Annotated in this window: 41 protein-coding genes and 3 pseudogenes; 30 read left to right on the top strand and 14 right to left on the bottom strand. The window is 67.1% G+C overall.

Annotated features, from left to right (window positions below):
- Positions 1–236: 236 nt before the first annotated feature.
- Positions 237–1,022: a hypothetical protein gene (locus IG84_RS0129910; RefSeq protein ID WP_031063809.1), complete on the bottom strand. Its 786-nt coding sequence runs from the start codon at positions 1,020–1,022 to the stop codon at positions 237–239.
- Between the two features lie 575 nt (positions 1,023–1,597).
- On the opposite strand from IG84_RS0129910, the gene IG84_RS0129905 reads away from it, so the two are divergent.
- The 7 genes from IG84_RS0129905 (at position 1,598) to IG84_RS42685 (ending at position 8,170) form a co-directional block, all read left to right on the top strand.
- Complete coding sequence (locus IG84_RS0129905) at positions 1,598–2,167, top strand: DUF3558 domain-containing protein (RefSeq protein ID WP_157848968.1); 570 nt, start codon at positions 1,598–1,600, stop codon at positions 2,165–2,167.
- Positions 2,168–2,752: 585 nt separating this feature from the next.
- Positions 2,753–2,968: a hypothetical protein gene (locus IG84_RS0129900; protein ID WP_031063803.1), complete on the top strand. Its 216-nt coding sequence runs from the start codon at positions 2,753–2,755 to the stop codon at positions 2,966–2,968.
- Positions 2,968–3,873 (top strand): sigma-70 RNA polymerase sigma factor region 4 domain-containing protein, encoded by a 906-nt coding sequence (locus IG84_RS0129895; protein ID WP_031063800.1) that lies wholly within the window; start codon positions 2,968–2,970, stop codon positions 3,871–3,873. Before IG84_RS0129900 ends, IG84_RS0129895 begins: the two co-directional genes overlap by 1 nt.
- Positions 3,870–4,691 (top strand): hypothetical protein, encoded by an 822-nt coding sequence (locus IG84_RS41300; RefSeq protein ID WP_031063797.1) that lies wholly within the window; start codon positions 3,870–3,872, stop codon positions 4,689–4,691. The genes IG84_RS0129895 and IG84_RS41300 overlap by 4 nt, the downstream gene beginning before the upstream one ends.
- Before the next feature lie 210 nt (positions 4,692–4,901).
- Positions 4,902–5,564, top strand: coding sequence for a hypothetical protein (locus IG84_RS41295; RefSeq protein ID WP_157848967.1), 663 nt, complete (start codon positions 4,902–4,904; stop codon positions 5,562–5,564).
- 367 nt (positions 5,565–5,931) lie between these two features.
- A complete protein-coding gene (locus tag IG84_RS0129880; RefSeq protein WP_031063791.1) occupies positions 5,932–6,801 on the top strand; it encodes a hypothetical protein in 870 nt (289 codons plus the stop codon).
- Positions 6,802–6,844: 43 nt separating this feature from the next.
- On the top strand, positions 6,845–8,170 hold the full coding sequence (locus IG84_RS42685; RefSeq protein ID WP_031063789.1) for a hypothetical protein: 1,326 nt from the start codon (positions 6,845–6,847) through the stop codon (positions 8,168–8,170).
- Positions 8,171–8,448: 278 nt separating this feature from the next.
- On the opposite strand, the pseudogene IG84_RS42680 reads toward IG84_RS42685, so the two are convergent.
- Positions 8,449–8,673: pseudogene (locus tag IG84_RS42680) on the bottom strand (restriction endonuclease); the annotation flags it as partial.
- 75 nt (positions 8,674–8,748) lie between these two features.
- Between IG84_RS42680 and IG84_RS41700 the strand changes: the two are divergent.
- The 7 genes from IG84_RS41700 (at position 8,749) to IG84_RS0129825 (ending at position 15,775) form a co-directional block, all read left to right on the top strand.
- Positions 8,749–9,090, top strand: coding sequence for a hypothetical protein (locus tag IG84_RS41700; RefSeq protein WP_031063783.1), 342 nt, complete (start codon positions 8,749–8,751; stop codon positions 9,088–9,090).
- 818 nt (positions 9,091–9,908) lie between these two features.
- A complete protein-coding gene (locus IG84_RS39085) occupies positions 9,909–10,136 on the top strand; it encodes a hypothetical protein (protein WP_031063779.1) in 228 nt (75 codons plus the stop codon).
- Between the two features lie 57 nt (positions 10,137–10,193).
- Positions 10,194–10,985 (top strand): helix-turn-helix domain-containing protein, encoded by a 792-nt coding sequence (locus tag IG84_RS39080; RefSeq protein ID WP_157848966.1) that lies wholly within the window; start codon positions 10,194–10,196, stop codon positions 10,983–10,985.
- Between the two features lie 1,084 nt (positions 10,986–12,069).
- Positions 12,070–12,699, top strand: a complete 630-nt coding sequence (locus tag IG84_RS0129845; protein ID WP_031063774.1) for a hypothetical protein — start codon at positions 12,070–12,072, stop codon at positions 12,697–12,699.
- Positions 12,700–13,910: 1,211 nt separating this feature from the next.
- On the top strand, positions 13,911–14,138 hold the full coding sequence (locus tag IG84_RS39345) for a hypothetical protein (RefSeq protein ID WP_063761870.1): 228 nt from the start codon (positions 13,911–13,913) through the stop codon (positions 14,136–14,138).
- Positions 14,139–14,296: 158 nt separating this feature from the next.
- Complete coding sequence (locus IG84_RS0129830; RefSeq protein ID WP_037800999.1) at positions 14,297–14,980, top strand: recombinase family protein; 684 nt, start codon at positions 14,297–14,299, stop codon at positions 14,978–14,980.
- A gap of 597 nt (positions 14,981–15,577) precedes the next feature.
- Complete coding sequence (locus IG84_RS0129825) at positions 15,578–15,775, top strand: hypothetical protein (RefSeq protein WP_157848965.1); 198 nt, start codon at positions 15,578–15,580, stop codon at positions 15,773–15,775.
- 122 nt (positions 15,776–15,897) lie between these two features.
- Here the strand turns inward: IG84_RS0129825 and IG84_RS0129820 are convergent, their stop codons facing one another.
- On the bottom strand, positions 15,898–17,232 hold the full coding sequence (locus IG84_RS0129820; RefSeq protein WP_078649534.1) for a pentapeptide repeat-containing protein: 1,335 nt from the start codon (positions 17,230–17,232) through the stop codon (positions 15,898–15,900).
- A gap of 167 nt (positions 17,233–17,399) precedes the next feature.
- Between IG84_RS0129820 and IG84_RS0129815 the strand changes: the two genes are divergently transcribed.
- On the top strand, positions 17,400–18,350 hold the full coding sequence (locus IG84_RS0129815) for a pentapeptide repeat-containing protein (protein ID WP_078649533.1): 951 nt from the start codon (positions 17,400–17,402) through the stop codon (positions 18,348–18,350).
- A 39-nt stretch (positions 18,351–18,389) separates the two neighbouring features.
- On the opposite strand, the gene IG84_RS0129810 is transcribed toward IG84_RS0129815, so the two are convergent.
- The 4 genes and pseudogenes from IG84_RS0129810 to IG84_RS0129800 all read right to left on the bottom strand — a co-directional run bounded on the left by IG84_RS0129810 (position 18,390) and on the right by IG84_RS0129800 (position 21,539).
- Positions 18,390–18,998, bottom strand: a complete 609-nt coding sequence (locus tag IG84_RS0129810) for a hypothetical protein (protein WP_157848964.1) — start codon at positions 18,996–18,998, stop codon at positions 18,390–18,392.
- 37 nt (positions 18,999–19,035) lie between these two features.
- Positions 19,036–19,293 (bottom strand): annotated as a pseudogene (locus IG84_RS43015) (recombinase family protein); the annotation flags it as partial.
- Positions 19,294–19,329: 36 nt separating this feature from the next.
- Complete coding sequence (locus IG84_RS40850; protein ID WP_051862600.1) at positions 19,330–19,872, bottom strand: recombinase family protein; 543 nt, start codon at positions 19,870–19,872, stop codon at positions 19,330–19,332.
- 254 nt (positions 19,873–20,126) lie between these two features.
- Complete coding sequence (locus tag IG84_RS0129800) at positions 20,127–21,539, bottom strand: tyrosine-type recombinase/integrase (protein WP_051862596.1); 1,413 nt, start codon at positions 21,537–21,539, stop codon at positions 20,127–20,129.
- A 303-nt stretch (positions 21,540–21,842) separates the two neighbouring features.
- Between IG84_RS0129800 and IG84_RS0129795 the strand changes: the two genes are divergently transcribed.
- Both IG84_RS0129795 and IG84_RS39075 read left to right on the top strand, forming a co-directional pair.
- A complete protein-coding gene (locus tag IG84_RS0129795) occupies positions 21,843–22,304 on the top strand; it encodes a hypothetical protein (RefSeq protein WP_051862593.1) in 462 nt (153 codons plus the stop codon).
- A gap of 53 nt (positions 22,305–22,357) precedes the next feature.
- Entirely contained in the window at positions 22,358–25,981 is a 3,624-nt protein-coding gene (locus tag IG84_RS39075) for a hypothetical protein (protein ID WP_051862591.1), read from the top strand.
- A gap of 250 nt (positions 25,982–26,231) precedes the next feature.
- Here IG84_RS39075 and IG84_RS0129785 read toward each other — a convergent pair whose 3' ends face one another.
- Positions 26,232–27,938 (bottom strand): pentapeptide repeat-containing protein, encoded by a 1,707-nt coding sequence (locus tag IG84_RS0129785; RefSeq protein ID WP_157848963.1) that lies wholly within the window; start codon positions 27,936–27,938, stop codon positions 26,232–26,234.
- Positions 27,939–28,735: 797 nt separating this feature from the next.
- Between IG84_RS0129785 and IG84_RS0129780 the strand changes: the two genes are divergently transcribed.
- The gene (locus tag IG84_RS0129780; protein ID WP_157848962.1) at positions 28,736–28,939 is read left to right on the top strand and encodes a hypothetical protein; all 204 of its coding nucleotides are present in this window, start codon (positions 28,736–28,738) and stop codon (positions 28,937–28,939) included.
- Between the two features lie 784 nt (positions 28,940–29,723).
- Here the strand turns inward: IG84_RS0129780 and IG84_RS40150 are convergent.
- Together IG84_RS40150 and IG84_RS0129770 are read right to left on the bottom strand one after the other, a co-directional pair.
- Positions 29,724–30,289 (bottom strand): annotated as a pseudogene (locus IG84_RS40150) (GNAT family N-acetyltransferase).
- Positions 30,290–30,419: 130 nt separating this feature from the next.
- Positions 30,420–30,695, bottom strand: a complete 276-nt coding sequence (locus IG84_RS0129770) for a hypothetical protein (protein ID WP_245659641.1) — start codon at positions 30,693–30,695, stop codon at positions 30,420–30,422.
- A gap of 894 nt (positions 30,696–31,589) precedes the next feature.
- Here IG84_RS0129770 and IG84_RS38300 point away from each other — a divergent pair.
- Genes IG84_RS38300 through IG84_RS38295 form a run of 3 tightly spaced genes read left to right on the top strand, consistent with a single transcriptional unit; the run spans position 31,590 to position 36,510 of the window.
- Complete coding sequence (locus tag IG84_RS38300; RefSeq protein ID WP_211266540.1) at positions 31,590–33,995, top strand: GMC oxidoreductase; 2,406 nt, start codon at positions 31,590–31,592, stop codon at positions 33,993–33,995.
- Positions 33,992–35,512 carry a patatin-like phospholipase family protein gene (locus IG84_RS39070; RefSeq protein WP_157848961.1) on the top strand — a complete coding sequence of 507 codons (1,521 nt, stop codon included), beginning with the start codon at positions 33,992–33,994 and terminating at the stop codon, positions 35,510–35,512. The genes IG84_RS38300 and IG84_RS39070 overlap by 4 nt, the downstream gene beginning before the upstream one ends.
- Positions 35,513–35,523: 11 nt before the next feature.
- Positions 35,524–36,510, top strand: coding sequence for a hypothetical protein (locus IG84_RS38295; protein ID WP_051862589.1), 987 nt, complete (start codon positions 35,524–35,526; stop codon positions 36,508–36,510).
- A gap of 96 nt (positions 36,511–36,606) precedes the next feature.
- On the opposite strand, the gene IG84_RS38290 is transcribed toward IG84_RS38295, so the two are convergent.
- Entirely contained in the window at positions 36,607–39,342 is a 2,736-nt protein-coding gene (locus IG84_RS38290; RefSeq protein ID WP_169749907.1) for an ATP-binding protein, read from the bottom strand.
- 859 nt (positions 39,343–40,201) lie between these two features.
- Between IG84_RS38290 and IG84_RS0129745 the strand changes: the two genes are divergently transcribed.
- From IG84_RS0129745 to IG84_RS0129710, 8 genes are all read left to right on the top strand, one after another.
- Positions 40,202–40,750, top strand: coding sequence for a hypothetical protein (locus IG84_RS0129745; RefSeq protein ID WP_051862584.1), 549 nt, complete (start codon positions 40,202–40,204; stop codon positions 40,748–40,750).
- A 4-nt stretch (positions 40,751–40,754) separates the two neighbouring features.
- Positions 40,755–40,976 (top strand): hypothetical protein, encoded by a 222-nt coding sequence (locus IG84_RS40140; RefSeq protein WP_078649531.1) that lies wholly within the window; start codon positions 40,755–40,757, stop codon positions 40,974–40,976.
- A 667-nt stretch (positions 40,977–41,643) separates the two neighbouring features.
- Positions 41,644–42,963, top strand: a complete 1,320-nt coding sequence (locus IG84_RS0129735; protein WP_063761866.1) for a lysine N(6)-hydroxylase/L-ornithine N(5)-oxygenase family protein — start codon at positions 41,644–41,646, stop codon at positions 42,961–42,963.
- A gap of 13 nt (positions 42,964–42,976) precedes the next feature.
- Positions 42,977–44,359, top strand: coding sequence for an aspartate aminotransferase family protein (locus IG84_RS0129730; protein WP_031063719.1), 1,383 nt, complete (start codon positions 42,977–42,979; stop codon positions 44,357–44,359).
- Positions 44,356–45,234, top strand: coding sequence for a homoserine O-acetyltransferase/O-succinyltransferase family protein (locus tag IG84_RS0129725; RefSeq protein WP_157848959.1), 879 nt, complete (start codon positions 44,356–44,358; stop codon positions 45,232–45,234). The genes IG84_RS0129730 and IG84_RS0129725 overlap by 4 nt, the downstream gene beginning before the upstream one ends.
- Positions 45,231–46,562, top strand: coding sequence for an aspartate kinase (locus IG84_RS0129720; RefSeq protein ID WP_157848958.1), 1,332 nt, complete (start codon positions 45,231–45,233; stop codon positions 46,560–46,562). The genes IG84_RS0129725 and IG84_RS0129720 overlap by 4 nt, the downstream gene beginning before the upstream one ends.
- Positions 46,555–47,901, top strand: coding sequence for an MFS transporter (locus IG84_RS0129715; RefSeq protein ID WP_078649526.1), 1,347 nt, complete (start codon positions 46,555–46,557; stop codon positions 47,899–47,901). The genes IG84_RS0129720 and IG84_RS0129715 overlap by 8 nt, the downstream gene beginning before the upstream one ends.
- Positions 47,891–52,021: a non-ribosomal peptide synthetase gene (locus tag IG84_RS0129710; RefSeq protein ID WP_051862576.1), complete on the top strand. Its 4,131-nt coding sequence runs from the start codon at positions 47,891–47,893 to the stop codon at positions 52,019–52,021. Before IG84_RS0129715 ends, IG84_RS0129710 begins: the two co-directional genes overlap by 11 nt.
- Positions 52,022–53,342: 1,321 nt before the next feature.
- On the opposite strand, the gene IG84_RS41290 is transcribed toward IG84_RS0129710, so the two are convergent.
- The 3 genes from IG84_RS41290 to IG84_RS38285 form a co-directional block, all read right to left on the bottom strand.
- Positions 53,343–53,480, bottom strand: a complete 138-nt coding sequence (locus tag IG84_RS41290; RefSeq protein WP_157848957.1) for a hypothetical protein — start codon at positions 53,478–53,480, stop codon at positions 53,343–53,345.
- Between the two features lie 85 nt (positions 53,481–53,565).
- Positions 53,566–54,069 (bottom strand): hypothetical protein, encoded by a 504-nt coding sequence (locus IG84_RS42835; RefSeq protein WP_342668474.1) that lies wholly within the window; start codon positions 54,067–54,069, stop codon positions 53,566–53,568.
- On the bottom strand, positions 53,999–55,273 hold the full coding sequence (locus IG84_RS38285) for a pentapeptide repeat-containing protein (protein WP_342668473.1): 1,275 nt from the start codon (positions 55,271–55,273) through the stop codon (positions 53,999–54,001). Before IG84_RS38285 ends, IG84_RS42835 begins: the two co-directional genes overlap by 71 nt.
- Positions 55,274–56,019: 746 nt before the next feature.
- Between IG84_RS38285 and IG84_RS0129685 the strand changes: the two genes are divergently transcribed.
- Positions 56,020–56,970 (top strand): hypothetical protein, encoded by a 951-nt coding sequence (locus IG84_RS0129685; RefSeq protein ID WP_031063703.1) that lies wholly within the window; start codon positions 56,020–56,022, stop codon positions 56,968–56,970.
- The last annotated feature ends 701 nt before the right edge of the window (positions 56,971–57,671 follow it).

Raw genomic sequence — 57,671 nt, 5'->3', positions numbered from 1 at the left:
TGGACAGCTACCCCGGAGCGAGCACTCCCTGGGCGGCGAGGTGCCTCAAGTGCGGGAGCCTCAGCCGGATCCGCCTCACGGACCAAGGGAGGGCAGGATGCCGACCCTGCGCACACCACCAGCGACGTGTGGCGTAGCGATTGTGCTGCTCACAGACCCACCCGCTGACCCGGACTGGCACAGCGGCCGATTCAGCTGGCAGTCGGACGGCAACCACCGGTCTGGTCAAGCCCGGGCTACTGCGGGGGGAAGTGCCCGGTGAGGTCCTTCCAGCGTTCCCGCGCGTTCTCCAGCGCGACGTGCGCCTCCTTACGCCGTGGATCATCGCGATGCCGGGACTCGACCTGGGACAAGTGCTCGCTGGCCTCGTCCTGCGCGGCCGTGTCCTTCCGGGCCCGCGCGAGATCCTCCTGCGCCTGCGTCAACTGCTGCGGGATACGGGCACGGAAGGAGTTCTCCCTGGCGACCGCGTTCTCGATATCGACGGCGAAGTCGCGCACCTGGTCCTCGTCGAAGCGCTGCTCATGCTCGTCCGCCGCCGGGGGGTGGTGCGGGTACTTGGCCCGGACCAGCTGCCCGTTGGCTCGGGTGAGGTAGATCGAGTGGTTGCGCTGGCCGGTATCGAAGCGAACCGCGAGGCCGGCCAGCGGAATCGAATGCGTCCCGGCCTCGTCCTCCACCGTGAGGAGATGCTCGAACAAGGTCACATCCCCGAGGCGAGCCAGCCGTTCGCCCGTCCCCGGGTTGCGCAGAGCGGCGATCCGATGCTCCAGCGCATCGATCTTCTTGTCGTAACGGGCCCGGTGGGCGGCGAGCTCGCTCCGCGCCGAGGAGACCTGCCGCTCTCCCTGCCGTTCCAACTCCCGCACCCTCCAGCGGGCCTGCGCCAGGTCCTCCCGGTTGTCCGCGTACTGCCGGCTGAAGGCAAAGGCCCACCCCCTGGGGAACAAGTACATCCTCCGAAGCCCCCAGATGATGCCCACCACCACAAGTAACACGACTATGCGCACCGCGTCTTCCATTGCGCTCCCTCCGCTCTCGGCAACCCCCCTTCTATAGGCCCCGCCCGGGCCGAGACCGGCTCCATGCAAAAGTGTCAGCGACGCCACACCCGTGGCGCCGCACGCCCTGCACATTCCCGCAGCGGACCGATATCGGGCGCCCCAGCGCACGCCACGCCCGGTACCTGGGCGGGCAAAGGCACCCGTCCGCGAAGCGCCGGGCACCGCCCACCGCGACGGCCGTAGCCCCGCTCGCGTCCGGCCCTGCCGGGGAGAAGCAGGGGCACCAGCCCAGGCGGTCTCACTATCGCTGGGCGGTCCATGGTCGAAGAATTGAAGGCAGCGACGCGCCCTGACGTCTTAGAAGGGCGGAGGAAATATGCCAGACCCTTGTCAGGGGGAACGGGACCTGCCGGCCACCCGGGCCAGCGCCGTTGCGGCGGATCACTTGGTACAAGCGCGGGGCTCAGGAACACGCGCCTCCGGTAGCGGGGCGGGGTGCGAGCCATTGGGTGCTGGCGCCATCTGCCGGTTACGATGATCGCTCCCCCCACGCCACTTCAGGCACGGTGCTGTGCACCGACAGGGGGGATGTCATGCGCCGACCGTTTTACATCTGGCCAGCACTGCTGCTCACGGCCGTGAGCGTGACAGGGTGCGGCACCTCCGGCAAGCCGCCGGCAAAGACCAGCAGCGGTCATTCGGCATCTCTCGCGCCGCTGCGCATCGAAGACATGGATGAGGGCTCCGTCTGCGAGCGCGCGTTGACGCAGAAGCAGCAGGACGATCTCGGTGTGTGGGAGGCCGAGCCGATGTCCGGCAAGGGCGAGGTCAGCTGCTACTTCTCCATGACTCCCGACGAGGAGAACGCGGCTGGCTACGTTGTGGCGCTGTTCGAGAACGAGAAGGCCTTGCTGGGGAACGTCGACGGGACGGATCCGATGCCGACCAAGGCCGTCCCGGTCACGGTGAAGGGGAGGATGGCCGCGCGGCAGGTCATGTATGGCGAGGAGTGGAGTGCCGGTGTGACCGTGGACATCGGCCAGGGCCGTTTCCTGTACGTGGAGCGGTACTCACCGGGCCACGTGGTGACCGAGAAGGAACTGAACGCGCAGGTTGTTGAGGCTGCCGAGAAGGTTCTCGGCAATCTGGAAAGCCGCGGCTGAGTCCTCGCTCAGCTCTCCACGTCCCACTTCCTGGAACGGGGCGGCCCGCGCCGGGCGCCTGCGTGACCCGGCGGGATGCGAGGTGCCGCGCACGGCGGGAGGGGCCCGCGGCCGCTTTGTGTGTGCGGCGAGTGGCGTGAGCGTTGTCAGTGGTCCCGGCTACGGCCCTGCTGTCCTGCTGTCCTGCGGGACGTTCCGCTCTCGCCTGGCCTCTAGGAGCGGCCAGGCGAGAGCGGTGATGCTCGCCCCTTGAGGTTCTTCGGCACGGGGCGGGCCGGATGGCATGGTCGACACCAAGGACATCCACCGCCCATTTGACGTGGGGTCGCGGTGCGATTGCAAGGAGAAGTGGGAACTTTCCCCCAAGGGCGCGCCGACGTGCCCGGAATCGGTCACCGCAGGGCGGCCCAAGTGCGTTCCGTGACCGTGATTGTTCCGTGAATCCATGATCACGTGGCGTAGCAACTCCCCGCCCATGCATGCTGATGCACCTCCCGTGCATCGGCGGTTCGGCACCCGCCCGCCCGGGACGTCGGCAGTCTCCCATGGGCTGCCGTGTGCATGGTCGACAGGACGGAAGGTCCAATGAGCAGCAAGCAAATAGTGATCATCACAGTGGCCGCCATCGTCTCGGTCTTCGCCTGGGGCGCGGCGATGGTGGCCTACGGCCAGGTCGCCGCCACCGTCGTGCTGGCACCGGTTCTCGGAGTCACCGCACAGCAGATCATCCGGGCCGTGCGCGCACCGGCGCCGGGACGCCGGGTGGTGCCGGCCGCCGAGCAGGAGGACGACGCCCCGTGATGACGCTTCCCGAACCGCCGGCCCAGCCCGCCCGACCGGCGCCCCAACGACCCGGGCGCAAGCTCGGGCCGATCGCGGAGAACGTCGGCAGTGCTCACCGCGTCTGGCTGGAACCCGTCCGCACCATCTACCTCAGCAGCGGACTCACGCTGAACGAGCTGAGCGAGCGCACCCGGTTCGCCAAATCGAAACTCTCCGAGCTGTTACGCGGGGTCGGGCTGTACCCGCGCTGGGAGATCGTGCACAGCCTGGCCACCGAGCTGAAGATGCCCAACTGGCCGCTCTACCAACTGTGGCGACGAGCAGCGCGGGAGGCCCACAAGACCCGCGGGTGGGTCGAGGGATGCAGCGAAAAGATCACCCTGACCCGCACCCCCGAGGCCCCGCCCATGGACCACTGCGCCTTCCGCCAGACGGTGGAGGAGGACTACCGCCGCTACGCCCAGGTATTCCTTGCTGATGACCAGCGCGACGCCGCCGTGTCCGACACCTTCGACATCCTCTGGCTGCGCTGGAAAAACGATGCACTTACCAGCCCTGACACTCGGCGTTTCGCCTGGCAGGTCCTGCGCGCCGCGGTCATGGCCAAATCGCCCCACCTGGACGGCCGCCCCGATCTGGCCCGCGCCGCCTTCGACACCGTCGCTCTGCAGTCCCAGACCACCGTGACCGACCACATGAACCAGCTGACAGAGAGCCTGGAGGTTTTCAAGGCGATGAGCCGTCTGCCCGACCACCGGCTCGACGTCATGGTGCTACGTCGCCTGTGCGGGTTCACCCTCGAGGAAGCCTCCGCTCTCCTCGGGGCCCCGCTGGTTGCGGTGCAGTCCGATGAGCGTCACGCCGTCCGCTTCCTGGAGAGCGTCCTCTGCCCGCCGTCCGAGACCGAAGGGAACACCCCATGACCCGCATCGAAGAACTCCTCTCCAGGACCCTGCTGGTGCGCGAACGCACCATGCCACGCGATTTCGTGCCGCCCGCCACCCTTCCTCCCGGCGACAACTGCGCCGACCGGGCGCCCGAGCCGGCCCCTGCCTCCAGCACAGCAGCCGAGGACCTGCGCGCCCTGTGCGAAACCCTCGTCACCCACACCCCCACCAGGGCGGTCGCAGACTTCGTCACCGATCAGGTCCCCGGCCCGCGCAGCGCGCTCGTCCTGGCCTGCGTCCTGCAGCTGACCGATACCGACGACGGCGCTCGCTTTTGGTGGCAGTACGCCGCCGGCGCCGGACAGACCGCTGCTGCCTACTGCCTCTACCTCCACCACCTGGCCCTGGGAGAAGACGACGCGGCTCACTGGTGGCTCCACCAGGCCGACGACGCACCCGCCCCCTCTGAAGAGCCCTTAGCGCAAGAGCACCCGAGCACGTCCTCTGTTCCCTGCCCGCCGCCCGCCCTCCAGATCGCCAACGCTTCCACCACCACGGTCCTGCACCTCCTGCGCAACCTGGGAAAGCACACGACCCGCACTCGCTCCATCGCCGTCACTGAACTCATGGACTACATCCCGACCGCAGTCGCCACCGGCTACCTTCACCAGCCCGATATGGAACTCCCCACCCCTGGGCCCGACTTCGCCGACCGTGTCAGCGGCCTGCTCACCGCCGCTGCCGATCCCGTGGATGCCCCACGCGCAACACCCTCCCGCCCACACCTGCGCAAACGCACCACGTGCGAGCCCCAGTCGTCCTCCAGCAAGCACTCCCAGACGGCTCACTCGTAGTAGGCATGCCCCGGCCCTATTCCTCGTGGTTCGGCCGCCGGGCAACACCCGGCGGCCGACTGGCAGGTCACCGTCTCCCCATCGAGTCAGCTCACCTCCGCATTCGTTCCTCCCCCCCGCAGTGGTCGGGGATGCACGGCTAAGGCCCCGCGCTCCAGCCCCGAGGGGGCACGGGTCGGGCTGCTCCGGGGCGGCTTTGCGGCGTCGGCGGTGTTCGCGCTGGGCTTGGGCGCGGGCGCATTCGCGGGTGCAGTACTTGATGCCGCTGGTGCGGTTCTGTCCGTATTCGGCGCGGCCGCGTTGGCGGACGAAGCTCCGCCGGCAGGTCTCGTTGGCGCACTGGCGGATCGTGGCGTCCTCGGCGAGGTGGTTGTAGAGCTGGAGGAAGACCACGGCGAGGATGGTGGGGTAGCGGTCGGTCAGGCCGCCGATGCCGACGCTGAACGGCTTCAGCGCGGCATTCAGTTCATCCACCAGGTCGTCGATCCTGATTCCCAGGGCGAGCTCGCGCAGGTGGTCCATGTCGCGCGGCCACACCTCGTTCCGGTGCGTGTTCTGCGAGCGCCACTGCGCCAGCCGTGCCTGGCAGACCTCGGGCTCGATGAGCTCATCGAGCCCGCCCTCGCGCCGCAGCGCCAGCCAGGTGGTGATGGCCGACTGCGCCTGCGTGACATAGAGCGTGGCCAGTTCGCCGTGCAGGGAGAACGGCCCGCTCTTCGGGTGTTCCCGCTCGGTGAGCTCCTGGAAGTACTCGTAGACCGCTTCGTCCCAGCTGCCGGTGTCGATGCTGCCGCCGAGAGATCCGTAGGTGCGCATCAGGGCGGCCACGGCGTCAAGGTCAGCGGGATCGAGCTCCATGAATCCCGCAGGTAGAAGTCCTCCGGCAGCGCAACGGTCTCTCCCTCGGAGCGGAGTTGAGGGTCCCAGACGATCCACTCGCCATCGGCCCTCGCGCCGCTGTACTACGTCTTCGACGACTTCAAAGTCCTCACCCCGTCCGAAGTCCAGCACTACACCGCCCACGCCCGGCCGCACCCCAGCGGAGCCTGGGTTCTGATCGCCACGCACCGAGCCCACCGATTCGACGAGGTCTTCGACGCCTCGACTGCCCTGGCGGCCTGAAGCCAACCGAGCGCGTGCCCGCAGACGGCAGCTCCGCCGGGTGGTGATGTGGGCTGGCGGCCGCGAGCGGAACGCCCCTAGCGTTTCAATGCCAGGGGAGAGCAGGGAGGGGAGGCGTATGGAGCCGGGGGAGAGGTGGGCCTACCGGGCCGCCCCCTATGCGGGGCCGGTCAGCGAGGTGGAGGTGCTGCGCCTGGGCAGTCAGCGCCCACTGCGGGTGAAGGTCCGGTTCTGCGAGGAGACCGCGGAGGGCCGACAGGAGTGGGTGCCGCCGGCCCGGCTGCGGGTGCGGTGGGAGGACAAAAAACAGTGGCTGGCCCGGCAAGAGCGCTGGGCACAGCTGACCCAGGACTGCCCCGACCAGGAAGATCCGGAGTTCTACGCAGCCAGCACGATCTTCGAGGAATGCCCGTTGGAAGGAGTGGTGTCCATGGGCTGGAACTACCGGGAGCGCGGCGTGCTCTACGTCCACGACACCCCCGCCCTCGCCACGCTGCTCAAGGTGCCCGAGACCTTCTTCCACGCCGACCCACGGACGTTCACCGACGAAGAGGGCACGCTGACAGCCCCCTGGCCCACCACGCTGGCCACGGCCCGCCTGATCGCCCAAGCCCACGCCGACGCGCTGGCCGCCACCCTCGCCCGCGAGGAGGAACAGGCCCAGCGCGACGCGTCCTACGGAAAGTATTATCGCGGCCGCGGCGGCAACCCCGGTACCTACATCCACCCCGAAACCTGCGCCGAGGTACACCGCGAACACCAACCCGGCCGCGACCTGGTGCGCGAATGGTGCGGCGCCCAAGCAATCGACCAGGTCACCGAACTGGCCGCGCTGCGCACCGAAGTACTACGCATCGGCAAACTCATGGAACACGCCATCCAGACCCTGCGCCACCACGGACACACCAAGACCGCCGATCACCTCGAACGACAGCTGGGCGTCCCCGTAGAAGTCCTGCGCCACGCCAACTCGAGCGACCCAGGATGACAACCCGCCCGCCCATGCCTGACGAGAAGGATGGTGTCCGGCTGTGTCCCGCCCCAAGCGCCTCAACGACCGCCAACTCGCCCTGCTGCGCCGCATCTGCCACGGCCCCGACCCCATCACCTCCGCCGACTCCGCGCTGGCCGTCACCGTCTACGCCCTGCGCAACCGCGGCCTGGTCACCACACCCCGCACGAACGGCCACTGGACCGCCCGCCCCACCGCCGCCGGCACCCAGTACCTCGCCCAGCAAGACAACCCCCCAACCCGCCCCACCCCGAAGAACACCCGCGCAGGCAGCAGCACCGCCTCACCAACGGACGAGGCCCAAGACCTCCTCACCCGCCTCCAGACCGCCGGCGGCGTCCTGCACATCCCCGACCCGCCCGACGCCGAACGCGCCCGCATCCGCCGTGCCTTGCACGCAGCCAAAACCCGCCACCTGATCCCGGAAGGCCACCGCCTGCAGCACACCGGACGCAACACCGGCGACCTCATCATCAAACTCCTCCCCGGCCCCCACCCCACCCAGACCGCACCCCGCCCCCAACCCCTCCCCGTCGACCTCGACCTCCCGACAGAAGACCTCCACCCAGCCGTCCGCGACGCCACCGTGCAGGTCTGCCCTGACTGCCAGCACCGCGCCCGCCGCCTCCTGCACGCCCTCGCCCACGCCGCCCAGCGCAAGGGACACACGCCCCGCCCCGCCCGCGACACCGACGCCTGCCTGGAGATCACCGTCTACGACAGCACCTTCCCGCTGCACTTCATCGAGGGCACCAGCGAGCACCTCGATCCGGACAGCGTGCAGTACTCCTGGCAACGCGTCACCACACGCGTCACCCGCCCTTCGCACAAGCTGGACCTCCTGCTGCCCAGCCCACCCTGGGGGCACCGCGGCGGCCGCTACAGATGGGGCGATCGGCAACGGTGGTGCCTGGAAGACAAACTCCACCAGGTCTTGGACGAAATCGAGCAGCGAGCCCGAGCCGACCACAATCAACGCCTCGAACAGCAGCGCAAAAAGGAAGAGACCCGCCGCCGCTGGGAGCAGGTGATGGAACAGGCCCGCCTCGAACTGTTCCATGACAGGCGCATCAAAGCCCTGCGGGAGCAGGCCGAAGCCTGGCACGAGGCCAACCGCATCCGCGCCTACTGCGACGCCCTGGACCGCCACGTCACCACAGCAGCGGCCGACACCCAGCACGAGCAGCAGCCCGTCACGGAATGGAGCGCCTGGGCACGCCGCTACGCGGACGACATCGACCCTCTCCTCGACCATCCTGGACCGCCGCAGGAAGACAATAATGATCCGGAGGAGTTGCGTCCGTATCTGCAGGGCTGGAGTCCGCATGGCCCCGAGCGCAAATGAGGCTCCCTCGATCCGCCGCGGCATCCGTCGGCCGGGACGAGGTGCGGACGCTGCGTGGTCTGGCGGCCGACTGCGGCGGGCAGCGCACCGCGTACGAGCCGCCGGCGGCTGGGCCGTGGGGCTCGTACAGGCCTGCCGAGCGCCCAGCCGAGCCAGTGAAAGCTGCTGGCCGGCCGCGGGAAGTTGTACTTCCAGCGCCGCGGGCACGGCCGTCCGGCGGAGCGCTGTTGGTCGTCGAGGACGGCATACAGGTGTGTGCCGTGGGCCCAGTGCTTGAGCTCCGGGCAGCCGATCAGGGTGATGCCGTGACGTTGGGCGAAGTCCGTTGCCGGCCTGGTGAATCCATTCATGCCCACGACGATGGCCACGTCCGCACCGTGCTCGGGACGCGTGGTGCCGTGGAAGGTGTGGATCTCCTTCGAACCGACCTCGCCGCGGCTACGCCGGCTCGGGGAACCGGTTGGCACGCTCCAGCACCCACGGCCCGACAGCGCTGAAGGCATCGTCCCCGCCCCGGAGGAGAACTCGCGGATCTCCTCCTCCGGACCGCGCAGCATCAGCCCGGCCGCCGAGGGATAGTGCTTGCCCTGGAAAGCCCGGAACCTCTGCACCTTGAAGACGTCCTTGGCGAATGCGGCCCCCGCGATCAGGGCCGCCCCGGTGACCACATCACCCTCGCCTCCGTCGTCGAGCCGATTGAACAGCCGGCCCCGCAGTCAGCGGAGGCGCAGCCGCCGGCCGGGGCGCCGGAGCAGCGGGAGTCGCCCGCCGGCTGCTCCCGCAGCGAGCAGCTCCTGCCCTGGGCCCAGATGGGCTTCAGCGCGCTGTGCGTCGGCACCGGCACGGTCGCCGCAGTTGCGGGCAACCCGGGGCTGGGCACCGTCATTGCCGCCGGCGGCGGAATCAACCTCAACCCGTGAACATCGAACGGAAGTGACGTGCGGGCTCCGCCGGGCCGAAACCCGGCGGAGCCCGCACCGCGACCTGCTCTCGCGCTCAGGTCTCCGGCAGTGCGGGACGGGAAGGGACTCCTGATACACGTATGGCCCGGCCGAACGGCCGGGCCATACTCTTCGTCTGTCCTGTGCGCCGCGCTGAGCGCGGGCTCAGAAGTAGGTGGGGTTCCGCGGCAACGGAAGGTCCCCTTGTTCGTCCCTGGTGCGTCCACAGCAATACGGATCGTCGCCCGGGGCGCGTGTACCTGTGTCACGCGCTGATCACCACCGCAGTGGGGTGATGGCTTGGAGTCTCGCTTTCCACGGCCACAGGACGCAAGCCCGGGTTGTGCAACATTACGCCGGGCGAAAAACTCCCCGCGCTGACCTGCGGAAACGAGGTCTCTCTAGGGAAACCCGGCGCAGTTATTCGCGACAGGTTCGCGACGCCTTCCGAAAAACCCTCCGGGAGGGAGCTCCCACGGGTTTTTCGGGTCCTGTCGGCGGATTCGTTTTCTCTTCTTCCCTCTCTTGGCGTGGTCGCTGACCTGCGGTAATGATGTCTCGCTTGCCGCAGGGGAACACTTTCCCGACGAATCTGCCCAATTCCTCGGTCGGTGCAGCGTGTTCCGCGTGTCGCGAGGAGGCGGCCGTATTGACCTGTGTGCCTGGTGCTGCAACTGCTGCCCTATGGGCGTGCGTTGTTGCCAGTAGCGTGATCATTGGCCCGCTCTCTTCCGGCGGCAACCGGTCGGGGCCAGTCCACAGCAATCGCCCTGTCGTCTCCCGCTTGGAGTCTTCGTTTGTCCCTGATCCTTCCTGACCATTCCGGTACTTCGCAGACCGCTCAGCCCGAGCCCCCGGCTCAGCACTCCCGCCTGTCCTGGATCGACCTGGTCCTGCTGGTCGTGGTGCTGGGGGCACTGGTGGCCCTCCTCGCCCTGGGGACGGAGTTTCCGGAGGCGATCGCCATCGTCGGCGTCGCCGCTCTGGTCACCGTTGAGATCCGCCGCCGCATCACCCAGTCCTGACGTCCTCTCCGGCCCGGGGCAGCCGCCCCGGGCCGCGGGCCGGCGAAAGGAGAAGCGGTGGCCCGTCCCATGAACCCCCTGCCTGCCGGCGACAGCCAGCTGGCGGCTTTCGCCGAGGCGCTGCGCGCTCTGCGCGTCAAAGCCGGCGCCCCGGCCCTGAAAGACATGTCCCAGCGCTGCGGGGTCGGCATCGCCTCGCTGTCCGCTGCACACAGCGGCACCGAGCTGCCCACCTGGCGCACCGTGGAGGGGTACGTCCGTGCCTGCGGCGGGGACCCCGGCCAGTGGGAGTCCCGGTGGACCGCCCTGCGTCTCGACCGGCAGGCCGGCGACGATGCCTCGGCCGCCACCCTGATGAGGTACTGGAACCGCTCCTCCCGCCGGCTCACGCCCCCGCAGCAGGTGAAGGATGCCGCGGAACTGGCCCAGCTCCTGAACCACCTGCGTAGTTTCCGCGGTCTGAGCCTGCGCGACCTGGCGCGGAAGACCCCCGGCTTCTCCCACCACACCTACGGCGTCGTGCTGCGCGGCGACCGCCCGGTGACCGCCGACATCCTCGTCGCCGTGCTCAGGTCCTGCCAGGTAGGCCCTGACGCAACCCGCCACTGGCTGAAGGAACTCGCCCGCGTGCGGCCTGCCGAGGCACTGCGCGCGGAAGGGTGGATGAACACCTTGCGCACCGGCCTCCGCGCCACCCGGCTCCCGCCCCGGACCGCCCCGTCGGCCGCGGCCGAGGCCCGACGCAACGGCCTTGCCGTTCCCTCCCCGTACCGCCGCACCCGCCCCCGCGGCGGGGGAGAAGGAGGGCGCCCGATGGGTGGTCCACGGCCCCGCATCGGCAGCGCGTGACGTTCCCACTCTGCTGCGCGTGTTCGCTGCTCCACCGTTCAGGCCGGCGGCGCGGCAGGACCCTCACGGCCCCGTGCAGTCCAGCTCGTTCGCGGGCGGCGTTCGGGGAGGCCCGGGGTGTCCGTGAGCGGGACTGGAACGCGGGCGGCTGTCGAGCCTGGCCCGTACTGGCTTTGTTCACGAGATCGGGCAGCGCCTCCCGTATGCCCGGGCCCACTTGCGCCGGCACACCTCGGGCCCGCAGGGCGGGTGGCGGAAGTACCAGGTACCGAAGTCCCTCCCTCTGCCGCAGCGGCTGCACCTTCCCGCCTGCCTCGGGCACGTCCTACGCGCGGGTAGTTTGGACGCCGAACGCCTCGGGCCGCGGTACGGGGCCGCGTAAGAACTATCCGTGATCAAAATGATGAAGCGGACTCTCGCCGCCGGCGCCGCCCTCGCCACGCTGCCGTTGCTCACCGCCGCCACCCCTGCTCCGGCTCAGCCGCTGGTGCGGGAGTCGATGACGCTCGCCGCGGCCGTGGACGCCCTCCCGCTGGCCGCGGAGAACCGCGCCGGCTACCAGCGCACCAGCTTCCGCCACTGGATCGATGAGGACCGTGACGGCTGCTCGACCCGCAACGAAGTGCTCATCGCCGAGTCACGGACGCCCGTGGAGAAGGGCGACCGCTGCAAGATCGTGTCGGGCGAGTGGCACAGCTACTACGACCAGCAGACGGTCCTCGGCCGACGCCCGCTGCATCTACCTCGCCGACTGGGTGGGCACCAAACTCCGCTGGGAGCTCACCGCCGACCGTACGGAGGTGAAGACCCTCCACGAGCTGGTCGTCGGCTGCGGGCAGCAGCGCGTCCAATACGAACACGCCCAGGACTGACACCACCGCCGTACCGCTCCCGGCCCGCCGCGCCCGGTGCAGGCCGGGAACCCGGCCCCGGGGACCAATGGAACTGTGGTTGGCGCTCAGATTGATCTTGCTGGCTACTCGTCAATGCCTGGAGTAGTCCGCGGTGCGTGCCGCGGGCAGTCGCCGGAGGCTGGTGGGAGGAGCAGTAAGCCATCGGCAAGGGTTCATCTAGGGAGCGCGTCATGGCCACGATCTATTCGGTGATCAAGGGATTCAAGCTACGGAAACAGGTGCTGGGGCCAGTGCACTCGCAGATCGCGGAGCTCGACCAGCAATACGCCGACATCCTGCGGCCCGCGCGCACCAACTTCCTCGGGCCCTCGCCGGCGTTCAGCCCCTCGGCCGTCTCAGAGCTCATCTCCCGTCTCACGGCGTCCCACGCGCCCACCTTCGAGCTGGCTCAGACCTGGGCGGCCTGTCAGAGCCAGCTACTGCAGGTGACCTCTCTTCTCGATCAGATGAAGTCGCCGTTCAACATCACGTCACAGATGCTCCAGCGGACCAACGAGATCATTCGCTCCATCGACCAGTCGATGTTCGACTTTCTGACCGAGCAGCCGCCGCCGCTGACCGAGAAGGACCAGGAACGGGTGCGGGAGCTGGTTGACCAGCTGACCGAGGTCGCCGAGGCCATGCCGGACGACGAAGGCCGCGCATGGATCCGTGATACAGCGGCAATCGTCTTCTTTGCGCCCGCCACCGAGGCCATTGATTCGGTCGGGGATGAGCCCGCCACGGAGATGGTCATAAGCGTGCTTGAGACAGCCTTTATTGCTGCCGAGCTCGCCGGGGAGCTGTGGGACCAGCGGTGAAACGGTGTCTGGATGTCCGGCCCGGCGAACGCCTCCATGTCCAAGTCCCCCAAGGCCCAGAGGACGAGTAGCCAGCAAGATCAATCTCGGCGCCAACCACAGTTCCATTGACCCCCGAGGCCGGAACCGTGGTCGGCGGCCGGTGCGGGTGGCGGCCTGCTGCTCGGCCCGGTACTCCCGAAGCTGCGGCCCGGGGACATGTCCCCGGGCCGCAGCTTCGGGAGTACCGGGCCGTGACGCAGAAACTGCAGTGGCTCGATGGGATCTGGAAGGTCAGCCACAGCGGCATGGAAGACGGCCCCGACCCTGCGGACCGGTAGACGTCACTCGCATCCGCACCGCCCCGCCGGACGAAAGACCGAACGGCCCGGACCTGTAAGTACGCCGCCACACAGATCCTGCCCCGGCCGGCAGCCGTTCGGGGCCTTCTCGCGTCGTCCGTCGGCGCGGCCGCGAGCCAGCAGCGGCAGAGTGGCAGCGCGAAGGCGTTGAGCCAGATATTCAATCTCGGCCCGCAGATGCCGCTGCCAGCGCCTTTGAGAGCCAAAGGTCCATTTCACTGAGCTACCCACTGCGGCGGAATTTCTCAGGTTTAAACAAGGGGCCGACAACTCGGCTTATTGACGCGTCCATGACAATTTCATTGCCGCTTGCGAGTTCGAATGAACGTGTTACCATCAATTCGCGGACGCCTCTCTCTTGCGCATCCGTGTTCTCGCTCTTCATGTGAAAGCCTGCGTCTGGCTACCACGCTACCAGAGTGAGGAGGTGATATCCAATTCTTTAGGAAAGGCAAGGCTTTGATTACGCATCTAGCTAGGCTCACCAAGAAACTGACCAAAAGAGCGTCTGACCTGCTAGTTTCTGCAGCCGCACTGCTCTTCGTGACATACCTGTCGCTGGCCTGCCGGATGGCTCCGGTCTCAGCGTGGCTGGCCGACCGTCCCTGGTTTATCGAGTGCCTGCTGATGGCCGGTACAGGCTCTCTGCTGATGCTCCTTCTGCCAGCCGCATGGGCAGGCTGGGGATGGAACCTTCTCCTCTGCATGCGCGATGGAAGGAGGAAGAAATGAGGCCGCACGAGGTTGATTAGGTTGCCGCCCTGCTTTTAGCGCAGGGCGGCAATAAGAACAGGGCGGCGTAAGATCCCCCACAGTCGTCATCCGGCAGCCGGATGGGGAAAAGAGGAGCGACGCGGCGAGGAGAACCGCATGACAACCAAGTACCTCGCCCGGCTTCAGTTCACGCCAGACGGGGTGGCGGTCGAGGGCGAGTGGACCGTCCCCGCCACCGCCCGGAACCGGTACACCGAGTGGGTCGGCCGCTACGGCAGTGACCCAGCCGTGGTCATCGAACTGATGGAGGATATCGATGGCCGGCAGCGTGTGCTGAAGACTTGGACGGCTCAGGACGAGGTCGAGGGGCCGGCGCGCCCATAGGCTCCTCAGGACCTGTCCATAAACCGATCGGTTCCTGGACACCGGCGCCTCGACATCGACACGCTGGGCCGGAGACGACTTCCGGCGTCCAACAAGGGTGTTCAACAACTCCGGGCGTCCAACAAAGCTCCGGAACCCCTTTCTGTACGGTGCCGTGTATGACGACTCCTGCCGAGTGGGCGGACACCGACAGTCCGCTAGAAGCCTCCCCCACCAATCCGTCCGGCGCCCGCGTCGGGTACGGGCGCGTGTCCACGAAGGGCCAGCTGCTCGACCGGCAAATCGCGGCGCTGACGGCGGCCGGCTGCGTACGGGTCTTCACCGACAAGAAGTCCGGCAAGAACGCGGAGCGCGAGGAACTGTGGAAGTGCCTCGACTACCTCCGGCCCGGCGACACCCTCGTGGTGCCCTCCCTCGACCGCCTCGGCCGCTCGATCCAAGACCTGATCGCCATCGTCGCGAGCCTGCGCAAGCGAGACATCGGCTTCCAGTCGCTCCACGAAGCGCTCGACACCACCACGCCCGGCGGCCGGCTCGTCTTCCACGTCTTCGCCGCGCTCGCTGAGTTCATCCGCGAGCTGATCGTGCAAGGCACCCACGAAGGCCTCGCGGCCGCGCGGGCTCGCGGTGAGCGCATCGGCCGTCCGCCGGCCATGACCCCCGAACAGATTCGACATGCTCGTGCACTGCTGGCTCAGCCGGACAACACCATCGCCTCGATTGCGAAGCTTCTCGGGGTATCCCGCACGACGCTGTACAAGTACGTCCCAGAGCTGAAGGCGGGGCGGGCCTCGCTCGTGGCCGGGCAGGAAGGTCTGAGCCTTCCGGCGCCCCGTAGCTGAGTGGTGAGCGGTGTGCTCCAGCATCGAGGGCATCAGTTCGCGACGCGATCGAGAACGGACGCAGGCGGAGAACGAGATCGTCATCTCGCGGAACTTCCCGCGCTTCAGGGTGTGGCGTCGGTCACTCTTGGGCGCGACGTCGTTATCCCCAAATCGAGCTGCCAACCGCTCCGTTGCGTACGAGGAAGCATTCCATGACGCGCTGACCTGCGGTTTTTCTTCCCATGAGGGCAGGTCACACCGGGTTCGGCCAGTCTACGGCTTCCGCGCGACAACCTTGCCCCGTGTCGGGCCTGGTGTGCTGTTCCAGTGATCCACAGGGGGGGGAAGGCTTCCCGCATTGTCAGTCGGGGCGCGGTAGCGTCTAAGCGTTCCTGGAGTCTGAAACGACAAAAGGAAGCGCGGCACGGGCCTCCTACAGCACAGCCGGCGCTTCCCTCTGTGTCGCGAGGACTTCGTCGTTCATCCGCTCCGCACAGAGAAGAGGAAGAGATGAGGACGAGACCCATCGCTAGTCTCGACCCTACCCCGGGAATGGGTAGGCCCCCCAGGCTCGTGTCGCTGAACGGCAACCCGCCGGAGCCTCCCGCTCCGCCCGTGCTGCCGACGCCGCAACCGGCCAGCGGCCCGGACCGCGCCTTGCTGGTCTTCGTCGTGGCGACCGTCGGACTGCTGATCACGCTGGCCCTGCTGGGTGTCAGCATCCGCTATCCGTCGCTCGCCACGCCTTTGCAGGTGGCCACTGGCGGGGCGGTCTTGTATGCCGCCCTCGTGGCGCTCGTGCTACGCCGGTAGTGGCGGCGGCGCTCGTCTACGAGGCGTAAGCGCGGCCTGACCTGAGCCGCTTATAGAAACGGCCCCTCATCTGAGGGGCCGTTCGTCGTCACTGTTACCGCGGTCACAGTGACTCCCTCCCGTCAGGAGCCAGCCGTATACCAGGCGGACGGCAGGGCCAGCCCGGTTGGCAGAGACCCCCCGCTCGAGGGGAGGCCATCCGGGGCTGCACCAGTGGCGTATGAGAGGTCGACCGTGGCGCCGGAGAAAGCCGCCCTGTCGAAGCTGACGCTGCCGCCTTCGAACCGGGCCACGCCGAAGTGGACGGTGCCGCCGGAGAACGTCGCGCCGGCGAAGTGGACGGTGCCGCCGGAGAACGTCGCGCCGGCGAAGTAGACCGCGCCGCCGGAGAACGTCGCGCCGGCGAAGTAGACCGCGCCGCCGGAGAACGTCGCTTGGCTGAAGTGGACGATGCTGCCGACGAACACCGTCCCTATGAAGCGGACGGTGCTGCCGGCGAACACCGCCCAGTCGAAGTGGACGATGCCGCCGGAGAACGTCGCCCATCGGAAGTAGACGCTGCCGCCTTCGAACCGCGTGTGGTCGAATTGGACGCTGCCGCCTTCGAACCGCGTGTGGTCGAACTCGACGGTGCTGCCGGAGAACGTCGCTCCGCGGAAGTCGACGCTGCCGGCGAACACCGCCCCGTGGAAGTCGATGGTGCTGCCGGAGAACGTCGCTCCACGGAAGTCGACGCTGCCGGTGAACACCGCCTCCCGGAAGCTGGCCCTGCCGCTGGCGAACACCGCCCAGGAGAGGTCTCCGCCGTCGAACGTGACTTCCGTCAGATCGAAGTCGTGGCCCCTCCAGGAATTTGGGTGCTTGGCTTCCAGACGGAGGTGGTCGCCGATGAGCCGGATGATTGTGTGCCGTACTTCCCGCAGGGCCAGGTAGCCGTGCCGGGCTCCCGCGTCGCCCGTCGGGAGGTCGGCCTCGGCGGTGTAGGGCAGGCGGAGGTAGGCGCACAGGACGTCGATGCAGGTCTGGCGCAGGGCGCGGGTGGGGGCGTCGTCGGCAAGGCCGGCCAGGGCGTGCACCCCACCGAGGCGGACCGCTGCGGACTCCTGGCCGAGCTGGGCGACGGCTGCGGTGAAGCGCTCGGTGTGCAGGCGGGTTGTCTCCCGCAGGGCGCCGTCCTCATCGACACGCTGGCGCCGATAGGCCACGATCAGGGCGACCAGAGCGCCGGCCCCGGCGACCACGCCGAAGGACAGTTTCACCAGGTCGAACAGCGTCTTGGAGTCGATGCGGTGCTCCGGCTGGAGTTCTCGGGCGCCGAGCAGGTCCCATCCGGTGTAGAACACCGCGGCGGCCACGAGGATCGCGGCGGTGAAGGTCAGGACGAGAACGGTGCCGACCGACCAGAGGCGCAGGCCGCGACGCCGCTTGGTACGGCGCCGGGGCAGAGGTGTTCTCACACCCCATCAAATAGCCCAGTCTCGCCGCCGGTTGCGGTCCCCAGTCGCATCATGGCGTCGAACGTGGGCGCGGACCGCATGGACTCCGGATAACCGCCGCTTATCCGGAGTCCAGAACCGGGCGGCGAGAAGTGCCCTGCAATCGCGGGTCGGCCTGAGTGATCCTGATGAGTGTGAGACCTCGTCTGCCCCATCTGCCGCGGCAGCCGCACGAGTCGGCGCGGCCTGCGCCTGTGGCACACGTCTGGATCGTCCTGCCCGCGCTCTTCACCGGCTGGGGCCTGCTCGGCGCCCAGAGCCTCAAGCCCGAGCCCCAGCTCACCTCCAAGACGCTGTTCGATCTGGTGAAACTGTCCTTCGGGGTGGTCGCCGGGGCCGGTGCCCTGGTGGCCCTGGTGGTGGCCTACCGGCGCCAGCGGGTGGACGAGGACGGCGCGCTGCGGGAGACCACCCGGCTGCACACCGAGCGCTTTACCGCCGCCGTCTCCCAGCTCGGCGAGGACTCCGCCGCGGTTCGGCTGGGTGGCGTGCACGCCCTGGCCGGCCTGGCCGATGACGCCCCGACCCGGGCCCTGCGTCAGACCTGCATCGACGTCCTGGGCGCCTGCCTCCGCCTGCCCTACACGGCTAAGGCAGACCTCCCGGTCGGCGACGCGGACGCCCTGCACGCTTACCTGGCCCTGAAAGAGGTCCGGCACACCGTCATCCGCCTCATCCGCGACCTTCTCCACCTTCCCCCCCCCGACCACCCACACTCCTGGCAAGATCGCGACCTGGACCTCACAGGCGTCGTTTTCGACGGCGGAGACTTCTCAGGTGCGACGTTCTCCGGCGGCACGGTCAACTTCCGCATGGCGAGGTTCTCCGGCGGCACGATCAACTTCCTCGACGCGACGTTCTCCGGCAGCGTCGTGGACTTCTCCGGTGCGCGCGGTAACGCGCCTTCCGGCCTGGTGCCGTCCCCCGGGCTGAGCCTGCCTGGGAGTGGCACCCGACCACGCCCTGATGCGCACGCGACCTGCGCCGCTTGTAAGAACGGCCCCTCGTCTGAGGGGCCGTTCGTCGTCACTGCTACCGGAGGAACCTGGAGCCGATACACACCCGGCGACCACAGGTGATGACATCAGGACCGGTCTCATCGGGGAGTACGCGGCACCTCAACCTGACTGATGAATCTCACCGTCTCGTCCCGGCGGGCGGCGGTTCTCTACGACCAACCAGCCGACTGCTCCACCTTGAATGGCACGGATCATGTCCAGGTTGTAGCGGTAGATCTGCGACCCGAGCTCGGTCAGCAGCGCGTCATTAACCTGCTCGCGGCCCGTCGCACCAGTACCGCTGTCGAACCGTCTCCAAATAGCCTCCACAGCCTGGCCCAGCTCTACGAAGGCTGCCCCGATCCCATAGTCGAGGCGTTCTCGGATTGCGATGCCGAAGTACTGCTGAATGAGGGCGAGGTTTCGGTTGATGCTGTCGTTCCACTCATACAGCACTTGCCGGTAGTCATCCATATGTGACTCGGACCGTTCGGAGCGGACGTCCGTGTCAGCAGTGAGGCTCCAGTAAAGAAGCCGAAGCCGATAGAGGCGTTTGTCCAGCAGTCTGCTGACTTCCTCAAATACCAGCACGGCCTGTTTCCGCTCCTGATCTTGGGTCTGGACACGATGCTGGTGAGCCCAGGTGCGTCGTTGGAAGAAGAATCCCAGCAGCCCGCCCAGCACCGTGGTCAACAGAAACCCAGTCACCACTGGAATCAGCTCTTGCACAAGGCCCGCCCCTCGCCCATTGGTCTGGCCAGACCAGCTAGCTGTCACTCAGCGTCATGAGCTGCGGGCCAGCCACGGATACGCGACACCGAAATAGGAATAGTCCCGGAACAACCGGGTTGCCACTGTTATCAGCGTTCGCACAACACCCGGTCTCAGGTTGTGCGCGGCCGGAGGTGTACGGCGCCTCGTGCTGAAGCATCCGTCGCACAGCCTCCGGATGCCATCGATCGCTGCGGCGGGCTGGGAACTGCTCCGTTTCCAGGCGGCGACAGATCTCGCGAAGTGAGGCGTCCGCCGCCCGTAATTCACGAGCCCGGGCGAGACCGGCCTACTCGATGGGTTGCTCGACGAGCTCTCCGGCAACGGCCTGCCCTCCGTAGGGCGGGGCGCCGTAGGCGTACCTGCCCTGGACTGCCTTCTCCTTACGCCCTGCCCGGAGCCGGGCCACGATCATTGAGTGTTCCAGCTCGGAGAAGACGCCCATCATCTGCCGCATGGCCGTGCGCATGGGGTCTTCGGGATCGTTCTGGAGGATCTCGCCCTGGCCAGAGGTGAAGACGTGCCCGTTGTTCTTCCACACCTGGGCCAAAACGGCTTCTTGCGTAACAAGGCGACGGGCCAGACGGTCAAGTCGGCCGACGATGATCCCCGCTGCCTGGCCGTCTTCTACCTCGCTGAGCGCATCAGCGAGTGCGGGACGGTCGGGGGCGGGAAGGGTCCCTGAGTAACCCTCGTTCCGGTAGACCGCGCGCCCGAGGGTGTGGCCTTGTTGCCGACACCAGCCGCGGATCATCCTCTCCTGCACTGCTAGGCCGAAGCCGTCCTCCACCTGCCGGTCGGTGCTGACGCGGACATACCCGATGAGCTTCATGAGCGCATGAAGCCGTTGGGAACTGACGTGCCCAGCGGCACAACTGTGACGCTGCTGCGGAAGGCAGAAACCCATCAGCGGCACAGCTAGGTAGCCGAGCTGACTGGCGTCGCTCTGGTCTGCCGTCGGCGTTGACCGGCCGCGCGGGTCCGCTGGGTTCAGTGGACTGGTGCTGCGTCCGGGCCGGTGTCGGTGAACTCCGACGCACGCGGATCAGAGTGCGGCACCAAAGGGCCGGGGGAAGGTGCAGACCGTCACCGTCGCGTGTCACGTAAGAGCAGCCGGCCGTCGTCTTCATCGCCGGATTCACTGGCTTCGCGCAGAGCTGTCTCAATCAGCGCGTTGGCCTGGTCGCGCTTGCCGTCCAGCACCTTGGCGTAGAAGCGGTAGAGCACCGCCACGCTGTGGCCGGCGCGACGGGCGACTTCAGCTGGATCAACACCGGAGGCCAGCCACAGCGAGACGCCGGCGTGCCGGAGGGAGTACGGCACCTCCGCGAGTGGCGTCTTGAGCTGTTCCTCGGAGAGGGCCGCCTTGCGGGCTCTCTTCCAGACCTCCGCGTACTCCTTGGTGAGCAGCACGCCACCGCGCGATGCCCGGAACAGTCGGCCATCCGGGCCGGTGCCGTAGCAGGCCAGGTGTTCATGCAAGAGGGCGACCAATACCGGAGGGATCGGCACCTCTCGCGTCGCCGAACGGGTCCGCCGCTTCAGGCCGCGCTCCTCGTAGGACTTTCCGTCGTCCGTCCACGAGGATCCTGCCCGGGGCGAGCTGCCGGTGAGCAGCAGAGTGCCCCAGCCGCTCGTGGGTAGCGTGCAGTCGGCCTGCCTCAGGTTCATGGCTTCCGCGGGTCGGGTGGCCGCATAGTAACCGCACCCAAAGAACGCCTGAAGGTGCCGACCGCGCGGGCCCAGCTTTCCCACCGTGTCGATTAGGACCTTGGCCTGCGCGGGATTGGGGACGTACCGCCAGTCGACCTCATCGTCGGCTTCCGGGGGAGCCCAGTCCACGAACTGCAGGGGATTGGCGGGGAGCAGCTTGCGCTCGACCGCGTATCGCAGAGCGTTGTTGAAGACCATCCGCTTGCGCTTGATGGTGCTGGCCGCAGCGGGCGTGCCATCGAGCTTCAGGCTCAGCGCCTCCAGCGCGAGCCGGACGGTGTCGGAGTTCTCCAGCCGGGGCATGGGGAGAGACTTTCTGACGATCCATTGCAGGGCAGAGGCGATGGGCATCGGGGGCTCTGTCCGCTGGTTGGAGAGGTTGAAGGCCCAGCAGGACAGTGCCCGGCGGAGGACGGCGGGCTCCGGTGCCCCTTCGGCGTCTAGCACCAGGGCAGAGGTGACGGTGGCGAGTGCGTCGGCGCGCGTGGCGCGGCTCTTCGCGGAGGAGCGTTTCCACTTCATCCTGGCGTAGTCCCTGGCGTGCTCAATCCAGGTCGCTTGTGGCTGTTGGGCGCGTAGATCAGATTGCGGCAGCCCGGACTCGACGTCGAACATCTCGCCTCGGTGAGCTGCGGTCATCAGCTGTGCACGCCTGCCGTCGGCGAGCGCCTTGGTCTGGAAGCTCTTGTAGTGCGGGCGCGGACCAACCTTCCATCGCAGCTGAAACGGCTTGCGGCGGCCCGGCCTCTCCCGGATCGAGTTGATGGTGAACTCGAAGGTCAACACCGAGGGGCTCCCCTGAGCAGCGAACGACTCCGGGCCATGGAGCGGCCCAGCCCATCGCACGGGACTGGACGGCGCAGTCCTGTTCGGCCAATGACAGGCCCGGTCTGCACTCCGAGCATCATCCTGCGGCGCGGTTCCCAGCAACCAATGGCCAGAGCGATCAACACCGTCGACTCCTGCGTTCTCGGCGACGTCGCGGGGGTGATACGCAGCGCGAAATGTCCGTCGTACCGAGAGATAGAAGAACAGCCCCCTCCTTCGTCGGAAGGCCCGTCCTGCCGGGCACTGGGCGGACTCTGCGGCATGACCATCGACCTGACACTGCTCCGCTGTGCAGGACAGAATGACGACATGCAGGTATGGAAGAAGGTCGTGCTCATCGGCGCTGCGGTGTTCTCGGGCGTCGTGGCCATGGCCCTGGTGGCGGCGGCGGTTTGGGGCGACCTCGATACAGCAGATCGCGCTGCGAGCGTGATCGGTTCGGTCGTCGGGCTGGCTGGCCTGGTTCTCTCGCTGTGGGCACTGCTGGCAAGCCGGAGCGAGGGCGGGGTCCAGGCGCCGGGGGCCGGCGCAGTGGTGGCCGCCAGGAGCATCGGACGGGCAGTGACCGGCGATCGCAATCGGCTGGCAGGGCCGTCTAGCCCCCTTCCGCCATCCGCAGCCGGCACTGCGTCGCCCGCTCCCATCCGGGCCGACGGCGACAGGTCCGTCGCGGCCGGTGAGTCGGTCGGCGACGCCATCACGGGTGACGGGAACACCCTGTGACGCCACCGTTGTGGCGCCGTAAAAGCCCCAGTAAGCGTACGTCCGTAGCCCCGATGGCAACTGCCTCCGGAGAGCGTTCGGCGGCCGCGGGCGGCAGCCTGGGTTTCGCCAACACCGGCGACCACAACCTGATCCAGGTCGGACAGGTGGTCACTGACGGGGCGGCGCCCGCAGCGCGCTCCGCCTACTGGGAGCAGGTGTCCCGGATCGCTCCGGAGACTTTGGTGGAACGCGACCGCGAGCTGGAGGAACTGATCCAGTTCTGCGCGGCTGAGGACGGCCCGTCCTACGGGTGGTGGCGGGCCGAGGCATGGGCGGGGAAGACCGCTCTGCTGGCGTGGTTCGCCCTGCACCCGCCACAGGGCGTCCGGGTGGTGCCGTTCTTCATCACCGCACGGCTCGGCGCATACAACGACCGGCTGGCCTACGTCGACGTCGTCCTGGAGCAACTGGCCGAAATCGTCGGCGAAGGGCTGCCGGCGTATCTGACAGGACCGACCAGAGAAGCACACCTGCTGCGCCTGTACGGCGCAGCGGCACGCACCTGCGCGCAGCGCGGACAGCGCTTGGTCCTGCTGGTCGACGGTCTGGATGAGGACCGGACGTGGACCACGAGCCCCGATGCCCACAGCATCGCCAGCCTGCTGCCCCACCGCCTGGAGGCGGGCATGAGGGTGATCGTCGCAGGCCGGCCCCATCCGCCGGTTCCCGGCGATGTGCCCACCCACCACCCGCTGCGCGATCCCGGCATCGTACGGCCGATGGAAATCTCACGGCACGCCCAGATCATCCGCGAAGAAGCCGAGCGAGAACTGAAGGTGCTGCTGGCCGACAACGGCCTCCAACACGACCTGCTGGGGCTGGTCACGGTCGCGGCTGGTGGCCTGACGGCATCGGACCTGGCCGAGCTGACCGACGCCACCCCGTACCGGGTCAAAGACACCCTCCGCAGTCACGCGGGGCGGACATTCGCCGTGCGCGCGGGGCACACGGCGGAGGTCTACCTGCTCGCCCACGAGGGCCTGCAGCATCATGCCGCACAGATGCTGGGCGAGACAGCACTGAGCTACTACCGGCACATGCTGCACGAGTGGGCGGCGGCGTATGCGGCGCGGGACTGGCCGGCCGGAACCCCGGAGTACCTGTTGCGCGGATACTTCCCGATGCTAAGGGCGGATGGGGACCTTCAGCGGGTCGTCGCCTGCGCGCTGGACGCAGCGCGGCACGACCGCATGCTCGATGTCACCTTCGGCGACGCCGTAGCCTCGGACGAAATCCGGGTCGCGGAGGAACTGATTGTCCACGCCGGAGTGCCCGACCTGCTGGATATGGTCCGCCTAGCCATCCGTCGTGAAGCGCTCGATGCCCGTAATGACCGCGTCGGCAGCACCCTGCCCTGGGCATGGGCCGCACTCGGCCGCCCCCACCGGGCCGGGGCCCTGGCCCGAAGCATTCCCACCCCGGACGACCGCGCACTGGCGCTGGCCCGTGTTGCCGAGGAACTCGTCCAACAGGCGGACATCCAGCAGGCCATTGCCCTGCTGGAACAGGCCGAGGCCATTCTTATCAGGGCCGAAGACCTCTGGGAGCACACCGATTCCACTCTCGTCGCGGCAGTCGCCGCCTGGACGTGCGCAGGCAGACTTGAGCGCGCCGAGCATCTGGTGTCGACCGTGGGCGACGTGGGGGACAGGAGACGGCTGCTGCCAGAGCTGGTCCAGGCGCGAGTCCACGCCGGAGCCTTCCATCGGGCCGAGGCGCTGGCGCTGGGTGACACGGACCCGGTGGTGAGGACCTTGAGCATGGCGTCCCTGCTTGCCGCCCACGCCGAAACCGGCCACGTTGATGACGCACGGGCGCGGGCGCGCGCCTCGGAGCCGGCACACGCCGCTCTTGCCCTGGCCCGAGTCGCCTCGGTCCTGCACAGATCGGGGCAACGGGACGCGGCTGAGGTGCTCTGGGAGGAGACTGAACAGCACCTGCCTGCCTCCGGGACACCCGCAGAAGTGATCGCCGTATTGGCCAGAGAGGGGGAGTTCGTCCGTGCCCGGAACGCCATCGCCCTCCTGACCCATACCGAAGACCGTGACACTGCCACATACGAACTCCTCACCACGCAAGCCGCAGCAGGAGAACACGAGGACGCCGCAGCACTCGCACGCACCATCGAAGACCCCGGCATCCGGTCGGCAGCGCTGAGGGCAGTAGTGGAACAGCTCGTCTGCTCGGAGGGTTTCGAGCAGGCGCAACGCATCGTCGGCACCATCAACGATGACCACGAGCGGCATCTGGCCCACACCGCCATCGTTGGCGGGCTGGCGGGTGCGGGGCACTTCGACGAGGCAGAGGCATACGCCCGCAGACACGACCATCCCTCTGCGTACCCTCCCCCTGCGCACTCCTCGATGTGCGAGGTCGTCGAGGCACTCGCGGCAGCCGGCGAATTCGCCAGAGCGGAGGAACTCGCACGCACCATCATCTACCATCGGGGATTCCCCGCCCTCGCCCACGGCGCCGTCGCTGCGGCGGCCAACGGCCGCCTCGATCGCGCGGTGCAATGCCTGGTCACCATAGAAGCTGAACTCAGGAGCACGCAGCCGACACCGGGAGCCAGGGACTTTCTGTACACGGCACAGATCATGGCTGATGCCGGGCAGACTGAAGCCGCGACGATGCTGATCGAAGATGCCGCACCGCTCCTGACCGACCTAAAACCAGGTGGCCCGGCGGCAGACTTCGCGGCCTTCGATCAGGGCCTCCTGGCGTCAGCAGTGGCCGAGACGCTGCTATCCATGGGTGAGACCGGTCGTGCGGAGGCGTTGCTGCGCCAGACCAACGGCGGTATGGCGGTATTGCGGGGTTGGCCGCGACTCGTTCGGCAACTGGTCCGCGACGGTGAAGTCGAGCGAGCCGAGGCTGTGGTGGACTTGATCGACGCCGAATTCGATGATGTGTTGCGGGCCGAGGCAGTCGTCGAACTGGCGCAGGCGGGGGCGTTCGACACGGCGAGGGCGTGGGCTGGCAGAGTGCGCCGACCGGAATCGTGCCTCCATGCGTGGGTAGGGCTGGCGGCGGCGCTCGCCGCTGCAGGGGACACAAAAGGAGCGTGGTCCGCTCTCGCAAAAGCCGAAGCTCTCCGGACCGACAGTCCCATGCAGCTAGCGGTGGGCGGCAGCCTACTCAAGGCGTACGCCATGGTAGGGGAGCACGAAAAGGCCGACCAGGTACTTCAGGGCGTAGCGGCCCTTGGGGATCAGGTGCCCTTCTTCTGTAGCGGCGTGGTCGACGCCCTTGTGGAGCTGGAGCAGTACGACCGGGCCGAAGACTTCGTCCAAGACATCACCTCGCAGGGAGACCATGAGTTTTTGCAGGCCGGTCTGGTCAAGGCGTTTGTCTCGGCAGGTGAGTACGGCAGAGCGCAGGAGGCTGCCCGCAGCATTCCGGTCACCAGCAGGAGCGGGGTGCAGGCTGCGGTCATTCTTGCTCCCGTCGTTGCCCCTGGCCATGGTCGTGCCTTGGCGGCTCATGCCTTGCGACATGGGAGTTTGAGCGAGGCGCTGCCCGCGGTGCTGCAGCTCGAGCCTGAAGCCGCGGCTCTCGTCGTCGAGTCTCTCCGCACTCCTGGAGCACGGTCTGTCGCCGTAGGTGACACCGAAGACGGAGCCCTGGCAGGCTAGCGGCCCGGCCCGCCTCCGCGTAGCCGCCACCAAGCGGCCGAAGAGGTCGGCAACCATGCGCGAAGAGGACACCCTGTGCGGCAGCCGGGTTGCTCGTCGCCGGCGTGTTGCGAGTAGCTCATGCCATGAGCACCTCCAGCACGGTGCAGGAAGGCATGATCTCACCGGCCAGGAAATCCGCTCACCGATGCAGATTCCCAGACGCCCCGGCCCACACTGCAGGCCCGCCTTCTCCTTCATCAGCCGGTGCTCAGCGTTTAACGCGATTGCGGATACAGAGCACGGCCAGCCCCAGCAGGACGGGCTGGGTGAGACGGGAGACCATCTCGGTGTAGGTGCCCACTGTGGTGAGGTCCTGACCGGAGGAGCGGAACACCACCGAATTGATCACTACCCGTAAGGACTTCTCGAACCGCTCGGTCGACAGGCGCGCGGGATACGGGCCGTCGGGGTTGACCGGCACGGGCGTGTCCGTGGTCGTCGTGATGCGGCGGGAGTTCGTCAGGGTGCCGGTGCTGGTCGGCTTCGGGGCATGCTGCGGCAGACCCCATAGCATCATCACCAGCACCGTGACGGTCATGGCAGCCACCAGCCACGCCAGCGCGCGAGAGGCGCGCAGACCATAGCCGGACAGGGCCCAGTACGCGGTGAGGAGACTGCGCTCGGACGGGGGGATGTCGTCGGCGTGTCGGCGCATCTCCATCTCGCCGTAGTAGAAGTCGGCCGCCCCCGGCTCGTGCTTGCTGTCCTCAAAGCTCTTGCGCAGCTGCCGGTACACCGGTGCCAACGCCGCGGCCTCCAGCACCTCTTCTCCCGCCGGCGGCGGAGACCAGCCACTTGAGCCTGCAGCACGGGCGTGACGCCAGTGATGCTCCTCGGCCAGCATCCGACGCGGGGTCCAGCGCACCGGCCACAGCCCGCGCCGGCGCAGGCCCAAGGGCGCGGTAGCCAGGGCGTACTGCCCTTCCAACCGGATCTGGTCCAGGTGGATGGTTCCGGCGAACAGGCACGCGGTCAGATCGATGTCGGTGAGCACCAGGTGCGCCGCATCGACACCGCGCAGCGACACGACACGCACGCGCGCATCCCGCAGCCCGGTTTCGGCCATGTCCTGACCGTTGACGAGGAAGGGCCGGGCGCGGCCGGCGACGCTCACGGGGTATTCGAGCACCGCATCGCTCAGATCCACCTCGGCGTGCCGGAGCCGCAGGGTGGCGGGGGAGGCCCAACGCGTCCGCCAGCAGCTCACCACAGCCGCTGATGCCTCGATGGTCACCGCAGCGTTGAACTCCGCCTGATCGAAGTTGATCTTTCCAGTGCACGCCAGCGGCCCCACCAGCACGGCGCGCTCGAACTTCGCCAGAAAGAACACCGCGTCACCGCGAAACTGGGTCCCGTGGAACCCTGTGTAGTCGTGGAACTTGGTCGCGTTGAACCACACCTCGTCATGGAACTCTGCCTGGTTGAACCACGTCATGGCGCGGAACTCGATCTCGGTGAACCAGGCACGGTCGCCGAACTCGGCTTCGGTGAACCAGGCGCCCCTGGCGAATGTCGTTTGTGCGAAGGAAGCTTGCGCGTCGAATCTTGCTCCGTCGAAATGAGCGCGACCGCGGAACTCCGCATCGTTGAAGACAGCATCGTCCCGGAACGCCGCCTGCTCGAAAAGAGCATCGCCCAAGGACACCACGCCTGTCCCGGCGTCGGTGAGTGCGGCAAGAAGCTCATTGAGCAGTTCACCGGTGAAGGGTGTACCGCGATGATCGATGTCGGCGCCGGGCGACAAGGCGGCCAGGTAGGCGGCGCGGTCGGCGCCGCCCAGATGCGCCAGACATGCGGTCTGCCCAGGGACCTGGGCGCCGCGACAGCCGACGGGGTCCGCTGCGCGAACTGCGCCGTGCCCGCAGTGCGGCCAGTCCGGAGGAGCCGGGGATGGCTCGGAAGTCGGTGGTGTCATGCCCTAACGACGTCCTGGCACGGCCGGGCAGTTGCCCTGACATACTCAGCAAGCATCAACCCCTCCTCCCTTGCACCGTCTCACGCGCACCATCGGGTAAGCCAGCGACGTCGACGAGTCCGCTCCCCGTGACGCCCGCCATCGTCGCGATCCCACCGCCCGGTACCCGGAGGTCCTTCGTGCGCGGCTGACAGCAGAGCCGGGCGGCAGGAGATGGGTGAGAACGTCCACCGTCTGCTCCTGAACGTTCCTGGGTTCTTGGTGGGCGGAACGTCGATGAGGCGCGTACCTCAATACGAGGTGCCCGTGCGACTAGCCTTTGGGTACCGTGAGCACTACGCGTGCGTCAACCGCCCTTCGTTCCACACGTCAGAGAATGGGAATTCGTGGTACGCGGGAATCTGCACAAAGCCATGCCGTACATAGAGATCCTGCGCCTCCACCAGGTCGGTCGGGTATCCAGCACCAGCCGCCAGGCACCAAGTCTCATTGCTGTCATCTCAGCAGCTTGAAGGAGCAGGTCCGCACCCTCTCTTACCGCGCACCTCTTTGAGCAGAAAAACTCGCTTCAATCTGCCGTGCCCGGCTCCAGTAGATGCATCCCCGCGCAGCCCACGGCCCTACCGCCATACCGCGCAACGCGCAGGATGCCCGAGGCCGGCCGAACTCGGCGCCGGTCGTCGTGACGATCTCCTTCTCCAGTTCCTCTGAGTCGTTTCTGGGCAGGCTGTGCTCGTGTTGGTACCAACGGTCGCTGATCCGGGTGCAGTAGGGCCCTCCAGAGTGCCCTCCCGGCGGTGGAGTCGAAGCGTTCCGAGGCGATGGTTCAGGACGTCATGCCGACGATGGTCGGGGCAGGACTCGCGGAGCGCAACGAGCGCATGATTCTCGGCGAATCCGGCGCGGGCATGAGCGTGCTACTGATCTGGCCGTTGCTCGACCCCATCGATCGTCGCGCCGACACCGCCCCGGTGCCCGTGTTGTTCTCTCTGGCCTCGTGAAACCCTCGCCAGCCGCTAAGGGGGTGGCTGGCGGGACAACTCCGGCGGGTCACCCGGCGCCCAGCAATCCTTTACCTGTGGAACGCACATACCTCTATTACCTCAAGGGACTGCACTCAGGCACTTGAGATAACGGAGCCTCATCACCCGTGCAGTGTGAGCGCGAACCATCGGGCCGTAAAAACCGTATTGACGGCCGTATGGTTTTCTGTGGCACAGTCGTATGTTCACGGTTCGCACCGAAGGGGCGGGGATGAATCACACTGATAGAGAGCCCATGACTCGCCGTTCATTTTTACGGCGTACCGGAATATCGCTAGCCGCAGGTGTAGGTGTTCTGAGCATGACTGCACACGGTTGCCCCGAGCCTCGGCCGCCCCGCCGGGTAAAGGTCCCCAACCCGCCGCTGCCTAACCCCGAAGTCCCACAGAGCCCTTCGCCCTTCTACCTGCCCCGCTGATATGCCATGTTCATGGCAAACCGGGCAGTCCACTAGCGTTGGCGCGACAATGGCACGAGTCTCCTCGGAGGAGGATGGATGCATCGGCCCGCTCGGACGACGTAACTGCTGCCACAAGCCAGCAGGACCGGCTGCCGGACAGGTGTGGTGACGGTTGGTGGCACAGTACGTAGAGGGGCTGCGCGCTGAACAGATCAGTGCGCAGCCCGTCGCATTGAGCTGCGCCAATTAGAGTTCAGTGTCAAGGTCAGAGCCCTGGGCGCTGAACTCTTTCTTCGGCCCAGCATGGTGGTCAAAGCGCGCCGCCTGCCGACTGGGACGTGGTTATGTCATCGGTGGCCCGTGTCTGCTGGGGTCATCTTGAGCGAAGCTGTCATCACCGCCCGCGTGCCTTGTGGGGATGTCAGGGAGGGCGAGCCACTCCTTCCAAGTGAGATCGCGGCCGATGTAGCGCGGTTTTTTAAAGGGCCAGGCTTCGCCGATCCATTGCGGCACGAGTACGTTGATCGCCTCTTCAAGGTCGGTGCCGATCGTTTCGTTCACCACCCACCAGGAGATCTCGGCATCTCTGCGCCAGTCTTCTGTGGGGGATCGATGTACACACACCCGAGCAGGGCAGTCCCAGCATTGTCCAACAGCGCGTAGTTGAAGGACTTGTGCTCTGCCATTTCCTGTTCGTGATGCAGTAGGTCCTCGCGGTCCTGTTCGTACGTCATCGTGGCGGGAGGCCACCCCCATGCCTCGCCGTAGATGGCCCACAGCCGCTCTCGCGAACCCATCACGGCCGGGTAATCAAGCTCCGTGTCGGTACCGGAGATGGGACGCAGGTGGTAACCAGCGGACACCGGCACGCAAGCGGGATGAATGAAGTCAGCCGGAAGCCAGTCCATGGAGCGAGAGGCTAACCACCACTGCGCGAAGGCACCAGTGGCTTCTCACCTGAGTGCGTGAGCCAGTGAACATCTGGGCCACCAAGCCGGTACTCATGGATGTTGTCGCCTCGACTGCTTCGTACAGCACTCACAGGCCACGCCTGCTCACACCTATCACAGCGCGGGACCGCCCCGGAGCGACCCAGCACAGGCTGATCGGCCGCCCGGCCTGGTCGATGAAGCCGCTGTCACCGGTGAGCAGGAATCGTTGGGTCCGGCCGCCGTAGTCGTGGGTGAGGAAGTCCGGCTCGGCGATGGCGTAGGCGTCCCTGAGCTGATAGCTGGCAATCGCCACGCGCCCGCGCTGCCCCTTGGGCAGCGGGCGGTTTCCCGAGTCCAGGACGGCGATGGTGTTGCCCGGCATGGGGCGGCCGAAGCGGCAGGGCGCTACGCGCGGGCCGAGTTCGACGCCCTGACCGACCAGCTCGCCGGCGCGGTCGCCTGGGCGGACGGGAGCGCAAAGCGGCCTTGGACAGCGAGCGGCCCGCCTCAACGTGACCAAGACCCTCAAGCGGACAGTCAAGCGGATCACCCGGCAAGACGCCGTGCTGGGCCAGCACCTGGAGCGTAGCGTGCGGACCGGTACGTACTGCTGCTATGCGCCCGACCCCGCCACCCGGATCGTCTGGCGATGGTGAAACACCCGTGGGTATCGCCCACATGACGGACGGCCCCATCGTGAACCGTGCTCCACCAGCTTGCCGTCGACCAGGTGGTTGCCGTCGCCGAGCCGGACGTTGACCAGGCCGAGGGCCGTGGCACACGCCGCCCACCACCTGCCCGCTTGTGTCCCACATGATGCCGTGCCCGCCAACGAAGAGCATGGCCTGGCAGTCCTCCGAGCCGAGTTGGCCGACTACGGGGTGGAGCGTTGGGCGGCGGTGACGAGGTACCGCGGGGAGGCAGCTCAACACCTGCCCTCCCTGCGGTGCTTACGGCCACGTACACGAATAACACGACCATGCGTGCGGCATTCCAGGAAGAAAGTCGTAATGAGCACGTCCAGGGAAGTTCGGTTCAGTATCCATGGGCGCTTCGGCTTGCTGAATTGAGAGTGACCGGTCGTGCCACATGTCTTGACGCCTTCCTGGGTCCCCATCACGCTGGGCGCGCGATGAGATGCCCGGAGCAAGAAGGGCTGACCTTCCTGGATACCGGACAGCACAGGTGATGCCCGCGTCAGCGGCCATTGGGGTCGCCTCCTGCGTAAGGCGGGGTGGTAACGATGGCGCAAGTCCCTGCGGAGCACGTTGACACCGTGGTCGTCGGTTCCGGCTTCGGCGGATCAGTCGCCGCCTTCCGGCTGGCTCAGGCAAACCAGCAGGTCGTGGTACTCGAACGTGGACGGGCCTACCGCCCGGGCGCGTTCCCCCGGGCTCCTCATGAGTTGACCAGGGCGTTGTGGAACCCGAGCGACGGACTGCTCGGGCTGTTCGACGTGTGGTCCTTCCGCGGGCTGGCCGGCGTCGTCGCCAGCGGGCTGGGCGGCGGCTCGCTCATCTACGCGAACGTGCTGTTGCCCATGGACGAGAAGTGGTTCGTCACCGAAGACCCCGGCACCGGCCGGAACCAGCCGTGGCCAGTGACCCGCGCTGATCTGGACCCGCACTACAAAGAAGTCCAGCAGATGCTCGGCGCCCAACGGTTCCCGTTCGAGCACCCGGAGTACGCAGGCTCGGGCAAGACCGCCGCGATGTGGGAGGCGGCGGAGCGTCTCGGCCTCGAATACCAGCGGCCGCCGCTGGCCGTATCGTTCTCCGCATCCGGCCACACTGCCCCGGGCCTCGTCCTCCCCGAGCCGCACTATGGCAACATCCATGGCCTTCAGCGCACTACCTGCCGACTGTGCGGCGAGTGCGACATTGGCTGTCAGAGCGGCAGCAAGAACACGCTCGATCACACCTACCTGTCCGCCGCTCAGCATTATGGCGCCGACATTCGCCCACAATGTGAGGTCCGGTCGTTCGAACCCACACCGTCGGGCTGGAGTGTCCGATACGTCGAACACCGCCGGGCGCATGACACCGGGCCGTTCGACACCAAATCGCTCCCGCTCATGACCCTCACCTGCAACCGGCTGGTGCTGGCCGCCGGCACGTTCGGAACGACGTATCTCCTGCTGCGCAACCGGGCCGCCCTGCCCGGACTGAGCCCGCTGCTCGGGCACCGTTTCTGCGGCAACGGCGATCTGCTCGGCTTCGTGTTCGGTGCTCGCGATCAGCAGGGCCGGCCACGGCACCTGGGCAGCTCCGCCGCACCCGTCATCACCAGCGCGATCCGGGTGCCGGACCGCCTCGATGGTGGCAACGGCCGCGGGTACTACGTGGAGGACGCGGGCTATCCGGCCTTCGGAGACTGGCTGGTGGAGAGTTTCGACGCTCTGGGGCTGGCCGACCGGGTGCTCGATACCGCACGTGCCTGGGCCCGGGCACGACTGACCAGTGACCCGAAGACGCAGATCGCGGAGCGGGTGTCCAAGTTCTTGGGCTCTGGCCGCAGCTCGGCGGGCGCCACCGCCTTGCTGGGTATCGGCAGGGACGTTCCGGACGGCGTGATGAGGCTGCGTGGGCACTGGCTGGATGTCGACTGGAGGATACGGACGTCGCGCACCTACTTCGACCGGGTGGGTGCCACCATGGAGCGGCTTGCCAAGGAGTTCGGGGGCAGCTTCCGTCCCAATCCGTTGTCGTGGCTCGACCGTGTCGTGACCGTACATCCGCTCGGCGGGGCCCCCATGGGCCACTCGCCGGCCGACGGGGTCATCGATTCCCGCGGCGAAGTATTCGGCTACCCGGGGCTCTTCGTCGTCGACGGTGCCGCGATGCCCGGGCCCGTCGGTACAAACCCTGCCCTGACGATTGCAGCGTTCGCCGACTGGGCCGCAACCGCGATCCTCGAGGGGCGCACCAAGGAACTACCCCCGCGCACCGGTCGCGGCGCCGCGACCGCCCACCATTACCGCGATGCCGACACGGACGGCGAGGCCCCGGCGGGAAAGGGGGTGACCCTCGGCGAGGACCTGAAGGGGCACTTCGCCTTCGACGCGACCGACCCGGAGCAGGGCGCGGCACAGGGCAGGGCGGACGGCACGACCTTCGCCGTGCATCTCCGGGTGGAGCTGGACGATGTCGACGGCATGGTGGCCGACCCGCAGCATGCATGCCGGGCGTCCGGCCGGGTGCACTGCGACGCGCTCGGCGGACGCCTCCCCGTTGCGGGCGGCACAGTGAACTTGCTGGTGAACCTGGATCAGAACGGCGCACTCGGAGTGCGCTACCGGCTGTTCTTCACGGACGCGGTCGGCTATCCGCTGACCCTGGTCGCCTGGCGTGAGATCCGCAGGGGCCCGCTCCTTGGCCTATGGCACGACGCGACCACGCGCCCCTTCCGCATCCTGGCCGGGCACGTCGAAGCCAAGCACCCCACAAGGGACGTAAGAGATGCCACCCACCCCCAAACCCGGACCGTCGGCGCGGGTGTCGCCTCTATCCACGGCCTCGACCTCATCCACTCCCTGACCAGCCTCCGGGGCGCAGCCCGCGATCCGCTGGGGCAGGCCCGCACCCTGGTGAGGTTCGGCACCTTCGTACTCGACGGTCTGTGGCGGGTGTACGCGCCCGCCCCGCTCACGCGCCCGGGCACACGGACGGGGGACCGGTCATGAACGCCAAGAAACGCTCGCTCGTGCTGGCGGGCGGCGGAATGAAGGTCGCGTTCCAGGCCGGTGTTCTCCAGGTCTGGCTGGATGAGGCAGGCCTGCAGTTCGACCACGTCGACGGCGCGAGCGGCGGCAATTTCAACCTGGCCATGTACTGCCAGGGCATGACAGGCACTCAAATCGCTGATGCTTGGCGGCATACCAACCCCCTGCACGGCGTCGACGTCAACCTCGGCGCGCTGCTGCGGGGCGAGGCACTGTTCAGCCTGGACCGATACCGTTCCAAGGTCTTCCCGCGGTGGGGCCTGAACTGGCCGAAGATCCGAGCCACGGACCGGGAGGCCACTTTCAACGTCTGCGATGCTGGCACGCACACGATCGACATCGTCGAACCCCGGCACATGTCGGAAGACCTGCTGGTCGCCAGCGTCTCTCTGCCGATGTGGTTCCCGCCGGTCAAAGTCGAGGGACACACTTACGTGGATGCCGTCTACCTCACGGACGGCAATCTCGAAGAGGCCGTCCGCCGTGGCGCCGATGAGATCTGGGTGATCTGGACGGTGAGCGAGCGGGGCGAGTGGCACCCCGGTCTCCCCAACATCTACTTCCAGACCATAGAGATCGCCGCCAACGGTCACTTCCGCCGCATCGTGCGCCGGATCGAAGAGAACAACGCGGCCATCAAGGCCGGTCGGCCGGGGGAATTCGGCAGGCCGATCGAGCTGAAGATCCTTCGCGGCGAGGTACCCGTCAACTATCTGTTCAACCTGGGTACGGACCGGCTGCACGAAGCGGTGAACCGAGGAGTGGAGGCGGCACGGGAGTGGTGCGCCGCGGAAGGCATATCGCTCCGCCTCCCTGCGGGCCCGCCCGACGCCGTACCCGCAGAAGACCGGGAGCCCCGTTCGCTCTCCTTCAAGGAAGCCATCAAGGGCTTCATCGGGTTCGACGAATCCGATTACGACGACGGGTACCGCAAGGGACACGATAAGAACACCCGGCTGACGGCGCGCCTGAAGATTTCCATCGACGACATCGACATGTTCGTCACCTCACCTCAGCACGAGGCGACAGTGACGGGACATATCGAGTGTGAAGCCCTGGGCGGCATGCTGACCGTGGACGACGGCACCTTCAACCTGTTCGTGGACACGGGCCGGCCCGAGAGCCAGCAGATACGCTACTTTCTGCACCTCCACGATCCGCAGCACCGGCCCTACACGCTCGCGAGCAGAAAAGTCGTGGTGGACAACTCCTGGAAGTACCTCTGGAGCGACACGACCACGCTGTACACCAGGGTGCTGGACGGCACAGTGCAACCCGCTGAAGACGGCAGCGCGAAGGTCGTGGCCTCCGGCATCATCTCCCTCCACCTGCTGGATTTCTTGTGGGGGCTGACGACGTTCCGGGCCGGTGGTCCTCTGGCTGCCAAGCCCGCCGTGTTCGCGCGCTACGGAGCCCTGTTCCTCAACAGACTCTGGGACGTCTACGCCCGGCCCATTCTTCCCTGGGGGCCCCTGTGAGCAGCCGCCGTGTGGCCGTGACGTTCATTCACGGCACGGAAATCAGCGACCCTTCGTTCGCCGTCACGGCGACGAGGCTGTTGAAGCGCGCATTCACCCGCCATGTCGGCATCGATGCCGACGACGCGCTGGTCATCCGGCCGGCCCACTGGGCGCCGGCGCTCCAGGAGATCGAGGACAGGCTGCATGAGCGGAGCTTCGGACCACCGTCCCGCAGCCTCTTCCGTCTGCTCGACTCCTGGTCGACGCGGCTCAACGCAGGCAGGGCGGACGCCATCTGGCCATTCCTGGTGACCATCGGATGGCGGCGGCTGCCGTGGGTGTCCCGGCCGAACTATGCGGTGCTCCGGTGGGCCGTCACCCATTTCGTGGGCGATGCCATCGCGTACCAGATCACCCGGGGGGACCGGAGCCTCTACGACGAGGTGCACGGCTATGTCGCCCGGACGCTGCATGAGCTGGCCGACGAGTCGGGCAATGATGCGCCGCTGTGCGTTGTCGCGCACAGCCTGGGCACCGTGGTCGCCAGCAACTACTTTTACGACCTCCAGGTCCAGTACGCCAACGGGGGACGGAACCTTGTCGCCCCCTCCGTGATGGACTGCATGCGCCAGACGCCGCTGGAGCGCGGGGAGACGCTGGCACTGCTCTACACGTTGGGATGCCCCCTGGGGCTCTGGACCATGTCCCTGCCCGACTTCGGAACCCCCCTTACGATGCCGGCACCCAAGCTGCACAAGCACCACCCGGGAATGCACCACGAGTGGACCAACTTCCAGGATCCCGACGACCCGATTGCCTACCCGCTGCGCCCGCTGTCCGATGCGTACCAGCAGCAGGTGACCGGGGACCGCGAGGTATCCGTGGCCCCCTGGTGGGCGGGGTGGACTCCGGTGGCGCACTGGTGGTACTGGAACGACCCGCACGTCATCACCCCGATCGCCCGCTCGCTGGCCCGCGTCTGGCGGGAAGCGAACGGGATCACGGGCGGCCCATAACGACGAGACACCGTCAGCGCAGGCGCTCCCACCGCGGAGGCCCACCGCCTCGCCCGACTCTGCCGAACCCTGCAACGACGCCGACACGGTGGGGTTTTACCAGCGCCAGGCGATCCGGGTGACGGGGTCCGGGGCGTAGCAGCAGTACGTTCCTGTCCGTACGCTGCGCTCCAGATGCCGCCCCAGTACCGGGTCCTGCCCGGCGATCCGCTTCACCGCCGACTTCAAAGCCTTGGTCACGTTCAGCCGAGCCCGCTCACTGTCGGACGCGGCCTTGCGGTCGCGACCGCCGAGCCCGACGGCGCCAACGAGCTGATCGGTCACAGCATCAATCTCGGTCCGGGCGCGCTCGGCCCGACCGGTGTCGTGCCACTGTTCGGCCTCTTCGAGTTCTTCGGCAAGCTCCCGAAGCCGACGGCGGTATTCCGCCTTGGCCCGGGCGTCCAGAACCGGGCCGGCATCACCCGGACCGGGGTGCAATCGGTCCTCCACGCCGACAGGGGATGCCGCAGGGCCGCGGCGGTGCCCCACCGCGTCGGCAGTAACCAGGTCGAGGGCCAGGAACTCCCGCTCCGGCTCTCTGAGCAGCCGGGCCAAATAGCTCAACCCCACCGTGTGCTTCAGATGGAAGGCTTGGCCGCCGCGGGTGATGGCCCAGTACTCGCCTTCCTTCCGGAGCATGGCCTGCTCCGGTGCCGGTGCGGGCTCTTTGCCGGCATCGGCCACGGCTGGGGAGGAAGGTGATTCGGGCAGAGGGATACCGAGCTCCTCCGAGGCGGCCAGCACGGCTGCTTCGAGTGACCATCGCCGACCGTGCTCGTATGCCATGTCGAAGCGCTGGGGCCCGACGGCCGCCCGTCCTTCAGCGATACCAGCTGCTCGCCATTCTTCGAGAAAAGACAGCGACGCAACCCCACACTCCTTCCGGACTTTCTCCGATGTCCCCAAGAGGGCCGCAGCCTGCTCCCAGCGTCTGCTGGCTCCGGCCAGCAGACCGGTGACCTGGAAGACCTCGGCCAACCCCCAACGCGCATTGAGTACCCGGAAACGGCGCAGTGCCTCACCGGTACGGGTACGGGCTTCCTCGATATCACCGAGGCCCCAAGCAGCGCCCCCAAGATGGAGTGCGGCCCATGCGACACTCTTTGGTTCACCGACTTCGCGAAGCAGCCTGAACGCAGTGTTTCCGTGGCTGCTGGCCTGTGCGAAGGCGCCGCGGGCGGATTCCACAGTGGCCAAAAATATATAGGACCAGCCCACCAGCCACGAATCCCCCGATTTCCCGGCCGCATCCAGCGAATCCCTCAGGATTCCCACTGCACCGTCAAGGTCCCCGTCTAAAAGAGCGCCGAATCCGAGGTAGTGCAAGGAGTGGGCCAGTCCTTGCAGATCACCGTCCCGCTGCGCCAGGCGTGCGGCCTCGACGCAGGCTCGCCTCGCGCGGTAGACGTCTCCTTGGCCCAACGCGAGGAGTCCCAGCCCATACAGTGCCCGCACTCGCCCCCTGGCAGAGGCGCCGGAGTCTGCATCCAGGGCCCGCTCCAGCCAGACGCGTCCTTCTGTGTAGTGGCCGTGCACATCCCAGAAGGACCCCAGAGCACCAGCCAATCGCATTGCGCCACCGACGTCGGAAGATGCCAGGAGCCACTCAAGTGCAGCCCTGAGATCGTCGTGCTCGGCCTCCAAGCGATCCAGCCACACTGCTTGTTGCGGGCCTCGTAAACATTCCCATGCCTGTTCGGCGAGATCCAGAAAATACGTGGCGTGCTGCGCGGACAGTGCCTCGCCCCCTCCCTGCCACCGCAGCCGTTCAAGTCCGTAGGCTCGCAGGGTCTCCAGCAGCCGGTAGCGTGGTGAGTCGTTCACCGAGGCGACCGTCACCAGTGACTTGTCGACCAGCCTCAGAAGCAGATCCCCGAAGTCCGCTGTGCCGTCCTGTTCGGTGGCCACGGCCTCGGCGGCCTCCATCGTGAAAGCGCCCGCGAACACCGCGAGCCGCTCGAACAGCACCTGCTCGGGCTCGCTGAGCAGGTCATAGCTCCACTCGACCACACTGTGCAAGGTCCGATGGTGAGGTAGGGGATCTCGGCTTTCCAGCGCCAGTAGGCGGAAGCGGTCATCCAGCCGCCGCCTGATCTGCTCGGCCCCAAGGGCGTTGATTCGGGCCGCGGCGAGCTCGATGGCCAGCGGCAGTCCGTCCAGCCTCCGGCAGATCTCGGCCACCGCCGCAGCGTTCGACACTGTGAGCTGGAAGCCGGGATCGACCGCCGCGGCCCGGTCCAGGAACAGGCGCACCGCGTCGAAATCCGTGACGCTGGCCTCGGCGATACGTTCTGGGGGAGTGCCGAGCCCGGAGACCGGCCAGAGGGTTTCCCCCGGAATGCCGAGGCGCTCCCTGCTCGTAGTCAGCACGCGGAGATGACGACAGGCCGCCAAGAGCGGAAGTACGAGCTGCGCGACCGGTTCCAGGAGATGTTCGCAGCTGTCCAGGAGGAGCAGCATGTCGGCCTCGTGGAGCGACTCCGTCAAGACCGCCGGGAGCGCTCTCCCGGCCTGCTCCGGCACATCGAGGACCCCCGCGACGGTGTGGGCAACCAAAAGCGGCTCGGCCAGCCCCGCCAGTTCGACGAGCCATACCCCGTCCCGGTGGCGGGTCTTCCTGGTCGCGGCCACCTCGAGGGCGAGGCGGCTCTTGCCGGCCCCGCCAGCGCCGGTCAGCGTGACCAACCGGGTCCGCTCCAAACGGGCGCACACCTCAGAGGCTTCCCGTCGACGGCCGACGAAAGTCGTCAGCGGTACGGGGAGGTTGTTCGCTTCCCCGGCTACCACCATCTCCGACGCTCCAACCGAGCGGTAGGGCGCGGTGCACTTAGCGTCAGCATAAGTCCGGGCAAGACCCGGGACAACCAAGTCCGGCATTCCTCTCACCATCGCCGGTGGCCGCGACCGCAAAACCGCAGCGGACTGCCGGAATGCGGCCAAGCCTCTGAAAAAGACAGTTACACCAATTGTCAGTCAGAACCGTGTGCTTGTGCCTCGTCCGTACACGCAGTCTCTACAAGCACAGAACAACAAACACCATGCCTTACTGACGCTACGCCCCGAACCACCTCAGGCGGATCGCCGAGTCGGGGGTGAATCACGCGGTGCCGTCCCATTCCACGGTGTTCCCTCCCTGTGCACGCCCTGGAACCGGTACGACACCCGACCCCAGACAAGACAGGATCCACCATGACCGACCCGACCGATCTGCTGACAGCTGCCCGGGCGGAGGCGTTGTTCTGCAGCGACCTGCCGACAGGTTCCTTGCCAACAAGGCCTCAGATCGCTGCAGCCGTTGCACAGACCATCCGCCTGCATGGAACCACTCACGCCTGCGCTGTCACCCTTGCCGGTGCCTACGGCGAGTGCCCGGAGACTGCCGTAGCCCGCATGCGCTGGGCTCTGGACCAGGTCCGCACCCTCTACCCCCGGCCATTGACATTGCCCCGGCAGGGAGCACGGCGCCCTCTGTCCCACCATGGCTGACCTCTGGAGATGCTCTGCCATGCCTGACGTATCAGTGTCTCGTGTCTCTGAGGTGCCGCTCGTGAAGGAAACATGCCGGTGTTCAGCAGCCGCACGCCGCCGCCCCGGTACCCCGCGGACCCCCGGGGCACCGGGGCCGCAGCCGCGGGATGGCGGCACCCAGATGTGCCAGCCGTGCCGCCGCGCCCTCAGGGAGTGCCTGCGGGAGCTGCCAGGACTGTACGAGGAGTGCGCGCGCAGCCTGGCGGAGCACTCCACCGCCTATCTGTCGCCCCGTGTCTCGGGCAGCCGACGGATCGGTATCGCATTGAACGACGCCGCCATGACCGTGCGCGACAACATTCTGGGCGTGCTCGCTACCTGGGCCGCCATGGTCGTTGACGAGCGCGGTCTGCACGCCCGCCCCGCAAGGACCGCCAGCGAGCTGAGCCGTTTCCTGGTGACCCACCTTGACTGGCTCAGCGCCCATGCCGCAGCGGCAGACCTGGCCAAGGAGATCACCGAACTGGTCCGCGCTGCACGGCACGTCCTCGAAGAACTGCCGCCCGCACCCCGCCGGCTGGGCAACTGCGTGGAACCAGGGTGCAGCGGAGTCATCACCATTGCTCTGGGGTATGCGCAGGGGCAGCGCCGTCGGCCTGTGGAATGCGCTGCCGGGCACACCTGGCAGATGCACGAGTGGGTGCAGCTCAGCCGACGCCTTGGGGGGTGAGCCCGTGACCGTGTCCCCGCGACTGCGCCGGGTGCCCACCCGCCTGGCGGCCCAGGCTCTGGGAATTCCCGAAGCGACGATTCGGCAATGGGCGAAGCGGGGGAAGGTGACGCGTTACGGCACGCCCACCCGCGCCATGTACGACCTCGCCGAGCTGATGACGATCGTGGACGAGCCGCCAAACGAGACCGAGCGCAGTGCAGGCAGCCGCAACGGGCTGGGCTGACGTTCCGTATCCAGGCGCGGCGCGGCCGCATGCCACTGGGCAGACGCTCGCCACGCAGGTATCGCCGTGAAGCCAGCCGATTTCTGCGTATGCATGCATGTGACGTAGGTCACGGCATGTCGGAGTGGACGAGCCGCCTGCTATGTGTCACGCTTTCCCGCGTACCAGTGTGTCCAAAATCGCCTGGCTACACCTCGCAGTACCCCGGTGCGCCACCCGGTAGGTCCCTGCGCTCCTGGTTTCCACGCGCGCAAGCGGCCCGGGTCTTGTTCGACCCTTCCACAAGTGACGGCAAGCGGTCGGGTGCCCGATATGGGGATCACTCAACTGCAGGCGAAACCACAGTAATTCTATCCACATCAGCCGCTGACCTGCCAATGACGGGTCGGCGGCTGATGTGTTGGCGCGCCATCAGGTGCGTATCGGCCTCCTGTCGATCGGCGAGCGTGCCCGGACGCTTGCTATCGCAGCGTGCAGTCTAGATCGCAATCAGATTCCCGCAGCGTGATCCCGCGCCCTCTGGCAGGAGCAGTCGACGGTGCGGAGACACCGCAGGAACAACGCAGCAATTCCTAAAAGGCGATGGTGGGGTGAGCGGTGCCGGCCGACTTGTGCATGAGATCGGCCGGCACCGCTCACCCCACTCGGTCAGAAAGGAAAATATCGCATGTTGGATGTGCTCGGTGTGGGATTCGGGCCAGCAAATATCGCGCTCGCGGTTGCACTTGACGAGCTGTGGCCCAGTTCTCGTGTGAAGTTTCTCGAGAAATCGAAGAATGCATGCTGGCAGCCTTCAATGCTGCTGGACGGAGCAGATATCCAGAACCACCCCGTACGGGACCTGGTCACACCACGCAACCCTCGTAGCCGCTACACCTTCATCAACTACTTGCACGAGCACGGCAGGCTGTTCAGGTATCTAAACATGCCGGCCCCCTTTCCCCTGCGCAAGGAATACGCCCAGTACGTCCAGTGGGTTGCCGAGCATGTACCGGCTGATGTCGAATACGCCCGCGAGGTCGTCGGAATCCGTGAGGTCGGCGAGGGAGGCCGGCACAAGGTGATCGAGGCGCGGACCAGCGACGGTAGCGCGTTCCGTGCCAGGGCAGTTGTTGTTGCGCCCGGCCGCACCCCCAACATCCCGCCGACCTTCGCGCATCTGGGCGTTCCGCACGTCGTGCACACGTCGGAGTACATCCCGGGAGTCGGTGATCTGGGCAGCGACTACACAGGGACCATCGCTGTGGTCGGCTCCAGTCAGAGTTCCGCCGAGGTGGTGCTGGACCTGATCGCAAGGCTGCCCCAAGCGAACATCGTGAATGTGATGTCGGGTTACGGCTACCGACTCAAGGACACCAGCCCGTTCTCGGAGGAAGTGTACTTCCCGGAATTCACCTCCTACTACTACCGGGCTTCAGCCAAGGGCAAGGACCGTCTGCGCAGCCAACTGCGCCCGACCAACTATTCCTCCGCCGACCGCGACGTCATCGACGCTCTCTACATGCGGCTCTATGAGGACGAGCTCGACGGACGCACCCGGCTGAGCATACGCACCAACCGCCGGATCGACCGCACCGACCTGGCCGACGAGCGCATCACCCTGGAAATGACGGAACGGATCACCGGGGAACACGACCTGCTCGTCGCCGACCGGGTGATCCTAGCCACCGGCTATCGCGACCTGGGGGTGCACGAACGGCACGAACAACTGCCGCCGCTGCTCGCCGACCTCGCCGGCATCCTGCGGGTCGACGACCAGACGGGCCTGTCCGTCGGGTTCGACTACCGCGTCGAGGCCGACTCCAGCGCCCGCGGTGTGCCGCCGATCTACATCAACGGCCTGTGCGAGACCACGCACGGTCTCGGCGACGCGGGCTCGTTCAGCCTGCTCGCCCTGCGCTCACAGACGATCGTACAGAGCCTGCGCCGCAGCCTCGCCGAGCACGTCAATGCCGAAGCACCTTCCGATGTCTTCACCACGCGCTGAGGAGGAACCACGAATGACTACGGTGGACGCGGCCGGCCGCCCCATTGAGCAGGATCTGTCCCTGCCCGGCCCCAAGGGCCAAGCCCTGCTTGCCAGTCAGGAAAACAACGAGTCCAGCGCGCGCACCTACCCGCGCAAGCTGCCGGTGGCGATCGCCGAGGCTTCCGGCTCCCGTATCACCGACATGGACGGCCGGGTCTACATCGATTTTCTGTCCGGAGCGGGCGTGCTCGCTCTCGGGCATAACCATCCCGAGCTGACCGCCGCCGTGCGGAACCAGTTGACCAGGCTCACCCACGGTCTGGATTTCCCGACCCCGGCCCGGGAGGAGTTCAAGCGCAGGCAGCTCGGCATGCTCCCGGCCGACTTGCGGGACGACATGAAGATCCACTTCTGTGGGCCCACGGGCGGCGACGGGGTGGAAGCGGCGATCAAGCTGTGCAAAAAGGCCACCGGACGCGGCGGTGTGATCGCGTTTCAGGGTTCCTACCACGGCTCCACCCAGGGCGCCATGTCGCTGACTTCGGAGAACCATCCCAAGGAAGGGCTGCACAATCTCCTGCCGGGCGTGCATTTCGCGCCCTTCTCCTATTGTCACCGGTGCCCGCTGAGCCTGGCACCGGACAGCTGCGAAACGAGGTGCGCGCAGCTGCTGGTGAATACCCTGCGGGACACACACGGCGGGGTGCCGAAGCCCGCGGGCATCGTCATGGAGCTTGTGCAGGGGGAAGGGGGTGTCATCCCAGCTCGGGCCGAGTTCGTCCGTGCGATAGCGGCCGAGGCCAAAGCACTCGACATACCGCTGATCATCGACGAGGTGCAGACCGGGTGCGGCCGTACCGGAACCTGGTTTGCGTTCGAGCAGTACGGTATCGAGCCCGACGTGATTGTCGCGTCAAAGGGCCTGTCCGGGCTCGGTCTGCCGGTATCCGTCATCATGTACCGCCAGAAACTGGATACGTGGGGGCCTGGCGCTCATATCGGCACTTTCCGCGGCAACAACCTGGCTTTTGCCAGCGGCGTTGTATTCCTCGACGTACTGGAGCGCGAGAACCTGCTGGCAAACGTCCAGACCATGGGCGCGCGTCTGGTCACCGAACTGCGGGCTATGCAGGAGGCCTCGGCGCTGATCGGCGATGTCCGCGGACTCGGGCTGATGATCGGCATCGAGATGCGTGGGCACGGAGGGTTCTCCTCCTCCGAGGTGGCGCTCCGGCTGCAGCGCGCCGTGCTGCGCCGCGGGCTGATCCTGGAAACGGGTGGGCGTGAGGATTGCGTGGTGCGCATGTTGCCGCCGCTGAACCTGCCCCGGCGCACTGCCGACGCCGCGCTCGCCATTGTCGCTGACGGTCTGCGGTCGGTCGAGGAAGAGCTGGACGGGGAGAGGGAGCGGTGACCACCGCAGTGAGCCGGGCGCATGCCCGGCCGCCCGGGTTGGAGCGGCCGCCGCGCGTGGGCGTCATGAACCTGATGCCCTGCGCTGAAGAGTTCGAAGGAATGCTTCTGCCGCAGTTCGGGGCGGCAAAGCCATTCGAACCCGTGTGGATCAAGACGCCCGGACGCCGCTACGCCAACGATGACTGGGCCAGGATCGACAACCGCTACGTGCTGCTCCGGGACGCGGGTGAGCTCGACGCGCTCGTGGTCACCGGGGCCGCGGTGGAACATCTTCCCTTCGACCAGGTCCGGTTCATGGGAGAGGTGGCAAATACCGTGCGGCACGCGGTGCTGCGCGGAATTCCCGTCCTTGGGCTGTGCTGGGGGGCGCTGGCAGTGGGCTACGTCGTCCTCGGGCTGTCCCACCAGGTGCTCCCCCAGAAAGTCTCCGGGGTGTACGAGACCGATCTCCTGGTTGCCCCCCACGCGATCGGCAAGGGACTCGACGACCGCTTCTGGACGGCGCACAGCCGATTCGCGGGATTCGACGAGTCCACCGTGGATGCGGCGGTCGCGGCCGGCCGCGTACGCGTGCTCGGTCGTGCGCCGTCGCCAGTGGGCACGGTGATCGCTGAGTCATGCGATCACCGTGTCCTCATGCACATCGGTCATCCGGAGTACGGCGCCTCCCGGCTGGTGCACGAGTACCGCCGGGATATCGCGATGGGCCTGGCCGACGTACAGCCACCGGCCAACGTGGACCTGGACCGCCCGGTCTGCCGATGGCGCAGCCACAGTCGCATGTTCTTCGCCAACTGGATCGAGCTCGTCTATTCCACCGCACTCGCAAAGACATCCCATCCCGCAGCACAGAAAGGCAGGTGGGAGCAGTGACTGCCGTACCGGACACCAGGATTCCCTCCGGCTCGGTCCAGCCAGCACCGTTCCCGGTGGGCCATCTCCCGGTCGCAACCGGCTCCGAGGCCGGGCGTGGACGGCGGGTCGTGTGGAAGTTCGGCGGTACCTCTATCGGTGACGCGGACCGGCTGCGCGCGGTTGCCACGCGGCTCATCGCTGCCCGGCGACAGGGGCTGCAGGTCGTGGCCGTGCTCTCTGCGAAGGGAGGGGCTACCGACGACCTGGTCAGTCTTGCCCACAAGGTGTCGCCCAAGCCCCACCCACGAGAGCTCGATGCCCTGCTGGCAGTGGGCGAGTCTACGTCGTGCGCGCTCGCCGCGATCGCGATCCACGAGCTCGGCGAGCGGGCGGTGTCGCTGACAGGCCCTCAGGCGGGCATATACACCGATGACTCGCACGGCAACGCCCGCCTTCAGCGGGTCAGTCCCGAGCGTGTCGTCGAAGCCCTGGAGCAGGACATGATCGTCCTGGTGACCGGTTTCCAGGGGGTGTCGGCCAACGGTGACATCACCACGCTGGGCCGCGGCGGCTCCGATGCCTCGGCGGTTGCCTTAGCCTCGGCCCTCGGCCTGCGCGAGTGCGACATCTTCACCGACGTGCCGGGGGTGTTCACTGCCGACCCGAGGGTGGTGCCCGGCGCGCAGAAGCTGGACTCCTTGAGCCACTACGAGATGCTCCAGCTTGCCGACGCCGGGGCCAGGGTGCTGCAGACCCGTGCTGTCGAGCTCGCCGCGGCGCATGACATCGACATCCACGTGCGGTCCAGCTTCACCTGCGATGCCGGCACGAGGGTGCACAGAGGAAAACCGATGCTGGAGGAGGCCCGCGTCTGCGGGGTGGCACACCTGCACCACGACCCGCTCTACACCGTCACCGGCGTGTCTTCGGCCGCGGTTTCCGCGGCCCTGGCACGGCGAGACATGGCGATCGGCTCGATCATCTGCTGTGAGGGCGAGGTGCAGTTCACCGCTCCGGGCACCACGCCTGTGCGGCTGGTCGCCGCGCTCGGCGCAATGGACGCCGGTGTCGCCGTGCGTGACGAGCTGGGCAGCGTGAGCGTCGTCAGCATGACGGGCGGCAATCAGCCGGGGACCATCACCACTGCGCTGTCCGCGCTCGAACGCAGCGGCATCACCGTCCACCTAGTCGCGTGCACGCCGAACCGGGTGTCCTGCCACGTGCCCGCGACCGACGTGGACCGCGCGGCGCAGGCGCTACACGACGCCTTCGGACTGCACGAGCTCGCTGGCGCCATTGCCACCGGCGGCGTGCCGACCGCACAGGAGAAGCCGAGTCATGCGTGACGCGACAGCCACCACAGACCGCGGCGGGTTGCCGCGCGGCGGAAGCGACGGAGTGCTGTACAACCGGGACTTCGTGAAGTTCTGGAGCGGGGAGACGGTGTCCCTGATCGGCGCACAGGTCAGCGAGCTCGCCATGATGCTCGTCGCCGTGGTGACACTGCGGGCAAGCGCGTTCCAGATCGGACTGATCACCGTCGCGCGGTTCACGCCCTACGTCATGCTGTCGCTGTTCGCGGGCGTGTGGTTCGATCGGCATCGGCGCAAGTCGGCGCTGATTTCCAGCAACCTTGGGCGGGCGGCGCTTATCGCTGTCGTGCCGCTGGCCGCGACAGCCGGGCTGCTGTCGATGGAGCTGCTCTATGTGGTCGCTCTGCTCTTCGGCGTGCTGACCGTCCTGTTCGATGTGGGCTCGCTGTCCTACCTACCCGGCCTGGTCGACCGGCGCCACCTCACCGAGGCGAACAGCAAGATACAGATCAGCTACTCGATCGCGGGTATTGGGGGGCCTGGGCTGGCCGGGCTGCTCGTAGGCGTTCTCACAGCGCCGGTCACGCTGTCCGTCACCGTCGCCTCGTACCTGTTCGCGGCCGTCACCTTGGTCCTTATTCGAACACGTGAGCCCGAGCCCCAGACGCCGGCCCGACGGACCTCGGTGCCTGCTTCCATCGGTGAGGGCCTGCGCGCGGTGTTCGGCAATCGCATCCTGCGCAACCTTGCCACCCAGTCCGCCACGTTCAACCTGTTCGAAAACGTCGTCACCACATTGTTCGCGGTCTACGCGGTCCGGCAGATGGGGCTGACCGCGTCCCAGCTCGGCTTCGTCATCAGTGCGGGCGCGGTCGGCGCGCTGCTCGGTGCGGCGCTCGCACCCCGTGTCACTCGGCTCGCCGGACTAGGCCGCACGCTGCGCCTGACCACGCTCGTCGCCTGCACCGCGCCGGTCCTGCTGCTGATTCCCGGCGGGCCCCGGCCCGTGTCGTTGGTGGTACTCGCCGCCGGTCTAGGCATCCATGGTCTGACGCTGGCGATGTTCAACGTCAACGCGCTCACCTTGCGCCAGACCGTCACACCGCGCGGCGTGCTGGGCCGGATGAACGCCGGCTTCCGCCTGCTGCTGTTCGGCACCATCCCGCTCGGCGCGCTGCTCGGCGGCGGCCTCAGCACCGTATTCGGCCTGCGCGCCGGGCTCGTGATCGGTGTCGCCGGACTCGCTCTGCCGATTGCCTGGCTGGCGTTCTCCCCGGTTTTCGCACTGACCACCATGCCCGAAGGCCCGTGGCCGGACGGCAATTCCGTACGAAACGAACCGAAGGATGGGAACACCGACAATGCTCTCTGATTCTCAGCGCACGTCACTCGTCGCACACCTGCGCAAGGGCCGGGCGGACGCCCCGGCCATCACCCGGCGACCGGACGGGATCGAGCGCATCCCCCTGTCATACGGCCAGCAGCAACTGTGGTTCATCGATCAGCTCGCTCCCGGACTGCCGACCTACAACATCGCCGGCGCGCTGTGGCTCACCGGCCCGCTCGATACCGACGCTCTGGGCCGGGCCGTCGACGCGCTCGTCGAGCGGCATGAGGTGCTGCGCACCCGGCTGGTGGCCGTGGACGGCCGACCGTCCCAGATAATCGACCCTCCCACGCGCCGGGCCCCGGCCCTGCGTGACCTGACCGGGCTGCCCCCGCACGAGCGCGAGGCCGCGCTGCGCCGGCTGTCGGCCGAGGAGGCCGGGCGGCCCTTCGTACTCGATACGGGGCCGCTATTTCGGACCACCCTGGTACGCGTAGCCGAGGACCGCCACGCTCTGCTGGTGGTCGTGCACCACACTGTCTTCGACGGCTGGTCCTTCGGAGTGCTCACCAAGGAACTCCTCGCGTTGTACGAGGCGGCCATGACCGGCCGCACGCCCGGCCTGCCTGAGCTGCCCGTCCAATTCGCCGACTACGCACTGTGGGAGCAGCAGCGGCTGCAGGGCCCGGTGCTGGACGCCCTGGTCGGCTACTGGCAGGAGAAGTTGGCCGGGGCACCCAGCCTGCACCTGCTCACCGACCGGCCGCGTCCGGCCGTGCAGACGTATGACGGCGGCGTGGAGACGGTCACGTTGGACATCGCACTGCTGGAAGGCATCAAGGCGATTGGCCGCAGTGAGGGAATGACGCTGTTCGTCACGCTGCTGACCGCGTTCCAGGTGCTGCTGCACCGTCTCACCGGCCAGGACGACATAGTGGTGGGCACAGTCAGCGCCAACCGCGGCCACGCCGAACTCACACCGCTCATCGGCTATCTGGTCAACACGCTGGCGGTCCGCTCCGACCTGTCCGGCGATCCGACCTTCCTTGAGTTGCTGGAGCGGGTGCGCACCACGATTGTGGACGCATACGCTCACCAGGACCTGCCGTTTGCCCAGCTGGTCGACGCGCTGCGCGTCCACCGCGACCCGAGCCGGCACCCGGTCTTCCAGGTCGGCTTCAACCTGGCCGACGACTACGACAGCGAGCTGCAAGTTGCGGGCCTGACCGTGCGGCAGGAGGAACTGGAGAGTGCCTCGGCCAAGTTCGACCTACTGCTGTCCGCGGTGGAACACGCCGATGGGCTGAGTATCCGCGCGTCCTACGCCTCGGCGCTGTTCGACGGCGCCACCGTGCGCCGGCTGCTCGGTCATTTCCAGACCCTGCTGGAGGGGGTTCTCGCGGATCCGAAGCGGTCGCTGTCCCGGCTGCCTCTGTCGTCCGCGGCTGAGCGCTCGCGGGAGATCGCCGAGTGGAACCAGACCGCCGCAGCGTATCCGTCGCGGTGCCTGCACGAGCGGTTCGAGGAGCAGGTCGAGGCGACGCCGGAGGACATGGCCGTGGAACTCGCTGGCCAGGGACTGACCTACGCGCAGCTCAATGCGCGAGCGAACCAGGTCGCGCGGTGCCTGCGCGGGCTCGGGGCCGGTCCGGAGGTCGTTGTCGGCGTGTGCATGCAACGCTCGGTGGACCGCGTTGTGGCGCTGCTGGGGATCCTCAAGGCCGGCAGTGCCTACGTCTCGCTCGACCCCGAGTACCCACCCGACCGGCTTGCGTTCATGTTGCAGGATGCGCACCTGTCGATCGTGGTCGCCGACGAGCAGAGCCACGCTTCGGTGCCCGCCGCAGCCGAGCACATCGTCTCGCTCGACCGGGATTGCGGACACCTGCCCACGCTGGACAGCAGCAACCCCGGCTACCCGAGCGATCCGGCCGACGCCGCCTACGTGATCTATACCTCCGGTTCAACGGGACGGCCCAAAGGCGTGGTCGTCGAGCACCGCCAGGTCGTCAATTTCGCCACCGGCGAGATCAAGCACTGGCCGCTGAAACCGGACGACCGGGTGCTGCAATTTGCGTCGCTGAACTTCGATGTGTCTGTGCTGGACATGTTTGGCGCGCTGCTGTCCGGCGCGACACTGGTCCTGGGGCGTAGTGAGACGCTGCTGTCCCCGCCGCGGCTCGCCCGTCTGATCCGCGACGAGCGCATCACCTTCATGTGCCTGCCGCCGGCCGTATTGAACCTGCTGGCCGACGAGCCGTTCCCCAACCTGCGCGTGGTCATCGCTGGCGGTGAGGTGCTCTCTGCCGCGCTGGTACGCAAGTGGGCGCGACCGGGCCTGCGGTTCATCAACGGCTACGGCCCCACCGAGACCACCGTCGGCGCCACCATGTTTGAGTGCACCGACAGCGGAACCGACGCGCCACCGATCGGCCGCCCGCTGCCGAACTACACTGCATACGTGCTCGACAGCTGGCTGGAGCCGATGCCGGTCGGCGTCGCGGGCGAGCTGCACATCGGCGGCGCGGGGGTGGCCCGCGGCTACCTGAACCGGCCGGAGCTGACAGCGGAGAAATTCGTCCCCAATCCGTTCTGCAACGTGCCCGGTACCCGTTTGTACAAGACCGGTGACCTGGCCCGCCGGATGGCCGACGGCAACATCCAGTTCCTCGGCCGACTGGACGACCAGGTGAAGATCCGTGGCCTGCGGGTGGAACTGGGGGAGATCGAGGCGGTGCTGGCGCAGCACCCGGACGTGCGGCAAGCGGCGGTCGTGGTCCACGAGGACCCGGCTGGGCAGCAGCAGTTGGTCGCCTACGCTGCATTGGACCCGGACCGCACCCCACCGACGCCCGCTGACCTGCGAGTGCATATGACGGACCGGCTGCCGGGTTTCATGGTGCCGCAGTATGTGCTGACGCTGGATGTCTTCCCGCTGACCACCAACGGGAAAATCGACCGGGGCAGGCTGCCCGCACCGCAGACCGCGGACAACCGAGCGGCTTACGCGGCGCCACGCACCATCGTCGAGGCGGTGCTGGCGACCACGTTCGGCACGCTGCTGAATCTGGAGCAAGTCGGTGTCGACGACAGTTTCTTCGACCTCGGCGGCAACTCCCTCCAGGCCATGCAACTGATCACCAGCTTGCGCAAGGACCTGGCGGTCGACACCGACGTCACCACGATCTTCCTGGCACCGACTGTGGCGCGGCTTGCCGCGGTACTGCGCGACCGGCACAGCCTCGACGACGTCCCGCTGGACGAGGCCCTGCTCGACGAGCCCACCGAGCCCACCGTGGTCCCCCCACCGGTGAAGACGGGCCCGGCACACTCCGCTCCCAACGGAGGATCCCTGATCCAACTGTCCGACGGACCGGCCAGCACACCGCTGTACATGATCCACCCCGTTAGTGGCACCGTCTACGCCTACGCGCCGCTGGCCCACGAGCTCAAGGACACCTACCAGGTGTGGGGCATCGAGGCCGCAGGACTGCGACCGAACACAAGCCCAGCCGTCTCGCTCACAGCCATGGTCTCCCGCTACGTCGAAGAGATCCGCACCATACAGCCGCATGGTCCCTACCGGCTGGCGGGATGGTCACTGGGCGGACTGATAGCCCTGCACATCGCGCAATGGCTGCAAGAGCTCGATGAACAGGTTGCGTTCGTGACGCTGTTGGACACCCCGTTCAGCGTCCACGAGGAGGTCACCCACACCGACGCCGAGCTTGCCGCCCTCTACGTCGCCGATGCCGCCCACACGCTTGGCCCGGACGCAGGACGCGCCCCCGATCCGGAGTCGTCCACCGCGGCCGAACAGCTGCGGTGGCTGGCCGACCGGCTGGCGTCCGGAGCTAACAGCGCCGAGGCCGTCGCCGACATCGAGCGCCGGTTCCAGGTATACAAGGCGCACCTGCGGCTGATCGCCGGTAATGTACCGCCCCCGGTGGACGTGGCCACGGCCGTCATCGGCGCCAGGAACTCTACCCACAACGCTGCCCAGTGGGCTCGCGTTCTCCCGAGCCTCATCCGCTCGGTCCGCGTGCCGGGCGACCACTACTCATTCTTGCGCCCTCCAGCCGTACACGAGGTGGCAGCCACCCTGAGGACCCTGAACACGGCCGCCGACAATACCCCCGCTGACGGCGATCCGCTCCCCACCTGACCGGTCCCCAACACCCTGGCCACCGAACCAATGCTGCGACCACATGGGCGCCAGCGGATCGACCGCAGAGTTTCACAACATGGAGGGTTAAGCCGGAGTTCTCCTCCACCTTTCGCACTCACCGTTCCGACCTCTGGACGGTGAGTGCCATACGGCAGTCAAAGCGCGACGTTGGTGAAGGGCCGGAGCTGGCTGGGGTGCTGGCCGCCTACCTGAACACCAACGCCCCCACCGATCTCACCATGACAGGCCGGGCCTTTCTCGACCGACACGCACATCGTCCTCCTGGACGTGGTCTTCTTGTAGCTCCCCGGCCTGTGGAGATGTGGCGTCGACTTCCTCTCCACCGCGGAGAGGCACACCCTTAGTCACGGCAGGGGCCCTCTGGCCGCTCAGGCAAGCGTGGGTCCATGCCGTGGCTGGAGCCTTTGTGCATCTTCAGCCGCAGTCGCTCCACCTTCGCCCGGGCCGGGCCGCAGCGATCTGTCGCTCGCTCGGTCCTCGCCACCGCTGTGCGGCTGTCCGCACTGTCGGCATAGGCATGCCTCCCGCGCAGGAAGCTCTTGCCCGCATCGGGTGCAGTCTTCCGGCGCGGGCTGTAGCAGGGCGGTAAGCGCTCCTTCCGCCCGTGCGTGCTCGGCAGTGACGTTGCTCAGCTTGCTTTCGTCGGCTTCCGCCTGCCGGGCCGTCTTTTTCCACTGCTGGCCGGCGGCCTTGTGCAACGCGACCAGCCGACCGTGTTCCTCAGGCCCTCCGACACCCGCAGTCAGCGCTCCGCCGCCTGGTGCTCGCGCTGCTTGTGCTCGTGCTCGGCGCGAACGCTGTCCGGGTTGACCAGCGCGCCGGTGTTGCGCAACTTCTTGAACTGGGTCAGGGCAGAACGAACAGCCCGGTGACGGGACTCGGCCTCGGAGGCGTTCTTCTCCAGGCACCAGGTCCTCGTTCCACAGACCTAGGACGACCCCTCCAGCGTCAGGGCGTCGGGTCCTTGGCGCCGCCGAGGAACTCCGAGGCGATGGTGTTCTGCCGCAGTGCCACCACGGTGCTGTAGAGCTCATCCAGTCCCACCCGCGCCGTTCCCCGGGACGCAGTCGGCACTCCGAGCAACTCCTGGATGAAGGTTCCTGCCGTGGTCTCTCCGGCCCTGCCCGGGTAGACCGGAAACGAGCGCCCCGGCCCGCTGCAGTCATCGAGGTTCTTCAGCTCCACCCGCGTCCGCGCATCCGATCCGCTGCGGGTGGCCTGCCAGCGGTGCCTGCGACCCGGAAGACCAAACGGACCTGCTGGCAGCCGCGCACTTCTGGCATAAGCGTCGCCTTCGTCAGCTCAAGGGATACAGCAGAGCTTCGATGGCGGTCGACTTCCCCGACTTCGAATGCCCCACCAGGAACGTCACCAGGCCCGTGAAAAGGCGGACGTGCCAGGCACCGCCCCGCAGGAACTCGAACTTCTCGATCACAAACGACGGCCCGTCAGGGCTTGTCGAAGAGGGGCTCCTGATCGAAGGCGACCTACCTTGGTGACCACTACTGCAAGGGCGGCGATCAGCGTTTGACCCGGCTGCGCACAGCGAGGACGGCCAAGCCCAGCAGAACCGGCTCGGTGAGGCGGGAGGCCATCTCGATGTAGGTGCCGGTGGTGGTGAGGTCCTGGCCGGAGGAGCGGAACACCACCGAGTTGATCACCACGCGTAGGGACTTCTCGAACCGCTCGGTCGACAGACGCTCGCGCCATGGTCCGCTCGGATTGACCGGGGTGGCAGCGTCGTCGACCAGGGCGAGGTCGGGTCCGGCCCAGTGACCGATGAACTGCGGTTTCGGAGTCTCGGCGGGCAGCCCCCACAGCATCAGCGCCGCGATGGTGACGGTGAGGGCCCCGAGCAGCCACCCCAGCGCGCGCAGAGCGCGCAGACCGTAGCCCGACAGTGCCCAGTAGGCGGTCAGCAGAGCGCGTTCAGCCAGGGAGGTGCCGTCCTTGTCATGGCGGCGCATCTCGCACTCGCCGTAGTAGAAGTCGGCCGCCCCCGGCTCGTTCTTGCCGTCCTCCAAGGACTTGCGCAGCTGCCGATACAGCGCGGCTAGCGCCGGCGGCCTCAAGGGAGCGGTATCTTCCGACGAAGGAGTCCAGCCCCGGCCGGGGGAGCGGCCGACCCGGGCCCGCCAATGGTGCTCCTCCACCAGCGTGCGCCGCGCACTGTGCCGCCGCAGGCGGCCGCGCGACCGGGGCACACCGGCGAAAGTGCACCAGCCATCCACCCGGAGCTGGTCCAGATGCACCGTCCCCCCGAACCGGCAGACTGCTCAGATCCACATCAGTGAGAACGAGATGGGAGGCATCAAGACCACTCAACGTGGCTATGCGCACCCCCGGATCCCGGCCGGCCAACGCCGACTCATCCACCACGCCCGCGCGTTGATGGCCGACGAACGCATCCGCGCGGGAAGAGATCTTCAGCGGGCTCTCCGTTGCCGCGTCCTCTAAGTCCACCGTGGCATAGCGCAAACGCATCGTCGCCGCGGAAGCCCACCGAGTCTGCCGACACACCACTCGGGCCGCAGCCGCTTCAATGATCACCGGCGTCGCGAAGACGGCCCGGGTCAAGACCACAGCCTGCGGGGTGACCAGGGGACCGAGCTGCGTCTCTGCCTCGAACACCGCCGAGTCGAACAGGACGTCCTCACGGAAGGACATCCCATCCAGCCAGGCCAGATCACGGAAGGTCGTCTCAGCGAACCATGCTTCCTCGGCAAAGGTCGTTCTGGCGAAGAATGTCCTCCCGTTAAAGGACGTACCGTCGAACCAGACCGGGCCCTTGAAGACTGCTTCGCTGAACATCGCCCTGCTGGCGAACGTGGTCTCAGCGAACCAGGCACGGGACTCGAAAACCGCCCCGAGAAACCAGGCGTCCGTACAGAATTCGGCCTTGCCGAACCCGGCCGGACCGGTGAACAGCGCGTAGCTGAACTCGGCGGACCCGATGCGCGGCTGTCCACTGCCGGGGTCGCGCAAGACATCCAGGAGCTCATTGAGCAGCGCCTCAGAGAAGGCGGTGCCGCGGTGGTCGATGTCAGCACCGGGGGCCAGCCCAGCCAGATAGGAGGCCCGGTCATCCACGGGCAGATGGGCCAGACACGCGGACTGACCGGGGACCTGGATGCCCCGGCAACCAACCGGATCGTCGGCGGTGATGCCGTGGCCGCAGTGCGGCCACCGCGGTAGGACCAAGGACGAGGCGAGGCTGGCTGACGTCATACCCCAAGGATCACCGGACAGACTCGCCGCCGTGTCCTGCACGGCAAGAACATTTCGAATATTCCACATCCTGCGCCACGCTCGGACCGAATCACTGCGACGAGCTTTCAGTACCCCAGTACCCAAAACAGGCCCCACGACCACCAGGACTGCATCCACTCACGCCGCGCAAAGCCGCGAACCAGTAGGACCGCTCAACCCCGGATTCAGACGCTACCTCCCAGCCACCTCAGCTTCCCGACCACTGAGCACACCCCCAGGCCACCACCCCCTGAAAACCTCCCGAGTATTCACCACAACCGACGACCCAACCACGGTTTGCTTCCTCACCAGTCTCTTCTTCTTTCGAATCAAAGACGCCAGAGCGCACGACCACCTATGAAACGAAGATTCCCGGCAGCCCAGTCCACCGCCTCATCACCAGCCGCGGACCTACCGAGCCCCACCAACGAAAGCCGCTCCACCAACACCAGACTCACCTCACCACGCCGCAAAGCTCCGCCGTCCACGCCGTGGGCACCGTCCGCGCGACGCACGACTACACCGCTACGGGCAACCCCGAACCCTACGCGACCACACCCAGACCTGCTACGACACCGAGCCGGCCAAAACTACACAACCCACTCCGCCCCGCCAGCTTCGACCTCACCCTAGCCCTGAAAACCACCCCACAGCCCAGCGCACCGCCGCAGGCAATCACTACCGAACCCCAAGCACTCCGCCCCCCTGCGATAACGAGAACCGCAATGAGCCTGTCATCCCACCTCGCAGACAAACACTCACCCCTACGCAAATTCCTCACCGACGAACTCCCCAACGTCTCCGCCCTACGCGCCGCCTACCGCCAAGCCCGCCCTACCGCCCCCGTCATCCTGCCGCAACAAACCGATGGCACCCGGCCCCCCTGGCACACCATCGGCGCAGCCATCGACCACCGCATACGCCTGTCCCTACAGGCCACCGTCCTACGCAATCGCTCCGTCGGCTACGGAATTCAACTCGCCGGCAGGTACTCGCCCACTCTGTACAACACCGGCACGGCCCTCCTGGACGAACTCCAGCACCAAGCCACCATCCAGCAGCTTGACGACCGCACCCGCCCCGTCCACCGCACCCAACAAACCGAAGACCACCTGGCCCGACTCTGCTACGCCGCCGCCCTCTTCGAAGAGGTCTACCGCAGCGGACGCCTATGGCCCAGCACACCCCTGGCCCACAACCCCAACAGCCTCACCCTCCAGAAACTACTCAACGCAGTCCCCGACAATGCAGCCACCGACCTTGCGCTGCTCACCACCCGCGCGGACACCGGACTCGCCGAAGTCCGGCGCCGCACCCAACCCACCGACATTGTCCTAGCCCCCACCTTCACCGGAAGCACCGACGCCGACGGCGCAGACGCAGACTGGATCGCAAAAGATCTACTCATCGACGTCAAAGCCACCAAAGACCCCGACGCCCTCCCCGCCGTCACCGTCTACCAACTGGTCGGCTACCTGCTACTCGACTACAAGGACAACTACCGCATCAATGAGGCTGGCTGGTACCACGCCCGCACCGGCACACTCGTCTCCTGGCCCCTCAACACATTCCTCACTCTTCTCAACGCTCGACGATCACTTTCCCAGCTACGCAGCCTGACGCAGGCCCTTCTCATCTCCTCAGGCACACCGCCAGAACAGACGGAAACAACCTGACACTCCGCACCTACAACGACAGATGCAGAGACACACATCACGAACACGGTTCCCAACTGAAGCCCTCAAATCCACTTTGCAACAACACACTTCTTCCCGCGCACAGTGCGACCCCCACTCACACGGCGGCCATGAGAAGCTCCTCGACCAAGCTGCTCATGGCCGCCGTTCCGTAGCATGCAGAATGTCTCAGCACGCCAGAAACCTCTTCCCTGACAGGGAGCAAAAGCTATCGGGAAAACCACTCAACACAGGTGACAGGAAAGCCACTTGGTAATGCTGGCTCAGTCTATGAAACTTTTCCCCCACAGCCACCGAAGCGAGGAGTCCGCAACAATGCATCACTGAACCACGAAGAGCATGAAAGCCAGCATGAGCCACCGAACGCTAGCAACAAACTTAGGGAGCGATTGCAACGCATAGCTCCAACAATGCATGCAACACCAAAAGAAACTGACGATGCGTTAGCTAAGTCTGGGCTTGCCTCGTACCAGTCGCCCCAAATCGAACTGAAGCGCGAAAGCGGAGTTTCGAGCCGAGCGGCCCCCTTGTAGGTGCTGACGGAGTCGCGGAGCGACTCCGTTTTTTGCTCGGATCGCGGAGCGAACTGAGCTTCCGGCCCGGCGGGCCGGTATCGTCGGCGCGGAGCGTCGACGATCATCCGGCGCGTAGCGCCGGCGCGTCGTGTCTGCGGAGTAGAC

Source organism: Streptomyces ochraceiscleroticus (genome assembly GCF_000720485.1).
Taxonomy (GTDB): Bacteria; Actinomycetota; Actinomycetes; order Streptomycetales; family Streptomycetaceae; genus Streptomyces; species Streptomyces ochraceiscleroticus.
This window is presented reverse-complemented; position numbering and strand designations above follow the sequence as displayed.

Excerpts from the sequence above, each read along its gene's own strand:
- IG84_RS0129910 (WP_031063809.1), bottom strand. The coding sequence starts at position 1,022 with ATGGAAGACGCGGTGCGCATAGTCGTGTTACTTGTGGTGGTGGGCATC.
- IG84_RS0129905 (WP_157848968.1), top strand. The coding sequence starts at position 1,598 with ATGCGCCGACCGTTTTACATCTGGCCAGCACTGCTGCTCACGGCCGTG.
- IG84_RS0129900 (WP_031063803.1), top strand. The coding sequence starts at position 2,753 with ATGAGCAGCAAGCAAATAGTGATCATCACAGTGGCCGCCATCGTCTCG.
- IG84_RS0129895 (WP_031063800.1), top strand. The coding sequence starts at position 2,968 with ATGACGCTTCCCGAACCGCCGGCCCAGCCCGCCCGACCGGCGCCCCAA.
- IG84_RS41300 (WP_031063797.1), top strand. The coding sequence starts at position 3,870 with ATGACCCGCATCGAAGAACTCCTCTCCAGGACCCTGCTGGTGCGCGAA.
- IG84_RS0129880 (WP_031063791.1), top strand. The coding sequence starts at position 5,932 with ATGGAGCCGGGGGAGAGGTGGGCCTACCGGGCCGCCCCCTATGCGGGG.
- IG84_RS0129845 (WP_031063774.1), top strand. The coding sequence starts at position 12,070 with ATGGCCACGATCTATTCGGTGATCAAGGGATTCAAGCTACGGAAACAG.
- IG84_RS39345 (WP_063761870.1), top strand. The coding sequence starts at position 13,911 with ATGACAACCAAGTACCTCGCCCGGCTTCAGTTCACGCCAGACGGGGTG.
- IG84_RS0129830 (WP_037800999.1), top strand. The coding sequence starts at position 14,297 with ATGACGACTCCTGCCGAGTGGGCGGACACCGACAGTCCGCTAGAAGCC.
- IG84_RS0129815 (WP_078649533.1), top strand. The coding sequence starts at position 17,400 with ATGAGTGTGAGACCTCGTCTGCCCCATCTGCCGCGGCAGCCGCACGAG.
- IG84_RS40850 (WP_051862600.1), bottom strand. The coding sequence starts at position 19,872 with ATGAAGCTCATCGGGTATGTCCGCGTCAGCACCGACCGGCAGGTGGAG.
- IG84_RS0129795 (WP_051862593.1), top strand. The coding sequence starts at position 21,843 with ATGACCATCGACCTGACACTGCTCCGCTGTGCAGGACAGAATGACGAC.
- IG84_RS39075 (WP_051862591.1), top strand. The coding sequence starts at position 22,358 with ATGGCAACTGCCTCCGGAGAGCGTTCGGCGGCCGCGGGCGGCAGCCTG.
- IG84_RS0129785 (WP_157848963.1), bottom strand. The coding sequence starts at position 27,938 with ATGACACCACCGACTTCCGAGCCATCCCCGGCTCCTCCGGACTGGCCG.
- IG84_RS0129770 (WP_245659641.1), bottom strand. The coding sequence starts at position 30,695 with ATGCCGGGCAACACCATCGCCGTCCTGGACTCGGGAAACCGCCCGCTG.
- IG84_RS39070 (WP_157848961.1), top strand. The coding sequence starts at position 33,992 with ATGAACGCCAAGAAACGCTCGCTCGTGCTGGCGGGCGGCGGAATGAAG.
- IG84_RS38290 (WP_169749907.1), bottom strand. The coding sequence starts at position 39,342 with ATGGTGGTAGCCGGGGAAGCGAACAACCTCCCCGTACCGCTGACGACT.
- IG84_RS0129745 (WP_051862584.1), top strand. The coding sequence starts at position 40,202 with ATGTGCCAGCCGTGCCGCCGCGCCCTCAGGGAGTGCCTGCGGGAGCTG.
- IG84_RS0129735 (WP_063761866.1), top strand. The coding sequence starts at position 41,644 with ATGTTGGATGTGCTCGGTGTGGGATTCGGGCCAGCAAATATCGCGCTC.
- IG84_RS0129730 (WP_031063719.1), top strand. The coding sequence starts at position 42,977 with ATGACTACGGTGGACGCGGCCGGCCGCCCCATTGAGCAGGATCTGTCC.
- IG84_RS0129715 (WP_078649526.1), top strand. The coding sequence starts at position 46,555 with ATGCGTGACGCGACAGCCACCACAGACCGCGGCGGGTTGCCGCGCGGC.
- IG84_RS0129710 (WP_051862576.1), top strand. The coding sequence starts at position 47,891 with ATGCTCTCTGATTCTCAGCGCACGTCACTCGTCGCACACCTGCGCAAG.
- IG84_RS38285 (WP_342668473.1), bottom strand. The coding sequence starts at position 55,273 with ATGACGTCAGCCAGCCTCGCCTCGTCCTTGGTCCTACCGCGGTGGCCG.
- IG84_RS0129685 (WP_031063703.1), top strand. The coding sequence starts at position 56,020 with ATGAGCCTGTCATCCCACCTCGCAGACAAACACTCACCCCTACGCAAA.